Source organism: Pseudomonas fluorescens (assembly GCF_900636825.1).
Classification (GTDB): domain Bacteria; phylum Pseudomonadota; class Gammaproteobacteria; order Pseudomonadales; family Pseudomonadaceae; genus Aquipseudomonas; species Aquipseudomonas fluorescens_BG.
On sequence record NZ_LR134318.1, the window covers coordinates 4,077,501 to 4,135,171 of the forward strand.

Genomic DNA, 57,671 nt, shown 5'->3' on the forward strand with positions numbered 1-57,671 from the left:
CTACCACCAACGCGCCGACGCATTGCGAAAGAATCGACCAAGCCAAGCTATCGCTGCCTAATATCTGCGCCCAGCTTTGGTGAAGTCGACAAATCCACAGCTGCGCCTGTCCGCGCACTTCTTCACCTGATCGAGCAATCTCCGCTCCCAGCGCAGGCAGCGCACATCCGGCCTCCGGCTGCTCGACGTGAGCCATGCTCAAATAGTGTTTGAGACAGCGCTCGAGCCGTTCACGATCCTGAGTCCCCTCCCCGCCCAGCCGCTCGAGACTTTGCCGCAATTCGCGCTCGACAATCGCGCCGAACAAATCATCCTTGGACGAAAAATGGCTGTAAAAAGCCGCGCCGCTCAGGCCGATTGCTTTCATCAAGCCGTCGACGCCAATCGTTGAGAAACCGGTTTTCTTGGCCGACAGCGCACTGCTCTGCAGCAGCTTTTCACGAGTTTCAAGCTTGTGACTGGCGGAATAACGCACAGAATTTACCTCCACAGGAGCGCCTTGACGTTGTCCGAATCCTAGCATAACGTTCGTTCACTTAACGATCGTTTACTAAAAGGGTTTACCCATGAATAACAAGAAGGTCGTATTGGTAGTCGGTGCCGGAGACGCCACAGGTGGAGCAATTGCCAGACGCTTTGCCGAGGAAGGATTCATTGCCTGCATCACGCGGCGCAGCGCCGATAAACTGCAACCGTTGGTGGCGGCAATCCAGGCTGACGGCGGCGAAGCCCACGGTTTCGCCTGCGATGCGCGCAAAGAAGACGACGTGATTGCGTTGGTTGAAGACATCGAGACTCGCATCGGTCCGATTGAAGCCTTTGTGTTCAACATTGGCGCCAACGTGCCTTGCAGTATTCTCGAAGAAACCGCGCGCAAATATTTCAAGATCTGGGAGATGGCCTGCTTCTCGGGGTTCCTCAACGCACGGGAAGTCGCCAAACGCATGGTCACCCGGCAACGCGGCACAATTCTGTTCACTGGCGCGACCGCCGGGCTGCGTGGGGCTTCCGGTTTCGCTGCGTTCGCCGGCGCCAAACACGGAATCCGCGCGCTGGCGCAGAGCATGGCGCGTGAACTCGGCCCGTTGAATATCCACGTCGCTCACGTCGTGGTCGATGGGGCTATCGACACCGACTTCATCCGTAACAGTTTCCCCGAGAAATACGCCACCAAGGACCAGGACGGCATTCTCAACCCCGAACACATCGCCGAAAACTACTGGTATTTGCACAGCCAACCGCGGGATGCGTGGACATTCGAACTGGACCTGCGCCCATGGAACGAACGCTGGTAAGCCCTTCAGCCGAACAACAAAAACGAGAGAGCGGCACGATGAACAAAACCGTTGAATTCTATTTCGATCTTGGCAGCCCTGCGACTTACCTGGCCTACACCCAACTGCCGAAAATCTGCGCCGAAACCGGCAGTGATCTGATTTACATCCCGATGTTGCTGGGCGGTGTGTTCAAGGCCACCGGCAACGCGTCCCCGGCCATGATTCCGGCCAAGGGTCGCTACATGTTTCAGGATCTGGATCGCTATGCCAAACGCTATGGCGTACCGCTGAAATTCAATCCGCATTTCCCAATCAATACCCTGACACTAATGCGTGCGGTGGTGGGCATTCAACTGCGTCAGCCTGCGCGTTTCCAGGCGTTTATTGATTGCCTGTTCACCGCGCTCTGGGTTGAAGGCCGAGCACTGGACGAACCAGACACCGTCGCGTCGCTGTTGAATGAACACGGCTTTGATCCTCAGGAGGTCTTTGCGCTGACGCAAGACGAATCGGTCAAAGCCGCACTCAAGGACAATACCGAGACGGCCATCAAACGCGGCGTTTTTGGCGCACCGAGTTTTTTCGTCAGCGACCAATTATTCTTCGGCCAGGATCGTCTGGACTTCGTTGCCGAGGCGTTGCGCCAAGACTGATTCCAAGCATGACTCGGGCGCTGGCAACAGCGCCCGAGCCTCCCGCGCTTAAATAGCCGCAGTGCGCGTCTTCAACCATTGCAGTGCAGCGCCCTCGACCAGCGGGCTCAAGCGCTCACGCACCTGCGCGTGGTAATCGTTGAACCACTGTTTCTCTTCCTGAGTCAGCAACGACGGCACCAGGCAACGGGTGTCGATCGGGCACAAGGTCAAGGTTTCGAACTCGAGAAACTCGCCAAACTCGCTGCTGCCCGCTTCGCGATTCATTGCCAGGTTCTCGATCCGCACGCCCCAACGGCCCGGGCGATAAGTCCCCGGCTCGATCGAAGTGATCATCCCCGGCAACATCGCCGTCTGCGGTGCGGGCGCTGCCTGATAGGCAATCACCTGCGGGCCTTCGTGCACGTTGAGGAAATAACCGACGCCATGACCGGTGCCGTGGCCGTAATCGACGTTCTCGGCCCAGATCGGCGCACGCGCGATCGCATCGAGCAGCGGCGACAAAATCCCTTTCGGAAACCGCGCTCGCGACAGCGCAATCACGCCCTTGAGCACGCGGGTGCAATCGCGCTTCTGCTCTTCAGTCGGCGTGCCGACCGGCACCATCCGCGTGATGTCGGTCGTCCCGCCCAGATACTGACCACCGGAATCGATCAACAGCAGCCCACTACCCTCAATCACCGCGTGCTCTTCTTCCGTGGCGTGATAGTGCGGCATCGCACCGTTGGAGTTGAATGCGGCGATCGTGTTGAAACTCAGCGACACATAATCCGGACGACGTTCCCGGGCGGCCGTGAGTTTCTCGTCGATGGTCAGCTCGGTAATTCGCTCACGACCCCAGGCCGACTCCAGCCACGCGAAGAACTCGCACAATGCCGCGCCGTCCTGCTCCATCGCTTTGCGGATGTGCTGGGCGTCGGCCTCGCTTTTTTGCGACTTGGCCAACGTGGTCGGGTTCAGACCTTCGACCAGCGTCACCGCGCTGTCGAGGTTATCCAACAAGCCGCTGGTGACCCGCGTCGGATCCACCAGCAGAGTCGCGCCACTCGGCACGTCGCGCAGGGCGGAAGCGACTTCGCTGTAATCGCGCAAGGTCACGCCGTCTGCCTCCAAAACGGCACGCAAATCGGCATCCACCTTGCTCAGCGCCACGAACAGTGTCGCTTGCTGTTGATTGATCAAGGCAAAAGACACGAAGACCGGGTTGAACGACACGTCGCCGCCGCGCAGATTGAACAGCCAGGCGATGTCGTCGAGGGTTGCAATGAAGTGCCAATCAGCGCCGCGCGCCTGCAACGTTTCACGCAAACTTGCGAGCTTCTCGCCCCGGCTCACGGTCGCTTGCGGGGGCAAATGCTGATAAATCGGCGCGTTGGGCAGGCTTGGCCGGTCGCTCCAGACTTCGTTCAGGAGATCGATGTCTGTGCGCAAACGAGCGCCGCGCGCTTCCAGCTTGCTGCTCAAAGTACGCGCCGAAGCTACCGCCATCACCGCACCGTCGACCGCTACCACACCGCCCTCGGGCGTCTGCTCGGCCAGCCAGTCCAGCGGGCTCGGTTGACCCGGTTGCAGTTTGACCAGTTCGATGCCGCTGCCGTTGAGTTCTTTGCTCGCCTGCTCCCAGTAACGACTGTCGGCCCAGACACCAGCGAAATCGGCGGTGACGATCAAAGTGCCGACCGAGCCGTGGAAACCCGAAAGCCATTGCCGGCCCTGCCAATAACCGGGCAAGTATTCCGACAAATGCGGGTCGGCGGACGGCACCAGCAGCGCATGAATGCCTTCGCGGCGCATCAATTCACGGGTATGCGCAAGGCGCTGGGGCACCGATCCTTCGGTCAAGGTCTGGGTACTCATCATGTCTCCTGCTAATCACTTCATCATTATTGTTCGTCGCCGTTGATCCGGCTCGTTTAAAGCCCTGTCGCCCAGAATGCCGGAGCACTGGCGCAGGCGGTCTTGATCAGGTCGACAGCCTTGTCGACGTCCTCGGCCGTGGTGAAACGGCCCAGGCTCAAGCGAATGGTACGGCTCGCCAAATGCGCATCGTGCCCGAGCGCCAGCAGCACATGGGAAGGCGTGTTGCTCGCAGAGTTGCAGGCCGAGGTCGCGGAGAAAGCAATCGAATGGCCGAGCGCGGCGCTGTTGAATTCCCCTTCACTGAACGTCAGGCTCAAGGTGTGCGGAATACGTTGTCTGGCGCAACCGTTGAGACGTACGCCTGGTAGGCTCAGCAGCGCTTCGAGTAACCGTTCACGCAACGCGACAATGGACTTTTTCTCCTCGTCGAACGCCGCAGCGGCCAAGGCGAACGCTGCGCCCATGCCGGCAATCTGATGGGTCGCCAAGGTTCCCGAGCGCAATCCGCCTTCGTGGCCGCCGCCGTGAATTTGCGCCTGCAGACGTTGTTGCGCGCGCGGGCCGACGTACAAGGCGCCGATGCCTTTTGGGCCATAAAGTTTGTGAGCGGAAAACGACATCAGATCGACCGGCCATTGCGCCAGATTGATCGCCACTTTACCGGCGCCCTGGGCCGCATCGACATGGAACAGCGCCTCGCGAGCGCGCACGACCTCGCCGATGGCCTGAACATCGTTGACCGTGCCCAGCTCATTGTTGACCAGCATCAGCGACACCAGAAAAGTGTCATCACGCATCGCTTCACTGACCGCGTGCGGGGTGATCAAGCCATTGGCGTCGGGCACCAGATACGTCACGGCGATGCCGCCGTCCTGCAACTGTCGGGCGGTGTCGAGAACCGCCTTGTGTTCAATCTGGCTGGTAATGATGTGGCCACCGGACACGCCGCGCGCCTGAGCGACGCCCTTCAGCGCGAGGTTATTGGATTCGGTGGCACCGGAGGTCCAGACGATCTGTTCGGCTTGCGCACCAACCAGTTCGGCGACTTGCCGGCGAGCCTGCTCGACCGTTTGCCGGGCCTGCTGGCCAAAGGCATGGGAGCTGGACGCAGGATTGCCGAAATTACCGTGGAACCCCAGGCATTCGATCATCACCTGGATGACCCGCTCGTCCACCGGGGTGGTGGCGGCGTAATCGAAATACAGCGGACGTGTGTTCATAAAAGACTCGCAGAGCGTGTTCCGGGATCAGGAGGCTCGTTTCTGCAAACAGCACAGCGCAGCCTTGTGAGCTGCGCGCGGGTTCGAGAGCGTCATCAATACCTGATCGGATGCCGTTAAAGAAGAACAACTTCATTTAAAAGTGCGTAGGAACGCTCCTGAAGCCGAGCTTAACAGGCATCGGGTCGGCGGTTGAAGCAAAGCGTCAGCTAAAGCTTTCGAGAAGTAACGGGTACAGCGAGATCACCAGTAACGCGGCCATGCCCCAGTTGAATACGCGCAACCAGCGCGGCTCTTTCAACACATTGCGCAACAATGTGCCGCAAGCCGCCCAGACACCAACGCTTGGCAAGTTGATGATGGCGAACACAGCGGCAATCACCACGACATTGGTGAAGTAGCCCTGCATCGGCGTATAAGTGCTGATGGCACCGATGGCCATGATCCACGCTTTCGGATTGACCCATTGAAACGCCGCTGCGCCCAGGTAACTGATCGGCTTGGCTTCGCCTCGCACGTTATCGCCGACCGGCCCCGAGTGGGCGATTTTCCACGCCAGATACAAAAGATACGCCGCGCCAGCGTAGCGCAGGATCGTGTAGAGAATCGGATAGGTCTGAAACACCGCGCCGAGACCGAAGCCCACCGACACCACCAATACAAAGAAACCGCACGAAATCCCTAACATGTGCGGAATGGTGCGGTTGAATCCGAAGTTCACCCCCGACGCCAGCAGCATGGTGTTGTTCGGCCCCGGAGTGATTGAGGTAACCAGGGCAAACAAAGCGAAGCCGAGCAGCAGGTCGAGCGAGAGGTTCATGGTGAGGCAATCCGTGAGGTCATTCAGGTAATGACCCTATCCCACACCGCCGGGGAAACCCACGGACAGTTGGACGAAACTTCAAGCGGTACAGTTTCGAATCAGCTTGGACGACCGTGCAGCTGTACGGCACGTTCGGCGCTCATCTCACCTTGCTTGTCGAAACCGAAAGTCTTCTGCGACTGACCGAGCAATTGGGCTTTTTTCGCATGGTATTCATCGAAGGACAAGCCGCTGCGATTGAGTGATTCCATGGCCAGTTCACGGGATTCTTCGGCCGTGTATGGACGCAATTCCGGGGAAACATGGGTGGCGCAACCGGCGAGTACAGAGACAGCGAGCAGCAGCAAAACAGTCAGTAAATGGTTCATGGGAGCGTCCTGGCGAGCAATGTGGGAGTCGATGGACAAAGGCTACGCCCGGCCACGCTCGCGCAAAAATCAACACTCTCAATAGTCGCTATCAGGAATTGGGCATGACTGCCCAACCGGACCCTCCGTGGAGGAGCTGCCCGTGGCTGTGATCCTTTGATCTGCCTTTTAATAGAAACCAAAAGATCGCAGCCCCGACAGCTCCTACGCTGTGACATTGCATTGAACCAGATGGCAGTGCAGCGCATCGTCGTGACTGCGGGCGATGCTGCTCAATACCTGGAACGAATTGAAGGTGACGGTTCTGGCCTGATGCCTGTGGATCAGGTGCCAGAAGTCCTGTTCGCCGCTTTCAAAACTGCGGAACGCCGCTTCCCCTGCCTCTCTGGTTTGCCACTGCAGAAAACTCAAGACCCGGCGCCCGTCATCGCTGGCCTGCACGCTGGCGCTGACAAAACCCTCATAGCGCTGAGCCAGACGTTCGGTCTGCATCGACAGCGCACTGACCAACGCCGGTTGCTGACGCGGCTCGATTTCGAATTCGATCAATTGGCTAAAACTGCGGTTGTTCATTTAAAGCCCCCACTCGTCGTAAGCCGAGCCTTGCGACTCGAAGGCCTGCAGGGTAAAACCTCTAGTTAAGTCAAGGTCAAGAGCATTTTCGCAATGATCACTCCGGAAAACCGGCACAAGCAGCTCACCGTCGGTGAAGTGGCGGCACGTAGCGGCGTCGCGGTTACGGCCCTGCATTTTTATGAATCGAAAGGCTTGATCACGAGTCAGCGGAATGCCGGCAATCAGCGCCGTTATCCGCGTGAAGTGTTACGACGCGTGGCGCTGATCAAAGTCGCGCAACGCCTGGGAATTCCACTGGCAGAGATTGGTTTGGCGTTGAACAATTTGCCAAATGACCGTGCACCGTCAGCAGCCGACTGGAAGGTGCTCTCCGCGCAGTGGCGAGAGGAGCTCGATGAGCGCATCGAGCAACTGACGCTGTTACGTGACCAGCTCAATGGCTGCATTGGTTGTGGATGTCTGTCCATGGACGCCTGCCCGCTGCGCAATCAGGGCGACGTGCTTGGCGAGAAAGGACCGGGGCCGCATTTTCGCGATGCGTGACTGAGCGTCTGTCTGGCATGCGCGACGCTCGTCGGGTGAAAGTCCTCGAAGCGCGGGCGGTTCTATAGTGATTCTTCCGGAAAACCGGTGCAGTCCTCACAGGTAGAACAAAAATCAGGGAGAACGTCATGAGCGTCAAACCCATTCCCGAGGGGTATCACAGCATTACCCCCTATCTCGGCATCCATAAGGCGGCCGAAGCCATCGATTTCTACAAAAAAGCCTTCGGCGCCACCGAAGTCATGCGCCTGACCATGCCCGATGGTGCTATCGGGCATGCCGAGCTGCGCATTGGCGACAGCGCCATCATGCTTGGTTCGCCTTGCGATCAGGGACCGTTGAGCAACCCGGATCACGCGGTGTCGGTCGGTTTGCATTTGTACGTCACGGACGTCGACAGATCGTTCCAACAGGCACTGGAAGCTGGCGCGACAACGGTGTCCGAGGTCAAGGATCAGTTTTACGGTGACCGTTGCGGGACGCTGAAAGACCCGTATGGGCATCTGTGGTTTCTGGCGTCGCGCAAGGAGGATTTGACCCAAGAGCAGATTAGCCAGCGGGCAATGGAGATGTTTCAGCAGGGTTGAGGCCCTGCAGGAGCTGCGGCACGCTGCGATCTTTTGATTTTGGAGGATCGCAGCGTGCCGTAGCTTCCACACGCTTAACCGTAAGTGCGAAACATTTGCTTTCACATCGCGTTTCAGGATTTTCTTTGTTCGTCCGTCTTATATAGATGCAGGCCGATCGCGTAGGCAAAAGCCACGACCGGCCTATCGGGGATCTCCGTGCTGCGAAGCCCGTGGTACGCGCCCTTTCACCACATCAAGACGCGAACATCATGTCAAAGAAATCCCGCTCCAAACTGTGGTTCCTGGTCCATAGCTGGCTGGCATTACCGATCTGGTTTTTTGTCCTGATCGTATGTGTCACCGGCACCCTTGCGGTGGTCAGCCAGGAAATCGTCTGGCTCGCCAACCCGCAGATGCGCGCCAGCCAGCCGTCGGACGATGCGCCGCGCCTTGGTTATGAAGAAATCATCACGGCGATCAAGGCCGCAGAACCGCAAGCCCTGGTGCAACGCATCAGCCGCCCCGACGAATCGCATTTCGCGCTGGATGTCACCCTAAGCTACCCCGACGGGCGTTCGCTGGTGACGTACGTCAACCCGTACACGGGCGCCATCCAGGGCACCGCGCCGGAGTTCAATTTCCAGGCCTTTACTCGCGCCCTGCATGGCTGGTGGCTGGTGCCATTCACAAACGGTTACAGCTGGGGCTGGTATCTGGTGTCGGCGCTGAGCCTGCCACTGCTGGCATCGCTGATTACCGGACTGGTGGTGTACAAGCGTTTCTGGAAGGGTTTTTTCAGGCCCACTCTGCGTATTCGGCACGGCGCACGCATCTTCTGGGGCGATTTCCATCGCCTCAGCGGTATCTGGTCGATCTGGTTTATCGCGGTGATTTCCATCACCAGCACCTGGTTCCTGATCGAAGCGGCGCTCTTCGACAACCACATCTCGATCTCCAGCGAAACGGTCATTCCGGCCATGGCACGGGACGCCGTACCGTTGACCGCCGATGGCCTGCCACCGGCCCGACTGAATCTCGACCGCGCCATCGAAATCGCCCAGGAAAAGATTCCCGGTCTTGAGGCCAGCGTCATCAACATGCCATTCAATGCCTACAGCCACCTCGATATCCGCGGCCGCGGCTGGTATCCGCTGATGTATCAGAGCGCAACGCTCAATCCGTTCAGCGGCGAGCTGGCATCGTCGCGCGTACTGTCCGATCGCACTTCGCTGGAGTTCGTCACCGAATCCATGCGTCCGTTGCACACCGGCGATTTCGGCGGGTTATGGATCAAGCTGATCTGGTTCTTCTTCGGTCTGCTGCTGAGCATGATGGTCCTCAGCGGCCTGCTGATCTGGACCAAACGCACCGCCCTGGCCACGGCCAACGCGCTGAAGCGCGAGAACAAAAAGCAGCGCGCCAACACGCAACCGCTCATTCACCGTGAACCGTCGGAGGCCAATCTGTGAGCAATTCCACGACCGCCCCGCAACCTTCGCGCCTGAGCCAGCTGTGGCACAAATGGCGCTTTCACATCAACGTATTGCTGCTGGTAATCCCGCTGGGGTTCATGCCCAAGTACTTTTCCGACGCTGCGCTGTTTCGCGGCGATAGCGGACTTGGCGAGCGCGAGGTCGGCGAGATTCAGGTCGGGCCATGGAGCCTGCGCCTGGCCGAACTGCGTAACGAAGCACCGCGCGCCGATGGTCCGGCCGGCTATCTGAAAGCCTTCAGTGCTGCCCTGTGCGATGCCTGTATCGAACCGGTCAAGGCGACTTACCTGCGCATCGGCAAGCCGCGCAGCCTGCGTGCCGCCGGGGTGATTTTCTTTGGCACGCCGTATCGCATGGGCACGCAGCTGCCGATCCCGGAAAAGACCAAACCCGACGCCGAGCTGTGGATCACCATGGAAGGCTGGGACGGCAGCATGCATCAGGCCTCGATTCCCCTGAGCCAGGCCTCCCCCGCGACCATCGCCTGGCTGAACAAACAAGGAGCCAAACCATGAGCCAACTCGCACGCCCTTCGCGCCCGTTTTTGAGCGCCGCGCTGCTGGTGCTGAGCGCCGGTTTCAGCGCTGGAGCACTGGCCCACAACCCGATGTGCGAATGCAAGGCCATCGATGCTGAACAGATCAAATGCACCGGTGGCTTTTCCGACGGCAGCGGAGCGCCGGGGGTGACCCTCGACGTGATCGGCTACGACGAAACCATTCTGGTACCCGGCAAGCTCGGCAGCGATTCGACCCTGACCTTCAAAAAACCCGGCGCCGAATTCTACGTGTTGTTTGACGCAGGTCCCGGGCATGTGGTCGAAATCGATCAAGCGGATATCGAAGCGCCATGAGTACACCCACCACCCAGATCGTGCGCCCGGCGGGTGCCGGCCACGAAACCCTGAACGTGCTGTTGTTATGCCTGTTGATCCTGGCGATTGCCGGCTCGGTCGTCGCGTGGCGCGGGGTTTCCCATGAACCGGAGCCCGTCGCCAGCAACCAGTACGACGCCCGCCGCGACCTGAGCGCCGCTGAACAGGGCATCTATGCCGACCTGCGGGTGACTCTCGACGAGATCCGCTTGCTTCGCGAAGAGCAAAAGGCCCTGCCGACTCCGCAAGCCCTGGCCGACGAAGGTTTCGCGCCGTTTGCCCAGGATGCCAGCTCGGTCAGCCGTGGCGGCCATGCGTGGCAGATGCTTTCCGACAGCACCTATTTCGGTCGCAGCGCCACACCTGATGTGGCCGGTTCGTTCCTGATGCGCGTCGGTACTGACCTCAACGCTGCGCCTGACATTTGGCTGAACCGGGGCGCCGATCTGGTGCCGGTTAAGGATCTGTCTGACGCCGCGCTGTCCGCTGCCGGCTGGAAACAGATCGTCGCGCAATTCGATGCCGGGGTTACCCGCGAACATCGCCATTGAATCCTCGCCTTCATTCGAGAGAAGACCGCTTGCCCATGTCCATTTCATCGCCTCGCCGTCCGTTGTTACGTGTTTTTCTGGCGTGCCTTTGCGCCTGTCTGCTGAGCCCGCTGGCCAGCGCCGAGCAGGCCAAACGCCTGCGCATCGGCATCACCCTGCACCCGTATTACAGCTACGTGGCGAACATCGTCGGCGACGAGGCCGAGGTCGTGCCGCTGATTCCCGCCGGTTTCAATCCGCATGCCTATGAGCCTCGTGCCGAAGACATCAAACGTATCAGTGGCCTGGACGTGATCGTGCTCAACGGTGTCGGTCATGACGATTTCGCCGACCGGATGATCGCCGCCAGCGAAACTCCAGACATCAAGACCATCGAAGCCAACGAGAACGTGCCCTTGCTCGCTGCCACCGGCGTCGCCGCGCGCGGGGCCGGCAAAGTGGTCAACCCGCACACGTTCCTCTCGATCAGCGCCTCCATCGCCCAGGTCAACAACATCGCCCGCGAACTGGGCAAACTCGACCCGGACAATGCCAAGACCTATACGCAGAACGCCCGCGCCTATGGCAAACGCCTGCGGCAGATGCGTGCCGACGCGCTCGCCAAGCTGACCCAGGCGCCGAACGCGGAACTGCGCGTCGCCACGGTGCACGCGGCTTATGACTATCTGCTGCGGGAGTTCGGTCTGGAAGTGACAGCGGTGGTCGAACCGGCCCACGGTATCGAGCCAAGCCCGAGCCAATTGAAGAAGACCATCGACCAGCTGCGCGAACTCGATGTGAAAGTGATTTTCTCGGAAATGGATTTCCCTTCCAGTTACGTTGACACCATTCAACGTGAGTCCGGCGTGAAACTTTATCCGCTGTCGCATATTTCCTACGGCGAATACACCGCCGACAAATACGAAAAGGAAATGACCGGCAACCTCAACACCGTGGTCCGCGCGATCCAGGAGTCGGGGGCATGACTTCAAAAGAAACCCTCCTCGTCGATAGCAGTGAAAACCCTGTGGGAGCGAGCTTGCTCGCGAAGGCGCCGGATCCGGCCACATCTTTGTTGAATGACCCAGCGCATTTGCGAGCAAGCTCGCGCCCACAGGGATTGGGGCCGACGCTGGATTTTGCGCAGATTGGTCTGACGTTGGGGCGCACGACGATTCTCGACAAGGTGACTTTCCAGGTGCAGTCCGGCACGGTGCATGCCTTGGTCGGCCCTAACGGTGGCGGCAAAAGCTCGCTGATCAAGACCTTGCTCGGGCAGATGCCCCATCAGGGTCAGCTCAGCCTGCAATGGCCCGGCGAACCCGGCGTCATCGGTTACGTGCCCCAGGCGCTGGAATTCGATCGCGGCCTGCCGATGACGGTCGACGATTTCATGGCTGCAATGTGTCAGCGCCGCCCGGCGTTTCTCGGTTTGAGCAAGCGTTACGCCGCCGCCATCGGCGAGGCGCTGGAACGCGTCGGCATGCAGGACAAGCGCAAACGGCGGATGGGCGCGCTGTCTGGTGGCGAACGGCAGCGAGTGCTGCTCGCACAGGGCCTGATCCCGGCGCCGCAACTGCTGGTGCTGGATGAACCGATGTCAGCGCTCGACGAAGCGGGGATCCAAGTGTTTGAACGGCTGCTCAATGACTGGCGCGCAGCGGGCATCACCGTGCTGTGGATCGAGCACGATCTGGAAGCCGTCGGGCGCTTGGCCAATCGGGTGACCGGCCTCAACCGCCGCGTACTGTTCGACGCCACACCCCAGCAGGCACTCACCCCGGAACGCCTGCTGAGCCTGTTTTCCACCCATCCACGGAGCGCTGTCTGATGAGTTACGAAGCATTTCGTCTGATGGTTCAGGGCTGGGCCTCCTCGGGTTATCTGCCGGAAGCGCTGGCCTACGGTTTTGTCGTCAATGCGTTGCTCGCCGGGCTATTGATCGGCCCGGTGCTTGGCGGTCTGGGCACGCTGGTGGTGGTCAAGCGCTTCGCATTTTTTTCCGAAGCGGTCGGCCATGCCGCGCTGACCGGTGTGGCCATCGGCATTCTGCTTGGCGAGCCTTACACCGGCCCTTACGGCAGCCTGTTCGGCTACTGCCTGCTGTTCGGCATCCTGCTCAATTACCTGCGCAACCGCACCGGCCTGGCGCCGGATACGTTGATCGGGGTATTTCTCTCGGTATCGCTGGCGCTGGGGGCGAGCCTGCTGCTGATCCTCGCTGGCAAAATCAACGTGCACATCCTCGAAAACGTGTTATTCGGTTCGGTACTCACGGTCAATGGCAATGATCTGGCGGTGCTGGCTATCGTCGGGTCTCTGGTCATGGCCCTGGCCCTGCCGCTGTACAACCGCATCATGCTAGCCAGTTTCAACCCGCAACTGGCGGCGGTGCGCGGCGTGGCGGTGAAAACGCTGGATTATCTGTTCGTGATCCTGGTGACACTGATCACCGTGGCGGCGGTGAAAGTCATCGGTGCGATTCTGGTCGGTGCGTTGCTGGTGATCCCGGCCGCCGCGGCACGCTTGCTCAGCCAGTCGCTCAAGGGCTTTTTCTGGTGTTCGGTATTGATCGCCACCGTCAGCACCTTGTGCGGGATTCTCGCGCCGATTGTGTTCGACCTGCCGATTCCGTCGGGCGCGGCAATCATTCTGGTCGCCGGCATTGCCTTCGCCCTCGCCGCCGTCGCGCGCGGTGTCGTCCCCAGCCTCAAAGGGAACCTTGGATAAATGGCTTCTTCATTTCGTAAACTGACTCTGGCCATGGCGCTGTGCGGCGCGGTCTGCCTGCCAATAATGGCCGCCGAAAGCGCTACACCGCTGCGGGTGCTGGCCTCGTTGCCGATCACTTATGGCCTGGGCGAAGTGCTGCTCAAGGGCACCGACGTCAATCTCGAACGCGCCGCTCCGGCCAATCTTCCGGGCAGCCGGCAAAGCGCTTACTTCACCGGTCGTGGTGCGCCGGCGCTGAGCAAACTGGCGACCGACGCGGATGCAGTGATCGGCGTGCGCTCGCTGTGGCCAGACGATCAGCTGTACCCGATTGCCCGACGCAGCAACATCCGCATCGTCGAAGTCGATGCGGCGCGTCCGGTGGATGGCGCATTGCCTGGTATCGCCGTGCAACCGGGGCTTACCGTCGACGGCTTGAACAGTCAGCCATGGCTGGCGAGCAATAACATGGGGCGCATGGCGGACGTCATCGCAGCCGATCTGGTGCGCCTGGCGCCAACCGCCAAAAGCAAAATCGAAGCCAACCTTGCGGCGCTGAAACAACGCCTGCTCAAACTCAGCGCCGACAGCGAGGCACGGCTGGCCAGCGCCGATAACCTTACTGTGCTGAGCCTGAGCGATCACTTTGGTTATCTGATCGGTAGCCTCAATCTGGAGCTGATTGGCCAGGATTCACGGGCCGACACCGAGTGGACGCCCGAGGATCTGAAGAAACTTACGGCAACGCTCAAGGACAACGATGTGGCGCTGGTATTGCACCATCGACAGCCCTCGGACGCAGTGAAAGCAGCAATCGCCGAATCCGGCAGCCAATTGCTGGTGCTGAGCACCGATGCGGCGGACCCGGTGGCGGAGCTGGAAGGGAATGTCGACTTGTTGCTCAAGGGTTTGAGCGGGGCCTGATTCATTTAGATCGGGTTACCGTTTATCGCTAGCAGGGCGAATTCCCACAGGAGCAGTCAGCTCTAACGTCAGACATGAAAAAACCCGCTGCCCCTCACGGGTTCAGCGGGTTTGTTTTGGCCGGACGCTTATTGCGCCGCGGCCTGGGCTTCCATTTTCTGGCGCAGACTCAACGGGCGCATATCGGTCCAGACTTCCTCGATGTAGGCCAGACATTCCTTTTTCAAGCCACTCTTGCCCACTGTCCGCCAACCTTGCGGCACGGCTTTGTAATCCGGCCAGATCGAGTACTGCTCTTCATGGTTGACCACGACTTGAAAGAGGATGTCCTCGCGGTCGAATACTGACGTCATGCTGGTTCTCCATCGCTGTAAGGGTGGGCTGCACAAGAAGTGCAGCCGGGTATGTAGAAAGAACGTTCGGCGCGCTGGAAAATTTACAGCGTGGCTTTCACAGCGCTCGTTGCAGCAGATAAGGCGCGGCCGAAGATCTCGGCCACGCGATCGATTTCGATGGCGGTAATCACCAGGGGCGGGAGGAACCGCACCACCGCGCCGTGACGCCCGCCGAGTTCCAGAATCAGCCCGCGCTTCAGGCACTCCCGTTGCAGCAGCGGCGCCAGACGGGCGAAGGCCGGAGGATGGCCGAGGGCGTCCGGCACGCCGTTGGGGTCGACCAGTTCAACGCCAAGCATCAAGCCACGCCCGCGAATGTCGCCCAGTTGCGGAAAGTCGCGCTGAAGGATGCGCAGATGTTCGCTGAGGCGTTCGCCCATCGCGGCGGCGTGCTCGCAGACCTTGTGTTCAAGCAGGTAGCGCATCACCGCCGACCCTGCCGCCATCGCCATCTGATTACCGCGGAAAGTGCCGGCGTGCGCTCCCGGTTGCCAGGTGTCGAGCCAGTCGCGATAGACCACCACCGCCAGCGGCAGGCTGCCGCCGATGGCTTTCGACAGCACCACCACATCGGGAATGATGCCGGCAAGTTCGAAGGCAAACATCTTGCCGGTGCGCGCGAACCCGCTTTGGATCTCGTCGACGATCAGCGCCACCCCGGCCTTCTCGGTGATACGGCGCAGGCCTCGCAGCCACTCGATGTCCGCCGGAATCACGCCACCCTCGCCCTGCACCGCTTCGACGATGATCGCCGCGGGCAGCTGCACGCCGGCTTCCGGATCGCTGAGCAAGTTTTCCAGATAGCTTAGATTGGCTTTTACGCCAGCCACGCCGCCGAGGCCGAACGGGCAGCGATAGTCATAGGGGAACGGCATGAACTGCACACCACTGCTGAGCAATGCACCCAGCGGTTTTTTTGGCCCCAGGCTGCCCATCAGGCTCAGTGCGCCCTGACTCATGCCGTGATAACCGCCGGAAAACGACACGACGGTACTGCGCCCGGTGGCGGTGCGTACCAGCTTCAATGCCGCTTCCACGGCGTCGGTGCCGGTCGGCCCGCAGAACTGGATTTTCGCTTCGGCCGCCAGTGCCGGTGGCAGCAAACCTAACAGATCCTGGACAAACCGATCCTTGACCGGGGTGGTGAGGTCGAGCGTGTGCAGCGGCAGCTCATCAGCCAGCACTTGCTGGATCGCGTCGATCACCACCGGATGATTGTGACCGAGCGCCAGCGTGCCGGCTCCGGCCAGACAGTCGATAAACGTGCGTCCTTCAACGTCCTCGACGTACAGGCCTTTGGCGCGCTTCAGCGCCAAGGGAATGCGGCGTGGATAGCTGCGGGCATTGGATTCCTGTTGCGATTGACGGGCGAGCAACGGCGACTCATTGAACTGGTACAGCGTTTCGGCCGGCGCTGAAGCGACCCGGGCCGACGACTCTTCGATAAGGCTGGTGGCGACTGACATCTCTCGACCCCTCAATTCGCTATAAATAGTGACCAAAACAGCACCGGGCAGGTGCGCGTTCCGGTCGCGGGGCGCACTTGCAGGTTTTCCTGTTCTGGAGACGCTTAAGCGAGGCAAGGATTTAGGCCCTCGGTCGACGCGTTATCGCGGCAGCGCCAAGGGTTTGGTCATCGGCAAGGCCCGCAGGCCTTGGTGCAGCGCAGCTGGTGCTGTTTCGCGGTAGCCCAGATGTCGATAAAAAGCTTCACCGGTGCGGGTGCTGTTGAGACTCGCGTGGGACACGCCAAGAATCCGCAACCAGCCTTCAAGGTCATCAATCAATGCTCGACCGATGCCCCGACGAAAGCATTCGGGCTGGACATGGCACAGCGTGATGTCGCCACGGGCGCTGGCCATCCCGACGCCCACCGGTTTGTCTTGCAGCAGCGCGATGCTGAGGTAAACGCGCGAATCGGCGAGCCAAAGGCTGAGCTGCGCGGCGTTGTGTTGCTCGACCCAGGCGCTGACCCGTTGGGCATTGTTGCGGTGGTCGAGCGCGCAGCCGATACGGATCGAACGTTCGATGATGCGGTGGATGATGCCGGCGTAGGCCAACGTAGCCTGACGAATGCTGATGCGTGCTTCCATGGCGCTGTCCCCCCAATCCATTGAGTCAAAGCAGCGTCGAACTTACCCTCACTTCAGCCGGATAGCGAACCCTGAGAAGTTACATTTGATGTGCCGCATCACAAATCCCTGTAGGAGCTGTCGAGTAAAACGAGGCTGCGATCTTTTGATCTTTTTTCAGGATCAAAAGATCAAAAGATCAAAAGATCAAAAGATCGCAGCCTTCGGCAGCTCCTACAAGGGATGCGGTGAGGTCAGACGGGTTGCAACGGCATGGTCAATTCGACCCGCAAGCCATCCAGGCGGCTGTCGAAATGCAGCGCACAGTCGCAACGCTGGACGATCGCCTGAACAATCGCCAGGCCCAGGCCACAGCCGGTGCTTTGCCCATTTCGCCAGAAGCGCTGGGTCAGATGCTGCAGATCATCCGGTGCGATGCCCGGGCCGTGGTCGCGCACGATGAACCGCACGCGGTTGCCGATGGTTTCCAGGCTCAGCTCCACCGCACAATCTTCGGGTGTATGGCGCAAGGCGTTATCGAGCAGATTGCGCAGCGCCGCAATCGACAGCACGGCCGGCATCTGCAGCGGAGCTGCCGAAAGTCCGGCAGGCAGTTGCAGTTGGATCCGCCCGCGCTCGCCGCCGGTGGCATCCTGAATCGCCAGTCTGGCGACCTGTTCGGCGCTGCATTGGGAGCCGTCATCAAACGACAGACTGCCCTCGACTCGCGCCAGCAACAACAATTGTTCAAGGGTGCGGTGCAAGCGATCGGCGCCCTCCTCGGCTCGCGCCAGCGACTGATCGCGGGCAACGCCATCGGTCATCCGCGCTACCTGCAGGTGGGTCTTGATCGCTGTCAGCGGACTGCGCAATTCATGGGCGGCATCGCCGGTCAGGCGACGTTCGCGCTCGATGGTTTTGCCGATGCGCTGGAACAACTGATTCTGGGTTTCCAGCAGCGGTTTCAGCTCGCTGGGAAATGATTGCAGCTGCAACGGCTCGAGCGAATCGGCATTGCGCCGCATCAACGCCTCGCGCAGGCGATTCAGCGGCGCCAGCCCCTGACCGATGCCCAGCCACAACAGACACAGGCAACCGAGCAGCGCCACGCCCACCGGCACCGACGCCGCCAGCAGGATCGACATGTTCAACGCTTCGCGCTCGATCTGCCGGTCTGCCGTGGTAATGCGTACATCGCCGCGCGCCAGGGTGAAGCTGCGCCACGGCGCGCCGTCGATCATCTGATCGTGAAAGCCCATTTTTTCGGCTTCAAGCGCTTGTTCGGGATTGTTGTGGCTACGGGCGAGAATTTCCCCGCGCAACGAACTGACCTGACAGGCCATGCCGCCCGGAATATTCAATTGTTCGGCACTGAAATGCGTGCCTTCGCCTTTGCTCGGCAAGGTCGGCAGCTGCTCCAGCAACCCGGCGACCATGCGCGCCGAAGCCACCAGACGCTGGTCGAGGGAAAACATCATCTGGTTGCGCAGATCACTGAGCATCCACGCCGCCGCCAGTGCCCAGATCAGCGCGAACGCCGCGCCGAGGGTCAGGCTCAGACGCAATCGCAGACTCATCACTTGCCTTGATCTCCACCGTCCGCCGGGCCGAGGCGATAGCCCAGACCGCGTACAGTTTCAACGATGCCTTTGCCCAGTTTGCTGCGCAGGTGATGGATATGCACGTTCAGTGCGTTGCTCTCCAGTTCATCGCTGAAACCATAGACGCTGTCTTTCAGCTGTTCGGTTGACAGGACCCGACCGCGATTGTGCAGCAGCGCTTGCAACAACGCTTGCTCACGCCGTGACAAATCCACCGGTTGCCCCGAGAGCATGGTTTCGCGGCTGCTCGGGTCATAGGTCAGTGCGCCGTGTTCGATCAGATTCACGCTGCGCCCGGCCACGCGGCGCAACAGGGTCTGCAACCGAGCGAACAGCTCGCGCAGGTCGAACGGTTTGAGCAGGTAATCGTCAGCGCCCGCCTGCAAGCCGTCGACGCGGTCGGTCACCGAATCGCGCGCGGTCAGAATCAGCACAGGAATTTCCAGTCCGCTATGACGCAGTTGCTGCAGCAACTTGAGGCCATCTTCGTCGGGCAGGCCGAGATCGAGCACCATCACGTCAAATTCGGCGACCTTGAGCATCGCCCTTGCCTTCGATGCGGTGTTGACGTGCTCGACGGTCAGGCCCTGAGCAGTCAGGCCGGCCACGATGCCGCTGGCGATCAATTCGTCGTCTTCGCAAACCAGTACGTGCATGGATACCCCGCCAGGAAAAGCCTGAGTCAAACAGATCAGGATTAAGCGGTAATTATGGCGCGGTCGGGGTCTCACGCAAAGCAAATAACTCTCAATGAAATATGCCCAGCCACCATCAGTGTTATTCCGTCAAGTTTCATATCGAAACACTCCAAAGCGCGAAGGAAGTTTCAACTAAGCGCACAAACGAATACGCTAACTTCGAACCATTCAATAGTACTTAAAACACATCAACTGATTCCATGCGTCATCCTTTACTCCAATGCATCTTCAACAGGAACTATTATTCATGGATAGAATGAAAAACATTGTCGCGGTCGACTGGCGCTCCGGGCCGGATCTTATTTACTTCTTTTTCAAAGACACTAAAACATACTCTCGCGTCGACATGGCTGAGCGAGAAGTAATGAAGGGACATCCGACCACCGTAGACGGGCATTGGGATACATTTTCACCTCATGTAGCCAGTCTGCGTTTCGGCTTCACTACGACTTCGCTAGGCTGGAACGCGGGAAGTGACGAAGATATTGCCTGGTTGTTTTACACACAGGGAGATACGCCCATGGTGTGCAAATACAATCAGGATACCGACACTGTCGCCGGCACTTATAAAGTTGCCAATTCATTGTGGGCGCCGATTCTGCCGTACTTTTTCAAGATAATCGCAGGGACATGGTGGGAAACCGTCGGCTATCCATCACTGTTCAAATTCTTGCTGAACGATGGGCATTACCTCACTTTCGATTTCAAGCGGAACAGCCTCACCCGCCAGGCGTTCACTACGTCCACCGGCATGCGCGCCTTGGCACCCTACGCAAACAGAATCGTGACGGCTGCACAATATGACCGAACACTGTCCGACAGTCACTTGTACATCTTCCTGACCGGCGAGGAATATCTGGTTTACAACATTCCGCAGAACAGACTGGTCCAGGGCCCGTCAAAAGTATCAAATGCGACCTGGCCAGGCCTGTTGACCAACTGAAAGCCGAGCGGGGCCGGATGGTTTACCATCGGCCCCGCTTGCGGAAGGTTCCAGTCTCGACTTATCGCGACTATTGACCCTGAGTCGTCGACAATGCCGCTTGCAGATGGTTAATCATCGGTTAATCGCCAACCGCCACCGTGTCTTCACTTGCACAGGGACAAGGCTTCTCCATGCGTCATTTTTTTCTGTTATTCGCTCTGCTGATTTCAAGCCTGGCCCAGGCTGGCAATAATCCGTTTGAGACCAAACCCGACTTTCTGCCGGTCGACAAGGCGTTCGTGCTGACTTCCGAGCGTCTGCAATCGGGCGAAACCCAGCTGTTCTGGCAGATTACCGATGGTTATTACCTGTATCAGAAACGCCTGAAGTTCGAGGGTCTGAGTGCCGAACAACAACCGGCGCTGCCTGCTGGCGAATCTCACAGCGATGAGTTTTTCGGCGAGCAACCGGTCTATCGGCAAGGCCTGGAGGTGAAGATTCTGGCCTCGGCAAGCGGCCAGATCAAAGTCAGTTATCAGGGCTGCGCCGATGCTGGGCTGTGCTATCCGCCGCAAACTCGAGTGATTGACCTGGGTGGCGAAGCCACCGCGACCGCGGGTACACAAGCGCCGGACCAGGCCTTGGCCAGCGGCTTGCAACAACGCGCACTGGGCTGGAGCCTGCTGGTGTTTTTCGGCCTTGGCCTGTTGCTGGCCTTCACCCCATGCACATTGCCGATGCTGCCGATTCTCGCCGGTATGGTGGTCGGCAGCGGCGCGACGCCGCGCCGTGGTTTCGCGCTGGCCTGCAGTTATGTGATCTGCATGGCGCTGGTTTATGCATCGATGGGCGTGATTGCCGCATTGCTCGGGGCGAACCTGCAGGCCTGGTTGCAGAACCCTTGGCTGCTCGGCGCTTTTGCGGCGATCTTCGTCGTGCTGGCATTGCCGATGTTCGGTTTCTTTGAACTGCAACTGCCGGTGGCGCTGCGTGATCGTCTCGAGCATGCCTCGCGTAACCGCAGCGGTGGCAGCCTCGTCGGTGCCGGGATCCTCGGTGCGTTATCCGGCTTGCTGGTCGGCCCCTGCATGACCGCGCCGCTGGCCGGTGCGCTGCTGTATATAGCGCAAAGCGGCAATGCGTTGCACGGTGGCTTGATCCTGTTTTCGCTCGGCATCGGCATCGGCGTCCCGCTGTTGCTGCTGGTCACCGTCGGCAACCGCTTCCTGCCAAAACCGGGTGCCTGGATGAACCTGCTCAAAGGCGTGTTCGGTTTCCTCTTCCTCGCCACCGCTGTGCTGATGCTGCGTCCGGTGCTGGATCCCTCGGTGTGGCTGGGCCTGTGCGGCGCGCTGCTGCTGATCGCCGCTTACAGCGCCTGGAAACAGTCCGAAGGTTACGGCCGGGTCGCACAGATGTTTGGCGCGACCTCGCTGCTGCTGGGTTTGTGGGGCAGTCTGCTGGTGATCGGCGCGGCGGGTGGCAGCGATGATCCGTACCGCCCACTTGAAGTTTACAGCGCCGGGCGCACGGTCAGCGCCGCGTCCGATGGCCATGAAGCGTTCACGACCATCAAGGATCCGGTCGCCCTGCAACGCGAACTTGATACGGCGAAGACCCAAGGCCAATGGGTCTTGCTCGATTACTACGCCGACTGGTGCGTGTCGTGCAAAGTCATGGAAAAAAAGGTGTTCGGCAAGGACAACGTCATGCAGGCATTGAGCGATGTGCGCCTGCTCAGGCTCGATGTCACTGCCGACAATGCCGCCAGCCGCGAGCTGCTCAGCCGTTACAAAGTGCCAGGCCCACCGAGTTTCGTGTGGATCGGTGCGGACGGCGAAGAGCGGCGCAGCCAGCGCATCACCGGTGAAGTCGATGCCGACACGTTCCTGCAACGCTGGAACGCTACCCGAGACGCCAATTAATGCTGACTTTCACCCTCGGCACCTTCGCCATCGCGCTTAATCACCTGCTGCTGATCAGTGCCTTGGCGCTGGCGACCTTTGTCGGCTGGCGGGTGGCCAAGCGCGGCGGCGATAACCCCGAGTCGGCGTTGTTCAGCCTGTTTTTGCTCGGCATGCTCGCGGCGCGCGTAGCCTTTGTGGCGTTGTACTGGAATCATTATCGCAACGATCCCTGGCAGATCGTCGATTTGCGCGATGGCGGCTTTCTCGCCTGGCCGGGCGTGATCGTATTGCTGCTGGCCGCGTTCTACCGCGGCTGGCGCCGGCCGGGACTGCGTCGTCCGCTGGGCGCGGGCGTGGCCAGTGGCGTGATCTTCTGGTTACTGGCGACCTTGTCGCTGAATATCTACGAGCAAGGCACACGCCTGCCGGAGATTTCCCTGCGCAACGCTGCCGGGCAAACCATTCAACTGAGCGACTATCAGGGCGGCCCGCTGGTGATCAATCTGTGGGCGACCTGGTGTCCGCCGTGCCGGCGCGAAATGCCGGTGCTGGAAAGCGCACAGCAACAACGTCCCGACCTGACCTTCCTGTTTGTCAATCAGGCCGAGAGCATGCAAAGCGTCGCCACGTTTCTCGAAACTCAAGGGTTGAGCCTGAACAACGTACTGTTTGATCGCAGCGGTCGTCTGGGTCAGGCCGTTGGTTCCATGGCATTGCCGACTACGCTGTTCTATAGCCCGGATGGTCGTCTGCTGGCCAGTCACCTCGGCGAGCTGTCTAACGCCAGCCTGGCCCGTGCCCTGGAAAATTTCGAGACCCCGGCTGCAAACCCAAATCAGGCCACCGCACCGGCCACCTCTGCAAGGAAACTGCCATGCCCCGCCTCCGCCACCTGCTGACGCTGACTGTAGGCTCTGCCCTGCTGCACCTGCCCGTGGCATATGCCGCTGAAGAATTGCCCGCGGCGATCAAGCAGATAGAAGCCAAAGGCGCGAAAATCGTCGGCCAGTTCGATGCGCCCGATGGCCTGCGCGGTTACGCGGCGCAATTTCAGAACCGCGGCATGGCGCTGTACCTGACACCGGACGGCAAGCACGTTCTGCTTGGCAATCTCTACGACGCCGATGGCAAGGATCTGAGCAGCGAACCGCTGCAGAAGCTGGTCTACGCGCCGATGTCCAAGGAAGTCTGGGCCAAGTTCGAGGCGAGCAACTGGATTCAGGACGGCAACAAGGATGCACCGCGCACCGTCTACCTGTTCAGCGACCCCAACTGTCCCTACTGCAACATGTTCTGGGAACAGGCGCGGCCATGGGTCAAGGCCGGCAAGGTGCAGTTGCGGCACATCATGGTCGGGATCATTCGCGAGGACAGTCCGGGCAAATCGGCAGCATTGCTGGCGGCAAAGGATCCGGCCAAGGCACTGGAAGATCACGAAAAGGCTGGCAAGGGCAGCACGCTGAAAGCCTTGAAAAATATTCCGGTGGCGGTGCAGACCAAACTGGCGGCGAACATGCAGTTGATGGAAGACCTGGAATTGCAGGCCACTCCGGCGATTTTCTATATGGATGACAAAGGTGAGCTGCAACAGCAGCAAGGCGCGCCTTCGCAGGACAAATTGGTGAAGATTCTGGGGCCTAAATAAGCAAGATCAAAAGATCGCAGCGTGCCGCAGCTCCTACACACGTCCCCTGTAGGAGCTGCGGCACGCTGCGATCTTTTCAATGATGCTTTGCCAGAAATTGCGACAGCGCTTCGGTGACAAACTCTGGGTTCTCCAGATTGGAAATATGCCCCGCCTCCGGCACCAACGCCCAAGGACAACCGATCAGCTCGGCCATTTCCTTCGCCTCTGACGGCGGCCGTGGTTTGTCCTGATCACCGCACAGCACTAACATCGTCGCCGCATTCAATTCGCTCAGGCGCGGCAACAGATCATCCCGGCCAAAGGTTATACGCCCCATTGGCACGATACTGTCGCGCAGCCGATCGGCGGGATACGCCGCCAGTTTCGCGCGAAAATTCTGATACAGCGCCGACTGCGGATCAATTCCCGGACGGAAGAAAATCGGCACGACAATGTCGAGCAAAGGCTCGGAAATCTCGCCGGTGTCTTCGATCTGCTTGAACAGTGAGAAGTAATACTGGCGGGTAGGTTCAGGCTCGACGCCGAGGTAGGTGTCCATCAACACCAGGCCGTTGATCCGCTGCGGTGCCGCCAATGCCAGGCGAGCCCCCCACATGCCGCCGACTGAGAGCCCGATCAACGTCACGTGATCAATGTCCAGGTGATCGAGCAAGGCCTGCGCCTGACGGGCGATGTCGTCCAGTGATGTCGTGCCTTGCGGCAGTGGGCCTGACTCGCCATGACCCCAGAGGTCCAGGGCAATGACCCGATAATCCGCCGCCAGCGCCGCGATCTGCGGCGCCCACATGGCCTGATCCCACAGATAGCTGCCGGCCAGCAATACGGCCGGGCCGGTGCCTTGATCAATGTAATGCAGCGCTTGTCCGTCAACCGTGAAAAAAGGCATCGATTCACCTGCGCGTTAAAAAACAGAACCGGCAGATTGGGCTGCCGGTTGGTTGTCGTCAATCGGGAAATCATGCGGTTTGTGTTGTGCAAACGATGTCAAAAAAGCAAAAAGATCGCAGCCTGCGGCAGCTCCTACAGAGAACATCGCGTTTCCTTGTAGGAGCTGCCGCAGGCTGCGATCTTTTGATTTTTACAGTCCTTCAAGCTCCGCCATCAGATCGTTCAACCGATCCACTTTCTCCTCGGTAATGGCACTGGCCGCCAAGCCATCGATGTACTCGGCCAGTTCCTCGACGGTGCTGCACTCGAACATCGCCCGCAGCGGCACGTCGCGCTGCAGGGTTTTCTGCACTCGCGAGGCGATCTGCGTGGCCAACAGCGAATGCCCGCCCAGCTCGAAGAAATTATCGTGAACACCGACCTGTTCGACCTTGAGCACTTCGGCCCAGATATCGGCCAGCGTCTGCTCCAGCTCATTACGCGGGGCCAGATAATCCTCGCTCTGCAACTGGCCGATCTCCAGCGCCGGCAAGGCGTTGCGATCGAGTTTGCCGTTAGCATTCAGCGGCAACTGCTCGAGCCACAACCAATGCAGCGGCACCATGTATTCCGGCAGTTCGGCACGCAGACGCTGCTTGATTCGTTCCAGACGTTCGCCTGGATTCAGCGCAGTGTCGGCAGCAACCAGATATCCCACCAGATGCTTGCCGTTGATGCCTTCCTGCACACCCACCGCAGCATCGCGCACTTGCGGTTGCTCATGCAGACGCGCTTCGATCTCGCCCAACTCGATTCGGTAACCGCGAATCTTCACTTGATGGTCGACCCGGCCGACGTATTCCAGCACACCGTCACTGCGGCGCCGCGCCAGGTCGCCCGTGCGATACAGACGCTCGCCCGGCGCACCGAACGGATTCGGTACAAACACCGGCGCGGTGCGCAGCGGATCGCTGACATAACCGCGACCGACGCCGGTGCCCGCCACGCACAATTCACCCACTGCGCCCAGCGGCACCAGTTCCAGCGCGCCGTCGACCAGGTAGAGCAAATTGTTGTCGGTCGGCGTGCCGATCGGCAGATAACTGCCGCGCGTCGACGCGATGTCGACCCGGAAAAACGCCACGTCGTCCGAACATTCGGCCGGGCCGTAAGCGTTGACCAGACCGATGTCCGGGTAACGCAGCAGCCATTGGTGCGCGAGTTCCGGCGGCATCGCTTCACCGGTTGGCAACATCCAGCGCAAACCATCGAGGCTCAGGCGATCCGCGGCGAGCATGCCTTGAATCAGCGAAGGCACGCTCTCCAGCACGGTAATGCCCTGCGCCTGCACATGCGCCAACAAACCTTGCGGATCATGGGCGATGGCGTTCGGCACGATGTCCACCCGCGCACCGAACAACGGCGCGGCGAGGAACTGCCAGACGGAAATGTCGAAGCTTTGCGACGCCGTCTGGGCGATCACGTCGGCGTCGCTCAGATTCAGGTAAGGCACCTTGCTCAACTGGTTGTTGAGCATGCCGCGCTGCTCGACCATCACGCCCTTCGGCAGACCGGTGGAGCCCGAGGTGTAGATCACGTAGGCGAGGTTGTCCGGGCCACTGTGAACACCAGGATTGTCTGCCGACAGCGCCGCATCCTGCACTTCTTCCCAGACCAACAGGCGCGGCCGGTGCGAACAACTGAATTGCTCCAGCAACATTTGCGCCTGTTCACGGCACGCCGCGCTGCACACCAGAACCGGCGTGCGGCTCAGGTCGATGATGCGTTGCAGACGCTGGGTCGGCAGGCCTGGATCCAGCGGCAGATAACCCCCGCCCGCCTTGAAGCTGCCAATGATCATGCCCAGCAAATCAAGATTGCGTTCGCCGAGCAACGCCACTGGCTGATCCATCTGCACACCCGCGGCGACCAGGGCATGGCCGAGACGGTTGGCATTCTGGTTCAGCTCGCTGTAGCTCAGTTGCTGATCGAGGCAACTGGCGGCGACACGCTGCGGATGCGCGGCGACCTGAGCTTCGAACAGCGCCACATAACTTTGCTCCAGCGGATAATCCCGCGCGCTCTGGTTGCAACGGTGCAGCAGGAAATCCCGCTCATCAACGCCGATCAGCGGCAGATCGGCCATGTCGCCATGGAAGCCATCGACCAGCGTCAGCAGCAGTCGCTTGAATTCGCCGAGCATGCGTTCGATGGTCGATTCGTCGAAATAGCGCTGGTCATAAGACAGATGCAGACCGAGATCATCACCTGGATAGCACACCGCCGTCAGCGGGAAGTTAGTGTGGGTACGACCGGAATCCGAGGTCGCATTCAGGCTTTGCGCACGGTCCAGCACCGAGACTTCCACCGGGGCGTTTTCGAAGACGAACAGGCTGTCGAACAGCGGCTGGCCTTTCGGCAATTCGCTTTGTTCTTGAATGCTCACCAGCGGCAGGTATTCGTATTCGCGCAGCTGCATGTTGCTGTCGAGCAACGCGCTGAGCCACTGACGCACGCTGCTGCGCTGATCGTCCTCCGGCATCTTCACCCGCAGCGCAATACTGTTGATGAACAGGCCGACCGTGCGTTGCATTTCCGGCATGTCCACCGGGCGCCCGGCCACGGTCACGCCGAAAAGCACGTCGCGATCACCGCTCAGGCGCCCCAACACCAAGGCCCATGCCGCTTGGGCGAAGGTGTTGATGGTCAGTTGATGGGCCTGCGCCAGTTCACGCAGCCGCACACCGTCCTCGACATTGAGGCGGGTGTAGCGGTCGCCAACGATCATGCCGCCGCTTTCGCCGGCATGTTCGCGCAGGAACGGACGGTCGCTGGGGATCGGCGTGGTGCGTTCGAAGCCTTGCAGATTCTGCCGCCACCACTGCCGCGCTTCGGCCAGGCTCTGACGTTGCAACCAGCCGATGTAATCGCGATAGCGCGGTGGCACGCTCAGCCGGGCGTCGCGACCTTCACCAAGGGCGGTGTAGATCTCGAAGAAGTCGTTCATCAACAGCGAACGGCACCAGGCATCGATGAGGATGTGGTGGTTGCTCATCATGAACCAGTAACGCGCCGCGCCGACCTTGATCAGACGCAAGTGGAACGGGGCCTGATTGAGCAGATCGAAACCGCTTTCGCGCTCGCTTTTCAGCAGTGCCTGCAGCTGCGGTTCCTGCTCGGTTTCGGCGATGGCGCTCCAGTCGAGATACTCGATGGGCGTGCGACCCGGCGCATGAATGACTTGCAGCATGTCTTCGCCGACGTTCCAGCAGAACGAGGCGCGCAACGCTTCGTGACGGGCAACGACCGCTTGCCACGCCTGGGCAAAACGCTCGGGATCGAGTTCGCTGTTGATGCGGTAGCGATCCTGCATGTAATACAGACCGGTGCCCGGCTCGAGCAAGGTGTGCAGCAACATGCCTTCCTGCATCGGCGTCAGCGGGTAGACATCTTCGATCTGCGCGGCGGGCACCGGCAGCGCGTGGAGTTGCGCCTGGGTCAGCTTGGCCAGCGGGAAGTCCGACGGCGTCAGGCCGCCGGCACCCTCTTGCAGGCAATGTTCGATCAGGCTGTGCAATTCGCCAAGGTAGGCATCGGCCAGGTCGTTGATGGTTTGCGTGTCGTACCGCTCGGCGCTGAAGGTCCAGCGCAGCAGCAATTCACCGCCGTAAACCTGACTGTCGACGCTCAGCTCGTTCGGCAGCGGCGCCTGCGGATCGTGGGCAACACCGACCGCTTCGTCCAGCGGACGGAACAGCGCATCGCTGGCGAAACTCTGGTCGAACTGACCGAGATAATTGAAGGTGACCGGCGCATGCGGCAGTGCTTCCATGCTGCGCTGGCTGAGGTCGTCGGCGAGATAACGCAACACGCCATAACCAAGACCTTTGTGTGGCACCGCGCGCAACTGCTCTTTGATCGCCTTGATCGAAGCGCCCTGCCCCGCAGCTTCTTCAATGTTGTGCGGAGTCAGGCGCAATGGGTAGGCGCTGGTGAACCAGCCGACCGTGCGGGTCAGGTCGATCTCGTCGAACAGGGTTTCGCGGCCGTGACCTTCCAATTGAATCAGCGCCGACGGTTGACCGCTCCAGCGGCACAGCACCCGCGCCAAGGCAGTCAGCAACAGATCGTTAACCTGCGTGCGATAAGCCGTCGGCGCCTGTTGCAGAAGTTGTTTGGTGCGCTCGGCGTCGAGCCGCACGCTGACGGTCTGCGCATGACGATTCTGCCGCCCGCCCTGGGGATTTTCACAAGGCAGATCGGCGCTCGCCCCGGCCAGTTGAGTCTGCCACCAGTCAAGTTCTTCGCGCAGCGATTCGCTGCCGGCATAGGCCTGCAAACGTGCCGTCCAGTCTTTGAACGCACTGGTTTTCGCCGGCAATTTCACCACTTGATCAGCGGCGAGTTGGCGATACGCGGTTTGCATATCGTCGAGCAGGACACGCCACGACACACCGTCGACGACCAAGTGATGGATGGCGATAAACAACCGTTGCTCGCCGTTCGGACCGTCAACCAGCACCGCACGCAGTAACGGACCTTGGGCAAGATCGAGGCTGCGCTGGGCCTCGGCAAACAGCGCTTCGCACTGGTCCATCGAATCGACGCGGGATTGCCAAAGTACAGCTTCGTCAGTCAGCGGCTCATGCATCGCCTGCCATTGGCCCTCGACTTCGCTGAAGCGCAACCGCAGGGCATCGTGCTGTTCGATCACTGCGCGTAACGCTTGCTGCACAAGCTGCGGTTCAAGGGCTGCGATCGGCGCCAGCAACAGCGCTTGATTCCAATGGTGACGCGCGGGAATGTCGCTGTCGAAAAACCAGTGCTGAATCGGCGTCAGGTGCGCTTCACCGACGACCAGACCTTGCTCGGCGGTCATCTGCTCGGTGCGGCTGGCCACGGCGGCAAGGCTCTGCACGGTCTGATGCTGGAACAGATCGCGCGGGCTGAAATGAATACCCTGCTGACGGGCGCGACTGACCACTTGAATCGACAGAATCGAGTCGCCACCCAGTTCGAAGAAATTATCATTGAGGCCGACCTGTTCGACGTTGAGCACGTCGCACCAGATCTGCGCCAGGGTCTGTTCCAGTTCGTTGCTCGGCGCCACATAGTCCTGACGGTTGAGTTCCGGATCTGGTGCCGGCAAGGCGCGGCGGTCAAGTTTGCCGTTGGCGGTCAGCGGCATGCTGGTCAGCAGGATCAGGTGAGTCGGCACCATGTAATCCAGCAGTTGCGCCTTGAGGTGCGACTTCAGTGCCTCGCGCAGTTCCGCTTGTTGCGCTTCATTTTGCTCGGCTACTTCGGTCACCAGGTAACCCACCAACTGCTTGCCACTCGGCGCATCCAGCGCCAGCACCACCGCTTCGCGGATCGAAGGGTGATCGAGCAGGCGCGTTTCGATTTCGCCCAGTTCGATGCGGAAGCCACGGATTTTTACTTGATGGTCGATTCGCCCCAAATACTCGACCAGACCATCAGCACGTTGGCGCACCAGGTCGCCGGTGCGGTACATGCGCCCGCCATCAACGGCAAAAGGGTCAGCGACAAAACGCTCGGCGCTGATGCCCGGACGATCGTGGTAGGCCTGGGCCAGACCCGCACCGCCGATGAACAATTCGCCGGTCGCGCCTTGCGGCACCAGCGCCAGATCGGCGTCGAGAATGTACGCCACGCGCGCGCCGATCACACTGCCGATCGGCACGCTGCCGGCGCCCTCTTCCAGCACCTCGGGCGCCAGACTGGCCAGCGGCATCACCACGGTTTCGGTCGGGCCGTAGGCGTTGAAGAATTGCGCCGGTGTGAACGCCGCACGGATGCGATGCAGATGCTCACCGGTCAGCGCTTCGCCGCCAGTGATGATCATCCGCACCGGCAACGTTTCGTTTTGCGTCGACAGGAACTGCGCCAACTGGCTGCCGTAGCTCGGGGTAAATCCAAGCACGTTGATGTTATGCGTCCGGATCAAGCCGCAGATTTCTTCCGCGTCCCACTGACCTTGCGCACGCAACACCACCTGCGCACCGCTGAGCAGCGGCACCAGCAGCCGCTCGGTGGCGGCGTCGAAGTTGATTGAATAGAAATGCAGTTCGCAATCGTCAGGGCGCATACCGAAACGCTCGATTACCGCTTGGCAATGCATGGCGATTTCGCCGTGGGAGACCACCACGCCTTTCGGTTTGCCGGTCGAGCCCGAGGTGTAAATCAGGTACGCCTGATGCTGCGGCAGGCTGATAAATGGCAGCTCGGTCGCTGGGTAATCGGCGAGCGCTGCAGTGTCGTCTTCCAGGCACCAGCACGCCACACTTGGCGGCAGATCGCCGAGGGCTTTGAACATCGCGCGATCACTGAGCAACAGGCCAATGCGGCTGTCTTCGATCATGTAATGCAGACGGTCGAGCGGGTATTCCGGGTCCAGCGGCACATACGCGCCGCCAGCCTTGAGAATCGCCAGCAGACCGATGACCATTTCCAGCGAACGCTCCAGCGCCAGACCCACGCGCACTTGCGGGCCGACACCACGCTCACGCAGCGCCCAGGCCAGACGATTAGCGCGGGCGTCGAGTTCGGCATAGCTCAACGTTTGCCCGGCAAAGGTCAGAGCCGGTGCATCTTTACGCGCCAGTGCCTGTTCGGCGAAGAGGTGATGGATGCACTGGTCGAGACGATGTTCGCCCGGCTCAACGCCGAGGCTATCGAGCAACTGCTGTTGTTCAGGTTGATCGAGCAGCGGCAGTTCACTGAGGCGCTGCTGCGGATCGGCGATCAGCGCTTCGAGCAAATTGCGCCAATGGCTGGCCATGCGTGCGATGGTCGCTTCGTCGAACAGATCGGTGCTGTACGTCAGGCAGCAACCGAGGCGATGGTCGAGGTCGGTGACCTCCAGATTGAGGTCGAACTTGGTCGCCCGCGCATCGTTGGCCAGATACTCGACGGTCATGCCCGCCAGCATACGGCTCTGCTGGAATTCCCAGCGTTGCACGTTGCACATCACTTGGAACAATGGGTTGTATGCGGCGCTGCGCGGTGGCTGCAACGCTTCAACCAGATGATCGAATGGCAGATCCTGATGCGACTGGCCCTCGATCACCGTGTGGCGCACCTGCTCGAACAATTCGCCGACCGACATCATGCCGTCGAGTTGGCAACGCAGCACTTGGGTATTGAGGAACGCACCGATCAGCCCTTCGCTTTCCGGGCGGATGCGGTTGGCGACCGGCGCGCCGATGCGCAGATCGGTCTGGCCGCTGTAGCGGTAAAGCAGCGTGGCAAGCGCGGCGGTCATGGTCATGAACAGGGTCAGACCGTTTTGCGCATTGAATGTACGCACCCGCGCGGCGAGGTCGTCGCTCAGATCAAAGCGGAACAGTTCGCCCTGATGGCTCTGCACGGGCGGACGCGGACGGTCACCGGGCAATTCCAGCAACGGATGTTCGCGGCCCAGTTGCGTGGTCCAGTAGTCGAGCTGGCGCTGACGCTCGCCGGATTCCAGCCAGCTGCGCTGCCACACGCTGTAGTCGAGGTACTGCACCGGCAGCGGTTGCAGCGGCGAATCGCGCTCATCGACAAAGGCTTCGTACAACGCGCTGAGTTCGCGGGCGAAGATGTCCATCGCCCAGCCTTCGGTGACGATGTGATGCAGAGTCAGGACAAAGTAATGTTCCTGCTCAGCGGTTTTCACCAGGCAGGCGCGCAGCAGTGGGCCGGTTTCCAGATCGAACGGCAGATGCGCCTCGGCATCGGCCAGTTGCTGGACTTTCTGCTCGCGCACATCGGTCGCGAAACTGGAAATATCTTTCCAGCCCATGCGCACGGCCGTCTCGGCATGTACCTGCTGACGGGCGACGCCGTCGACGCTGGGGAATGTGGTGCGCAGGGTTTCGTGACGCAGGATCAGCGCCTGCAACGCGGCCTCGAAATGCTCGACATGCAGTACGCCACGCAGGCGCGCCATGCCGCCGACGTTGTACGCCGGGCTGTCCGGTTCCATTTGCCAAAGGAACCACATGCGTTGTTGCGAGTAGGACAACGGCACCGCTTGGCTGCGGTCGACCTTGCCGATCGGCAGCTGTTGATTGGTGTGACCGCTGGCCTGAATCAGGCGGATCTGTTCGGCGAAATCGCCCAGTTCGCTGTGTTCGAACAAGACGCGCAGCGGCAACTCGACGTCGCACGCCTGACGGCTGCGGGAGATGATTTGCGTGGCCAACAGCGAGTGGCCGCCGAGGGCGAAGAAGTCGTCGCGCAAGCCGACCTTGCTGACGCCGAGGACTTCACGCCAGATCGCGGCGATCTGATGCTGCAGCGCGCTGGCCGGTTCGACGTGTTCGCGCACTTGCCACTGCGGCTCGGGCAGCGCGCGGCGGTCGAGTTTGCCGCTCGGGCTCAACGGCATGGCGTCGAGGCGCATCAGCTGCGCAGGAACCATGTATTCCGGCAGCTCGGCGGCAAGCGCAGTTTTCAGGCGAGCGCTGTGTTCGTCGCAGTTTTCACCGGCATCGATGGCGGTGAAGTAGCCGATCAGTTGCGCGCCGGCAGCGGTTTCGCGCACCAGCACCACCGCTTGCGCGACGCCGGCCTGCGCGAGCAGCCGCGCCTGGATTTCTTCCGGTTCGACGCGAAAACCACGCAGCTTGACCTGCTGATCGAGACGGCCGAGGTATTCGATTACGCCTTCGGTCGTCCAGCGGGCGCGGTCGCCGGTGCGGTACAAACGCGCGCCCTCCTCACCCGCAGGATCGACGACAAAGCGTTCAGCGGTCAAAGAAGGCTGACCAAGATAACCGCGCGCCAGGCCGATGCCGCTGATGCACAGCTCACCCGGCACGCCGACCGGTACGCAATTAAGGTCAGCATCGAGGATGCGGCAAGTCACGTTGCCCAACGGCCGGCCAATCGGCGAGCGCTCACCGTCGGCGGCGGTGCAATGCCAGTGAGTCACGTTGATTGCGGTTTCGGTCGGGCCGTAACGGTTGTGCAATTGCACCGCCGGCAGTTGCGTCAGTACGCGATTGCGCAACTCGGCCGGCAAGGCTTCGCCACCGGAGAACACGCGGCGCAGGCTGGTACATTCGGCGCTCAACGGTTCATCGATAAACAGCGCCAGCAGCGGCGGCACGAAGTGCAGCGTGGTCACGCCGTAGGTTTGAACGAGCTGGGCAATGCGCTGCGGATCACGATGCTCACCCGCGCCCGCGATCAACAGCCGAGCGCCAGTGATCAGCGGCCAGAAGCATTCCCACACCGAGACGTCGAAACTGATCGGTGCTTTTTGCATGAGCACATCGGTTTCATCCAGCGCATAAGTGTTCTGCATCCATTGCAGACGTTCTGCCAGCGCCGCGTGGGTATTGCCGACGCCTTTGGGCTGGCCCGTGGAGCCCGAGGTGTAAATCACATAGGCGAGATTGTCGCCATGCAAATGCAGACCGGGTGCCTGGCTCGGCCAGTTTTCCAGGTGCAGCGCGTCCATTGCGATGACGCTGACGCCGTCGCTCGCCGGCAAGCGGTTGAGCAATTCAGTCTGCGTCAACAGCAGTTCCGCGCCGCTGTCGCTGAGCATGTAGGCCAGGCGCTCGGCCGGGTAATCGGGGTCCAGGGGCACGTAGGCGCCACCCGCTTTGATGATCGCCAACACACCGATCAGCAGTTGCGGCGAGCGCTCGGCGGCGATGGCCACGCAGACATCCGGGCCGACACCTTTGTCACGCAGGTAATGCGCGAGACGGTTGGCTTGATTGTGCAGTTCGGCGAAATCGAGCTGGCCGCCCTCCCACACCAGTGCAATGCGTTCCGGGGTGCGGCGTGCCTGCTCGTTGAGCAGCTCGGGGAGCCATTGTTGCGCCGGAACACACGGCGCGCTGCTCCAGTTTTTCTGTTGATCGAACTCACTGACGCTGAGCAATTGCAGATCGCCGATGGCTTGTTGCGGGCGCGCGCAGATGTCGGTCAGAAGGTTGTTGAAGTGCTCGGCGAGCCGCTCGATGGTCGCGGCATCGAACAGTTCGCTGGCATAGTCGAACGACAGGCTCAGTCGCCCGTTGCGATCCTCTTCGCTGTGCAATTGCAGGTCGAATTTGGCTTCGCGGCTGTGCCATGGCAACTCTTCGGCGAGCAGACCCGGCAGACGTTTGAGCGCACTCAGATCGCGCTGCTGATGATTGAACATGACCTGGAACAGCCCTTGCTCGCGGGCCTGTGGAAATGCTTCGAGCAATTGTTCGAACGGCAGATCCTGATACGCTTGCGCACCGAGTGCGGCTTGCCGGGTCTGGGCCAGCAGTTGGACGAAGGGCAAGCGCGAATCGATCCGTGCGCGCAGCACTTGGGTGTTGATGAAGAATCCGATCAGGCCCTGGGTTTCCAGGCGCGGACGGTTGGCATTCGGCACGCCGATGCGGATATCGCGCTGACCGCTGTAGCGGTGCAGCAGGCTTTGGAATGCCGCGAGCAACAACATGAACGACGTGGCCTCGTGGGCCTGCGCGGTCTGCCGGATCGCCTCGCTGAGGCTGGCGCTCAGGCGCACGCGGTGACGCGCCGCGCCGTGGCTTTGTTTGGCCGAACGCGGGTGGTCGGTGGCCAGTTCCAGCGTCGGATGTTCTTCGCCCAACTGCGCTTTCCAGTAGGCCAGTTGCCGCTCCCCTTCACCTTGCGCCAGCCACTGGCGCTGCCAGCTGCCGTAATCGGCGTATTGCGTGGGCAGTGGCGCCAGCGTTGCCGTGACGCCTTGGGTCGCCGCAGCGTAGAGGCGCGAGAACTCGTCGAGCAAAATATTCAGCGACCAACCGTCGGCGATGATGTGGTGCATCGTCACCAGCAGTTGATGATCCTCGTCATCGAGACGCACCAGCGTCACCCACAGCAGCGGGCCTTTTTCCAAGTCGAATCGGGTGTGCGCTTCGTCTTCGCGAATCTGCTCGGCGCGGGCTTCCCGCTCAGGCGCCGGCAGGTCGCTGATGTCGATCAGTTGCAGGTTGAATTCGGCGGCGGCAACGACTTGTTGCAGGGCCACGCCGTCACGCTCGAAGAAACGGGTGCGCAGGGATTCATGGCGCTCGATCAGTTGCTGGAAGCTTGCGCGCAAGGCGTCTTCGTCAAGTTCGCCGCGCAAGCGCAGAGCGCCGGGAATGTTGTAAGCGCTGCTCTGCGGGTCAAGTTGCCAGGTGATCCACAGACGGTTTTGCGCCAACGATTGCGGCATCGGTTCGGTGCGCGACAGCGCGGTGATTGCGCCTTGTGCCTGGCCGCCGTCCTCTTGCTCTTGCGCCACGGCAGCGGCGAATGCAGAAAGCGTCGGGGCTTCGAACAGCAGGCGCAGATTCAACTCTAGAGCGAGTTCTTCGCGAACCCGGGCGATGACTTGCGTGGCGGCGATCGAGTTACCGCCGAGCAGGAAGAAGTGATCGTCGGCGTTGACCTGTTTGACGTTGAGTTGCTCGGCCCAGATTTTCGCGATCAGGGCTTCGAGTTCGGATGCGCTGGTGATTGCCTCTTGGCTTTCGGATGCCGTCGTCGGGAATACTGCGTAGCTGTCGAGGCTGCCATCGGCCAGACGATTGCGGCAGGCCGAGCGTTGCAATTTGCCGCTTGAGGTTTTTGGCAGCGCGCCCGGATTGAGCAGCACCACCACGCTTGGGGCTTCCTGATAGGCCTCGGCCACCGCTTGGCGAATGGCTTTGATCAATGCTTGCGGTGGCAGGATTTTCTGCACGCTGCGGCTGATTTCGGCGGCGATACCGATGCCCTCTTCGCCCTCATGATTGACCGCGAAGGCTGCGACACGCCCCTTGCGCACCACTTCGACTTCGTTCTCGACGGTCTTCTCGATGTCCTGCGGATAGAGGTTATGACCACGGACGATGAGCATGTCTTTCAAGCGCCCGGTGACGAACAGTTCGCCGTCACGGATAAAACCCAGATCACCGGTGCGCAGCCAGGTTCGGCCGGCGTGTTCAACGAAAGTCTTGGCGCTGGCTTCGGGATTGCGCCAGTAACCGCGCGCGATGCTCGGACCGGCTGCCCAGACTTCGCCGACGGCATTATCGGCCAACACTTCGAGCGTATTCGGTTCGACGATCAACACCGCGTGCTCCGGCTGGCTGATACCGCAGCTCATGATCGGGCTGCCTTCGCCCGGCTCGGCACGGTTCTGCGCCAGCGCCTGATCGTCTACGCGCAGTACCGGAATGCCGCTGCCGCGCGGGGTGCCGGCGACAAACAGCGTAGCCTCGGCCAGACCGTACGACGCCATGAAATTGTCCGCGCTGAAGCCGCACGGGGCGAACTTCTCGGCGAAGCGCTCGAGCGTATCGAGACGGATCGGTTCGGAACCGGAATAGGCGACGCGCCAAAGGCTCAGATCAAGACGTTCGAGCGCCGATTCACTGACCCGCTCGCTGCACAGTCGGTAGGCGAAATCCGGCCCGCCGCTGATGGTGCCGCCGTATTCGGCGATCGCTTCCAGCCAACGCAATGGCCGCCCAAGAAAATACGCCGGCGACATCAGGATGCACGGCACGCCGCTGAAAATCGGTTGCAGCAAACCGCCGATCAAACCCATGTCGTGATACAGCGGCAACCAGCTAACGATGACGTCGTCCGGGTTGACGTCGATGCCGAAACCGTGACGAATCAGCAGCTCGTTGGCGACCAGATTGCCATGGCTGACTTGCACGCCTTTGGGCAATGCGGTGGAACCGGAGGTGTATTGCAGAAAGGCGATGTGGTCGCTTGGCAGGATTGGCTCAAGCCAGTTTTGCGCCAACGTGCTGTCGAGCGTATCGACGCACAACAGCGGCGGCGCGCCTTCGATCTGCTGCAAGGTGCTGCGCAGGTCAGCGCTGGTCAACAACAAGCGCGGCTCAGCGTCGGCGATGATCGACAGCAACCGCTCCTGATGATGACGACGCGCCGATTCCGGCGGATAGGCCGGCACGGCAATCACCCCCGCATACAGGCAACCAAAGAACGCCGCGACGTAATCCGGACCACTCGGGAACAGCAGCACCACGCGGTCACCGAACTCTGTCTCGGCCTGCAACGCAGCGGCAATGGTTCGCGCGCGCTGATCGAGTTCGCGATAACTGAGAACCACAGCCTGCTGCGGATTTTCGGCAAGAAACCGCAAGGCCAGTCGATCCGGCGTCAGGGCCGCGCGGCGCTGGAGGGCTTGGACCAGGGTGCTGGGGAGTTCGAACGCGTCGGTCATGAGGTTTCCTGCCTGAATTCGGCTTGCTAGTGGAATCGGGTTGCTGCGTCACGCCCTTCCGAGGGCATGCAGGACGCGGTCTACGCCGACCGCGCAAGGCATGGGAATGCGGTGTGGCCGGGGAGTCGTACCCCGGAGCCATTCACCAATGAGAACGGATGAAGTCTGGAAATAATTAGTCGCCAGGCTGGATCGCCAATGGGGCCGGGATGCGGCGACGTGTCGCAGTTCTCACAATGCACCGGCATGGATCATTAATTCTCTTTCTCAATTGACAATCATTATCATTCAACATAATTTGTCGCTCGATGTGTAGGACGGCCCTGCCCCAAAGGCCTCCCACTAACCAATTGGCAGCAAGGTGATTTCCATGACGGAACAAGTATCCACAAGCAGGTGCGATTCACCGCTACTTCAGGCATTCGTCGACAATCGACTGATTCTGGTCAAGATTGCAGCTCGTATCACGGGCTGCCGTTCGCGCGCCGAAGACGTGGTGCAGGATGCGTTTTTCCGACTGCAATCGGCACCACCGATCACGTCGTCCATCAAGGCGCAACTGAGTTACCTGTTCCAGATCGTGCGCAACCTCGCCATCGATCACTACCGCAAACAGGCGCTTGAGCAGAAATATTCCGGGCCTGAAGAGGAAGGGCTGAACGTGGTTATTCAGGGTGCTTCGCCGGAAACCTCGCACATCAACTTCTCGACCCTGGAAAACATTGCCGACGCGCTGACCGAGCTGCCCAGCCGCACGCGTTACGCCTTCGAGATGTACCGTCTGCACGGCGTGCCGCAAAAGGACATCGCCAAGGAACTCGGCGTGTCGCCGACCCTGGTCAATTTCATGATTCGCGATGCTCTGGTGCACTGCCGCAAGGTGTCGGGCAGTCGTCGGGATGTGGTGATTGCGGGGCGTCGCTGAGCCGGCGTCGTCCAATAAAAAAAAGATCGCAGCCTTCGGCAGCTCCTACAGAGGAATGCGTTCCCGAGTAGGAGCTGCCGAAGGCTGCGATCTTTTTGGTTTATGCGGTATCACGCCAATTTGCACCGATCAAAAAACCGCTCGCGCCCCAGTATCATCAGCGCCGCACGCTTGTGCGGGAAGTCGAATTCCTTTTCGCAGTGGAAACATTGATTGTGCATATGGCCGATCATCTTCGCGTTGTCGGCACGCGGCTCGGCGACGACTCGCTGGGTCCGCGGATCATCCAGAAACAGGTAATGCACCAGCGCCGATAACCAGCTCGCGACTTTGTGCGGGCCGCGGTGATCTTCTTCCCCCACCAGCATGTGAATGCCCCGGTCGTAATCGCCGGCATCGTAGAACGGCGCGATGCGGTCTTCCTTGGCCCAATACGCCTCGAAATAGGCAAACGGCTGATCATCGAAACAGCCGATCAACGTCAGCGTGTGCGGATCGGCATCGAGTTTGCTCAAGTACTCGCGGTGCTTTTCGATGCTGCCCTCCTCCTGCCAGAAACTGGCGACCCGTGGGCTGTTCTGCCAGCGATTGAAACGCGGCAGATCCTCTTCGATTTCCACCGTGCGCAGCGAAATCCATGCACCCAGACGCGCATCGAAACGCCGATAGACTTCCCCACGCGGCTTCACCGCACGCAGCGGATGGCGCTTGCCTTGGCTGATGACCATCTGCTGCGGATAGCTGACGGTCAGCGCAGTGCCAAGCCACGGTTGCGGCAATTGCCAGAACAACGTGCGCTCGCAGCGATATTCGCCCGCTACTTCGGTGTTCACCAGCAAACCACTGAGCAACGCCTCGGTTGGCGGCTGATCCAGTTGCCAGGTCAATTGCTGACACTGCGGATCGCGGGCGAACAGCCAATAGCAGGCCGCCCACAACGCTTGCCCGGGCGGCAAGGCAAAACGCTCATCGAGCTGGATCGGCCCTTTGGCTTCACGATCCAGACGCAGGCGAATCAGCGGCTGCCCGTCCAGGCTCAGGCTCAGACGGCTTTCGGTGGCGTCGGCTAGCAATTCACTGCCCGAAGGCAAAGCCAGGGCGGTCAGGTCATTCAGATTGGACATGGGTCGGGCTCACGATAATCATCGACAGTTAGTCGATGTGACGTGAGCCGAACGGGGAAATTTAGGCGCGAGCAAAAAATTGCTGCCTCAGCGTTGAGGAACCGGCACCACCGCAATCCTGTACGGGTCGAAGATTTTCAGCATTTCGCCGTTGTCCCGCAGCCCTTGCAACAACTTGCCGAACGCTTCTGCGGTGATCGGCGCGGTCGGACGCAGAATGGCGTAGTGGTGGTAGACCTGATCAGTGCGCTGCGACACCAACAACTCGTCGCGGACTTTTTCGTTGCGCAGCAGGTAATCGCTCAGGTATGAACGGGTCACCAAAGCGATGTCGGCACGGCCGCGCAGCACCATCAACAGGTTGCTGTCGTGGGAATAGGTCAGCGTGGCTTTGAAGTTCTGCGCGAGGAATTTCGGGTCGGCGTTGAAGTTGGCAAATTCGTAGTGATAACCGCTGAACAATGCCAGGCGCTTGCCTTTGAGATCGGCGAAATATTGCTCCTGACGACCGGGCTCGCGCTGCGCGACGAAAATCTCGGCATCTTCCAGGCCCATGTCGACATCGCTGTGAGGGATGTTCTTCCAGCCCCACTCCGGGTTTTCGAAAATCGCCATGTCGATCCGGCCTTGCTTGAAATCACCGAAACGTCGCGGAATCGAAGTCGGCACCAGAACAAACTGATATTCGCTCTGCAGCCGGTTCAATGACTCGATCAATTGCGGCAGTAATCCCGTATCGGCACCGTTTTCCGGGCGAATCGTGTAAGGCGGAAAATGCGCAGCGCCGACCCGGACCAATTGCGCTGCTTGAGCGGGCAATACCCAAAATGCAGCCAGCACCACGAGGAAAACCCCCGCAGCCGTCCGAATTGGCGAAGACTTCAAAACACCCCACTCCCCGAAAAAATAACGATCAATGCATTCAAGCTAGGCGGTTTCGCCCAGTTAGCCAGTTTCCCGGCCGGATAGAAAGCGCTTCAGCGCTCTTCGAGGACCAGAATCAGCGCCTCGTCGGCCAATTGATCGAGGCTCAAACTGCCGCCGGCACGGAACCAGGTGGTGGTCCAGGACAGCGCGCCAGTGAGGAAACGTCGGGTAATAAATACGTCGCCGCGAATGAACCCGGCGTCCTTCGCTTCGCCGAGTACTTGCAGCCAGATATCTTCATAGATGTCGCGCAAGGCCAGCACTTTGGCCTGGCCTTCTTCAGACAACGAACGCCATTCGTAAACCAGCACCGCCATGGCTTCGCCGCTACCGCCCATGATCGACTGCAATTCACACCGAATCAGCGCCAGCACCCGCTCGCGCACATTGCCGGCGTCGGCCAGCGCAGCGCGCATCAACGCGGTGTTGTAACGAATGGTCTCCTCCATCACCGCCCGGAGGATTTCGTCCTTGCTTTTGAAGTGATGAAAAATGCTTCCCGACTGAATCCCCACTGCTCCGGCCAGGTCGCGCACCGTGGTGCGTTCGTAACCCTTGTTGCGGAACAGGTGGGCCGCCACTTGCAGCAATTTGCCACGGGCGCTGTCGGGGTCGGTCAACTGACCGCTGTCGACCAGTTCGCGCATGACGCCCAGGGCTTTTTGCTCGTTCACCCGTTCTCTCCTACAGTCGATCAGTCTGTTGCCCCCCGAAACCGCAGGGTTGCGCGCAATTTAAGCCGCCAGCGGCAACCAAGCAAGCGCTTGGGCAGAAGATAATTTCAACTGTTTACAAACCAAGCGCTTGCTTGGTAGCCTCCAGACACTTCTGCCGCAGGTTGCTGAGTCGGAGATCAAAATGTCCACCACGGTTCGCATCGGATGCGCCAGCGCATTCTGGGGAGATACATCGACCGCCGCCGCGCAGTTGGTAGACGGCGGCAAGCTGGATTATCTGGTGTTCGATTACCTCGCCGAGATCACTCTGTCGATCATGGCCGGCGCACGCATGAAGGACCCGCAGGCGGGGTTCGCCGGGGACTTCATCGACATCCTCACACCCTTGCTGCCGCAACTGGCGGAGCAGAACATTCGCGTCATCAGCAATGCCGGCGGGGTCAATCCGCAAGCCTGCGCCGCCGCCCTGCAAGCGGCCTGCGACAAGGCCGGCATTGACTTGAAAATCGCCGTTCTGCTGGGTGACGACCTGCAGCCGCAATTCAAACAACTCGGCGGCATTCGCGAAATGCTCAGTGGCGCCCCGCTGCCGCCAATATGCGTGTCGACCAACGCCTACCTTGGCGCGCCAGGCATCGTAGAAGCCCTGCGTCTGGGCGCCGACATCGTTATCACCGGGCGGGTCGTCGACAGCGCCGTGGTCAGCGCCGCGCTGATGCACGAATTCGGCTGGGCATGGCACGACTACGACAAACTCGCCCAAGCCGCGCTGGCCGGGCACATCATCGAGTGCGGTGCGCAATGCACCGGCGGCAATTTCACCGATTGGCGCGACGTGCCGGATTACGAAAACATCGGGTTTCCAATCGTCGAGGTCAGCGCCGACGGCCAGTTCGTCGTCAGCAAACCTGAAGGCTCCGGCGGATTGATCACGCCGCTGACTGTCGGCGAACAGATGATCTACGAGATTGGCGATCCGCAGGCGTACCTGTTGCCGGATGTGATTTGTGATTTCACCCAGGTCAAACTTCGGCAGCAAGGCAAAAACCTCGTGCATGTGCACGGCGCGAAGGGCCTGCCGCCGACCGACCAATACAAGGTCAGCGCCACGTACCCGGACGGTTTCCGCTGCACCGCGAGTTGCCTGATCGCCGGCATCGACGCGGTGGCCAAGGCACGCCGCGTCAGTCAGGCGATTCTCGACAAGACCGCGCAGATGTTCAGCCAGCGCGGTTGGGCGCCTTACACCGAAACCAATATCGAACTGCTCGGCAGCGAAGCCACTTACGGCCCCCACGGCCAGCGCCAGGACAGCCGCGAAGTGGTGATCAAACTCGCCGTGCGTCATCCGAGCAAACAGGCACTGGTGATGTTCTCCAGGGAAATTGCCCAGGCCGCGACCGGCATGGCGCCGGGGCTTACCGGAATCGTCGGTGGCCGGCCGACGGTGTACCCATTGATTCGCCTGTTCTCCTTTCTGATCGATAAAAGTGTCTGCACCGTGCAAGTCGACCTCGCCGGTGAACGCCATCCGTGCGCCCTGCCCGCTGTGCAGGCGCTCGACAGCCAGGACTTGCCGATTGCCCATCAACCGCCAAAACCGCAAGGCCGTGCCGACACCAGCGTGGCGCTGGTGAAACTGGCCGTGGCGCGTTCCGGCGACAAAGGCAATCACAGCAACATCGGTGTGCTGCCGCGCCAGCCGGAATACCTGCCGTGGATCGCCGAAGCGCTGACGCCAGAGGTGATGGTCGAGTGGATGCGCCACGTGCTTGACCCGATTCACGGCCGCGTCGAACGCTGGTATCTGCCCGGCACCCACAGCCTCAACTTTCTCCTGGAAAACGCCCTCGGCGGTGGCGGCGTGGCCAGTCTGCGCATCGATCCGCAGGGCAAAGCCTTCGCCCAGCAACTGCTGGAAATCCCGATTCCGGTGCCAAAAAGCATCGCCGAACAGCTCGATTAAAGAGGATGGTGTGCATGGCTTACGCGTCGATTTTCCGCGCCGATCTGTTCAGCGGCCAGACCATCATCGTCACCGGCGGCGGCAGCGGCATCGGCCGCTGCACCGCGCATGAACTGGCAGCGCTTGGCGCGAAGGTGCTGCTGGTCGGGCGCAAGCCGGAAAAACTCGAAAAGGTCGCCGCCGAAATTACCGAGGACGGCGGCCACGCGCACTGGCAGGCCTGCGATATCCGCGATGAAGAAGCGGTCAAGCAATTGATCAAGACGCTGGTCGCCGAACACGGGCCCATCCACGGTCTGGTCAACAACGCCGGCGGCCAATACCCGTCGCCGCTGGCCTCGATCAATCAGAAAGGTTTTGAAACCGTGCTGCGCACCAATCTGGTCGGCGGCTTTTTGATGGCGCGCGAAGTGTTCAACCAGTCGATGAGCAAACATGGCGGCAGCGTCGTCAACATGCTCGCCGATATGTGGGGCGGCATGCCCGGCATGGGCCACTCGGGCGCAGCACGTTCGGGAATGGACAACTTCACCAAGACGGCCGCGTTTGAATGGGGTTATGCCGGAGTGCGAGTCAACGCCGTGGCGCCGGGCTGGATTGCATCCAGCGGCATGGACACTTACGAGGGCGCGTTCAAAGCCGTGATCCCGACCTTGCGCGAGCATGTGCCGCTCAAGCGTATCGGCACCGAGTCGGAAGTCAGCGCGGCAATCGTGTTTCTGCTCAGCCCGGCGGCGGCGTTCATCAGCGGCAGCACGGTGAAAATCGACGGTGCGGCCAGCCTCGGCAGCCGTGCATGGCCCCTGCACAAGGCCAGCCACAGCGAATCCTTCAACGGTTTTCACCGCGCCTATTTACCGGATGTGCTTCGTCCCGACGTCCTCAAGGACAAGGAATAACCATGGCGCAGATCCAGTCTCAACTCGACCCGCACAGCGAAGCGTTCGCACGAAACCGCGCGGCCATGCTCGCCGCCATCGAACAAGTGCAGCAACTCGAACAGAACCTGCTGAACAAAGCCGCCGGGGCTAAAGAGAAATTCGACAAACGCGGGCAACTGCTGCCGCGCGAACGCCTGAATCTGTTACTCGATCCCGGTGCGCCTTTTCTTGAACTGGCCAGCCTTGCCGGCTACAAATTGCACGACGACAAGGACGGCAGCTCGGCCGGTGGCGGGCTGATCGCGGGCATTGGTTACGTCTGCGGTATCCGGGCGATGGTGGTGGCGAACAACAGCGCGATCAAGGGCGGCACCATCTCACCGAGCGGCTTGAAAAAATCCCTGCGCCTGCAACAGATAGCCCGCGAAAACAAACTGCCGATGATCACCCTCGCCGAAAGCGGCGGCGCCAATCTCAATTACGCCGCGGACATTTTCGTCGAAGGCGCGCGCAGCTTCGCTAATCAGGCGCGGATGTCGGCGATGGGGTTGCCGCAGATTACCGTGGTACATGGTTCGGCCACCGCTGGCGGTGCCTATCAACCGGGGTTGTCGGATTACGTGGTGGTCGTGCGCGGCAAGGCCAAGCTGTTTCTCGCCGGCCCGCCACTGCTCAAAGCCGCGACCGGAGAAGTCGCCACCGACGAAGAGCTGGGCGGTGCGCAGATGCATGCGCAGGTTGCCGGGACGGCTGAATACCTCGCCGAGAACGATGCCGACGCTGTGCGCCAGGTGCGGGAAATCCTGCGCATGCTGCCATGGAACGAGCAATTGCCCTGGCTGCCGGAGCCGCAATATAAAGAGCCGCTCTACCCCATCGAAGAGTTGCTCGGACTCATCCCCGACGATCCGAAAAAACCCTATGACGTGCGCGAAATCATCGCGCGCATCGCCGACGAATCCTGCTTCGTCGAATTCAAAGGCGAATACGATCAGCAAACCGTGTGTGGCCAACTGAAGATTCAGGGGCGCGCCTGCGGGTTCATTGGCAATAACGGCCCGATCACACCGAACGGCGCGAGCAAGGCTGCGCAATTCATCCAGTTGTGCGACCAGAGCCAGACGCCGCTGCTGTTTTTCCACAACACCACCGGTTTCATGGTGGGCACCGAATCGGAACAGCAAGGTGTGATCAAACACGGCTCGAAGCTGATTCAAGCGGTGGCCAACGCACGGGTGGCTAAACTGACGATCGTTGTCGGCGGCTCCTACGGCGCCGGCAATTATGCAATGTGCGGACGCGGTCTCGATCCGCGTTTCATCTTCGCCTGGCCGAACAGCCGCACCGCAGTGATGGGCGGCGCCCAGGCCGGTAAAGTGCTGCGCATCGTCACCGAAGCCAAACAGCTCAAGGACGGACTGGTGCCGGATCATAAGATGCTCGACATGCTCGAACAAATGACCGCACAGAAGCTCGACGGCCAGTCCACCGCGCTCTATGGCAGCGCCAATCTTTGGGACGATGGCCTGATCGATCCGCGCGACACCCGTACCTTGCTCGGCTATCTGCTGGATATCTGCCATGAAGCCGACATCCGCACCTTGCAACCCAACAGCTTCGGCGTCAGCCGCTTCTGACCACCACGGATCCTACGGAGAACAATAACAATGATCTGCACCCCGGAACACGAAGCCCTGCGCCGTACGGTCCGCCAGTTCGTCGCCCATGAGATCAATCCGCATGTGGAGGAATGGGAAAAGGCCGGGCGCTTTCCCATCCATGAGATCTTCCGCAAGGCCGGCGACCTTGGTTTGCTGGGTATTTCCAAACCGGAAAAATTCGGCGGCATGGGCCTTGATTACAGTTATTCGATTGTCGCTGCCGAAGAGTTCGGCACCGTTCATTGCGGCGGCATTCCGATGTCGATTGGCGTGCAGACCGACATGTGCACACCGGCGCTGGCGCGTTTTGGCTCCGACGAATTGCGCGAAGAATTCCTGCGCCCGGCGATCACGGGCGAACAGGTCGGTTGCATCGGCGTGTCTGAAGTCGGTGCCGGCTCCGACGTTGCCGGGCTGAAAACCACGGCGCGCAAGGACGGCGGTGACTACGTGATCAACGGCAGCAAAATGTGGATCACCAACTCGCCGAGCGCCGACTTCATCTGCCTGCTGGCGAACACCTCGGACGACAAGCCGCACATCAATAAGTCGCTGATCATGGTGCCGATGAACACACCGGGGATCAGCCTCAGTTCGCATTTCGACAAGCTCGGCATGCGCAGCTCGGAAACCGCGCAGGTGTTCTTCGACAACGTACGCGTGCCGCAGCGCAACCGCGTCGGCCACGAAGGCGCGGGGTTCATGATGCAGATGCTGCAGTTTCAGGAAGAACGCCTGTTCGGCGCGGCGAACATGATCAAGGGTCTGGAATATTGCGTCGACAGCACCATCGAGTACTGCAAGGAGCGCAAAACCTTTGGCAATGCACTGATCGACAACCAGGTGATTCACTTTCGCCTCGCGGAGTTGCAGACCGAAATCGAATGCCTGCGCGCGCTGGTCTATCAGGCCACCGAGCAATACATCAAAGGCCAGGACGTCACGCGGCTGGCGTCGATGGCCAAGCTCAAGGCCGGACGTCTGGGCCGCGAAGTCAGCGACAGCTGCCTGCAATATTGGGGCGGCATGGGGTTCATGTGGGACAACCCGGTAGCCCGCGCTTACCGTGACGTGCGGCTGGTGTCGATTGGCGGCGGCGCCGACGAAATCATGCTGGGGATCATCTGCAAACTGATGGGCATCCTGCCGGGGAAAAAGAAATGAGCCGCTTGCCCGATTGCCAGACGCTGCTGCTCGAACCCCATGGCGGCGTGCTGCACATCACCCTCAACCGCCCGGACAGCCGTAATGCGATGAGCCTGCAGATGGTCAGCGAATTGCGCGCGGTGTTGGCTTCGATCAGCGACGATCGCTCTGTGCGGGCACTGGTCCTCAGCGGTGCGGGCGGGCATTTCTGTGCCGGCGGCGACATCAAGGACATGGCCGATGCGCGGGCGCAGGGTGCCCACGCCTACCGCGAACTGAACCGTGCGTTTGGCGCGCTGCTGGAAGAAGCGCAACACGCGCCGCAAGTCTTGATTACGCTGCTGCAAGGCGCGGTGCTCGGCGGCGGGTTCGGTCTGGCGTGTGTCAGTGATATCGCAGTCGCCGATCACAAGGCGCAGTTCGGCTTGCCGGAAACCAGCCTTGGTCTGATCCCGGCGCAGATCACACCTTTCGTAGTGCAGCGCCTTGGACTGACTCAAGCCCGCCGATTGGCTCTGACGGCGGCACGTTTCGACGGCCATGAGGCGCATCGGCTGGGCCTGGTGCATTTCGTCGAGCAGGATGCGCAGGCGCTGGCCGAGCGGCTGGATGAGGTGTTGCAGCAAGTGCTGCGCTGCGCGCCGCAGGCGAATGCGATGACCAAGAAATTGTTGCTGGCGAGTGCCGGGCAGCCGTCGACTGAGCTGCTCGATGACGCCGCTCAGTGGTTCAGCGAAGCGGTGATCGGCGAGGAAGGGATCGAGGGCACATTGGCTTTTGTGCAAAAGCGTAAACCGCGGTGGGCCACCTAAAAGCTTCGCTAGCAGGGCTAGCTCCCACAAGGAATTTGCGTCGCTCACAAACCTGTGGGAGTGAGCCTGCTCGCGAAGAGGCCATCACATTCACCGCCAAATTTCAGGAACCCCACCATGCCCGCCATCCACAAAATCCTGATCGCCAACCGCGGTGAAATCGCCTGCCGCATCCAGCGTACCGCCCAGGCGCTTGGCTACCGCACCGTCGCCGTTTACAGCGACGCTGACGCCGATGCGCTGCATGTGCAAATGGCCGATCAAGCCGTGCGCATCGGCCCGGCGCCGGTGCAGCAATCCTACTTGAATATCCCGGCGATTCTCGACGCGGCCCGCCGCAGCGGCGCCGATGCGATCCATCCCGGTTATGGTTTTCTCTCGGAAAACGCCGGTTTCGCCCGTGCCTGCGCGGAGGCCGGCCTGATCTTCATCGGCCCCAGCATTGAAGCCATCGAACTGATGGGCAGCAAACGCCTGTCGAAAATCGCCATGCTCGACGCCGGCGTGCCATGCATCGCCGGTTACCAGGGCGCAGCGCAGGACGACGCCACGTTGCTCGATGAAGCCGAACGCATTGGTTATCCGCTGATGATCAAGGCCAGCGCCGGTGGCGGCGGACGCGGTATGCGTCTGGTGCACGACGCCAGCGATCTGCCGGCGCAACTGCGCACCGCGCGTTCCGAAGCGCTGAACGGGTTTGGCAGTGACGAACTGATTCTTGAACAAGCCTTGATCGAACCGCGCCATGTCGAGGTGCAGCTGTTCGGTGACCAACAGGGCAACCTCGTCTATCTCGGCGAGCGCGATTGTTCGATCCAGCGCCGCCATCAGAAAATCATCGAGGAAGCGCCCTGCCCGGTGATGACCGCCGAGTTGCGTCTGGCCATGGGCGAAGCGGCGCTGAAGGCCGGTCGCGCAGTCAATTACGTGGGCGCAGGCACCGTGGAATTTTTGCTCGACGCGCGCGGGCAATTCTATTTTCTGGAAATGAATACCCGCCTGCAGGTCGAGCATCCGGTAACGGAGTTGATCACCGGACTGGATCTGGTCGCTTGGCAACTGCGAGTTGCCGAAGGTCAGCCGCTCCCCTTGAGGCAGGAGCAGATTCGCCTCGATGGCCATGCCATGGAAGTACGCCTCTACGCCGAAGATCCCGCAACGGATTTTCTTCCGCAGACCGGGCGCATCGTGGCCTGGGAACCGGCGCTGGGACACGGCGCGCGGATCGATCACGGTCTGCTGGAAGGCCAGTCAGTCAGTCCGTTCTACGATCCGCTGCTCGGCAAACTCATTGCCTACGGTGCCACCCGTGCAGAGGCGCGGCGCAAGTTGTTGCGCGCGGTACAGGATACGGTGCTGCTGGGCGTCCAAAGCAATCAACGCTTGCTCGAAGCGCTGCTGCAACATCCGCAATTCATTGACGGGCAATTCAGCACCGCTTTCATCCAGCAACATTTCTCAAGCCATGCCTGCCTGAACGCATTTGTGCCGACGGCAGAGCAACTGGCGGTTGCTGCGGTGTTGTTTTATCAGGCCAGCGCCCTGCCCCATCGTGCAGCGCTGAGCGGCTGGCGCAACAACGCCAGCGTGCCGTTGCATTATCGTTTGGGCAGTGAAGAGCAGAACTGGACGCTGGAACTGCTGGCACGCACATCGGGGAAATTCGAAGTACACGTTGGCGAGCGCAGGCTGGAAGTCAACGTTATCAACCACAGCGCGCAGTCGGTGAACCTGGAGATCGACGGCCTGCGTCAACGTCATGCCTATCGGCTGGACGCCGAGCAGGTTTGGCTGTTCACCCATCCCGGCAGCCTGCGCCTGGAGGATCGAACTCATGCGCGGATCGACAGTCAGACCAGCGTCGCTTCCGGCACCCTGAAAGCACCGATGGACGGCGCGATTGTCGACGTCCTGGTCAGCGAAGGCAGTACGGTCAGCAAAGGCCAGTTGCTGGTGGTGCTGGAGGCAATGAAAATGGAGCATCCGCTGAAGGCCGGCATCGATGGCGTGCTCAAACGGGTGCAAGTGAAGGTCGGCGATCAGGTAAAAAATCGTCAGGTTCTGTTGCAGGTCGAGTAGTCGCCCAGACACAAGCGCGGGGTTTGACTACGCTCTGATGAATCAGAACGCGGAAATCAGGAACCCTGCGATGCCCCATTGGCTGGTCATAGATCTGGAAGCCACTACCGATGAAGGTGGCTGGCCGGTCACGGAAATGGAAATTATCGAAATCGGTGCGACGCTGGTTGACCGCACCGGGCGCGAGCAGGATCACTTCCAGCGCTTCGTCAAACCGACACGGCGCCCGCTGCTGACATCGTTCTGTCGGGAGCTGACGCACATCACCCAGGCCAATATCGATTCAGCGCAGCCACTGACCGAGGTCTGGCCGGCGTTCGAACGCTGGCTCGCACAACATCAACCTCGGCTCGAAGGCTGGGCCAGTTGGGGCGATTACGATCGCAAGCAATTGCTTCAGGAGTGGCAGCGCCTGCACATCGACAGCGGCTTGAGCCGCGTGCCGCACATGAACCTCAAGCAACGCTTCGCCAAGGCCCGCCGCCTGGAGCGGCCGTTAGGTCTCAACGGCGCATTGCAACTGGCTGGCATGCAGTTCTCAGGGCAGCAACATCGGGCGCTGGAGGACGCACGCAATACCGCGCGTTTATTGCCGCTGGTGCTGCCGCTTTAGGGACGTGACGAGGTTGCAAGCCTTGTGCATACTGGCCGCCCCCTTTTAAGCCCTTTTCGAGGAATCGCCCATGTTTAAAGTCAACGAGTACTTCGACGGCACCGTCAAGTCGATCGCCTTTGGCACTGCTGAGGGTCCCGCGACTATCGGCGTCATGGCCCCGGGCGAATACGAATTCGGCACCAGCCAGCGTGAAATCATGCATGTGGTCTCCGGCGCCCTGACCGTCAAACTGCCGGACAGCACTGATTGGGAAACCTTCGCTGCTGGCAGCCAGTTCAACGTACCGGCCAACAGCAAGTTCCAGCTGAAAGTCGCGGTCGATACCGCTTATCTGTGCGAGTACCGCGGCTGATCCTGCGGATTTTCCTTGCGCAAAAAAATGCCCGTGTCCAACGACACGGGCATTTTCGTTTCGGCGTCCGCTTACTCGAGGATCTCTACCGGCATGCCGACCTCGAGGTAACCGTTGCTATCGTTGACCAGGTTCTGGCCGAACATCGCGCCATCCGCCGTGGCGCGGAGTTTTTGCAACGTCGCAAACGGCTCGCGATCAGCGCTGCGCTCGCCGGTTTGTGGATCGACGGTGGTCATGATGCAACGCGCACACGGCTTGACCACGCGAAATTCAACGTCGCCGATGCGAATACGCTTCCAGTTATCCTCGGCGTAGGCCGCACTCCCCTCGATAACCAGATTCGGGCGGAAACGCAGCATCTCCAACGACCGCCCGACTTTCTCCGACAAGTCCAACCGGGAGGCTTCGCCGATCAACAGCAACGGATAGCCATCGGCGAACGCCACCTGGTCTTCGTCCTTGCCGAAACCTGATTGCGTGGTTCGCGCCCGCTCCAATGGCATTTGCACCAGACGCGTCGGCTTGCCAAGAAACTCGCTGACGAAACGCGCCGCGTCTGCGCCGGCGTCGGGCACGCGCAAGGTGTCGCGCCAGATCGTCACGCCGCGAAGTTCGGCGTCTTCGCCAGGCAACGGAATGTCGATCGAACCTTGCTGGGGGGCTCTAAGGGTCAAACCGCCGCCGGCATTCCACAACGCCGACAGCTGGCTCATCTTCGCTTCGGCACGCTGGGTCAAGAAACGGCCACTGGCTTCATCCACCAGCATCCAGCGTCGATCACCCGCCAGGCCCAGCCTGTCCAGCTCGCTGCGTTGCAGCTCTTCGCCTTGGCCGGATTTCAACGGGTAACGATAAAGCGCACTCAGCCGCAGCATGGCCAACTTCCCTGGAGGATAAAAGCGCCACCCTATACGAGCTTCATGCGCGAATCAAAGGCAGAGTTTGCACACTCCAGGTCAATCTGAAATGCCGACTTGTAGCGAGGGGATTCATCCCCGATCGACTGCGCAGCAGGCCCCGCTTGCTGGATGTAGATCAAGCGGCCGCTACGCGCCCATCGGGGATAAATCCCCTCGCTACAAGAGCATGTGATCAGGCCGGCACGGCGTCGAGCATCAAACGCTGGCGCACGACGTCAACCAACTTGTCCGGCTGGAATTTGGAAAGGAAATTGTCGCAGCCGACTTTCTTCACCATCGAGTCGTTGAAACTGCCGGATAGCGAGGTGTGCAGCACCACGTACAAACCACGCAGACGCGGGTCGTTACGGATTTCGGTGGTCAGACGGTATCCGTCCATTTCCGGCATTTCCGCATCGGTGAAAATCATCAGCAGTTTGTCGGTCATGTTCACACCGGTATCGGCCCAGGCCTTGAGCATGTTCAAGGCTTTCAAACCGTCACTGGCGATATGCATCTTCACGCCCAACTGGCCGAGGGTGTCACGCAATTGCGAAAGCGCCACGTTGGAGTCGTCGACCAGCAGCACTTCGCGCCCACGCGCACGTTCCAGCACCGGATCTTCGAGTTTTTCCCGCGAGACCTTGGCGTTGTAAGGGACGATCTCGGCGAGTACTTTTTCCACGTCGATGATTTCCACCAACTGATCGTCGACCTTACTGATCGCGGTCAGATAATGCTGACGGCCGGCACTGGCTGGCGGCGGCAGAATGGCCTCCCAGTTCATGTTGACGATGCGGTCGACGCCGCCGACAAGGAACGCCTGCACTGAGCGGTTGTATTCGGTGACGATGATCGTGCTGTTCGGCCCCGGCACCAGCGGGCGCATGCCGATCGCCTGGGACAAGTCGATGACCGGCAAGGTCTGCCCGCGCAGATTGACCACGCCACAGACAAACGGATGGCGCTGCGGCATCAAGGTGAGCTTGGGCAGTTGCAGCACTTCCTGAACCTTGAACACGTTGATCGCGAACAATTGGCGTCCGGCCAGACGAAACATGAGAATTTCCAGGCGATTCTCACCCACCAGTTGTGTGCGTTGGTCTACCGTGTCGAGAATGCCGGCCATCAATGACTCCTGGGCTTGTTCTGATGAATTCACTAAGTGTGTTTATCGGCCGCGATGGACGAACCTTGATGCGCGCAAAAAACCTGATCAAAATGCCATAAACGCTTATTGATGTCACATTAACATCATGGTTTACTGGCTTCGTGAAATTTGTCTACTACACTCTTCCCGGCGCGACCTCTGTTTGCGCCGTAGGTTCCCTCATCTAAGGGATTCCCCTATCTTCAATCAGGCCCAACCTGATATTCGCAATATCCAATAGCCATTAATGTGACGCCATTCTCATTGCATGAACGGAGTCAGGCTATTGTGTGCGATCGCAGTTCAGCGGAATCCCACCCCCTGGAAAACCTCGGGTCGTGCCTGTGCACGGCTGAGCGCGGTCGGCCGATGATTCATGATCGGCGCCACACACGGCATTCCCTCATCAGACGTGACGCTGTGGAGATAAGCATGCCAATCGACCGAAAAGACTGGGCACAACGCTTCCCCGAGTTCATGGTCGAGGCCGAAACGCTGCTGGCCAAGTCCGAAGAATGCCTCAGCCATCTGCAACTGATCAGCAATGACAAGGATGCCATCGACTGCATGCTGAGCACGCTGCTCAAGCTTGCGGGTCGCGCCGAGGCGTTGGCTCTCGAAGCGATTGCCGAGTTTTCCCTGCACATCTACAGCCTGCTCAATCTGACCCGCGATCAGGTCGACCTTCACGAACAGGCTCTTGATGCACTGAGGGATTGCTTTACGTTGATGGCGTGGCAACTGGAATTGGTCGACCCGAAAACCGGGCAACTCAGTCTCGATGAGAGTGAACAGGCCGCGCTGGTTGATGCCCTGGCGTTTCAGGTAGGCCAAATTCATTTTCAACCGACGCAGACGAGCAAACGTTTGCTGCCATTGACCTACCTCGAGCGGCAGGCCTGACCGATAAAATTGCGCCGAGCGCGCAGTCTTGAAGTCTGCCGAATGTCGTTATCGAGGGCTGCATACCTGCCAGCGACAAATCGAATCAAATAATTACACCTGATTGATGCGGATATCTTCGCATCGACCTCAGGGTTTACCCCGTGTTTAAAAACTGATTTTGAACAATCATCGGTATCTATGGGAAACAATAAACAGGCTTTTTCCATTATGGAACTAACGTCCAATCGAGACGTATTTCCTGACCGACTGGACATATATGGCGAACGCGACCAACGGTATGTTAAGTGGTATTATGCCGACCGTTAGTTGCCTCGTGTTAATGGCACGATGATTTCAATGTCCCGGTTTCCAGCGAAGTTAACGGCCTTATATCGTTCACCGCGTCGTTGAATCAATACATCACAGAAAGCATGTCCAGACAGAGACCGCCAGCCTCCCGCCGGTCTATCCGCAGCGAACATCCATTGGCTCCATCCGCTATGTACGCCAGCCTCAAGTCAATCACCACATGGCCTCCCTCGCGGGAAAATGCCCGCCGGTTTACCCTCATATTGAGTGTGGCGGCGACACTCGGCAGCGTGCTGACCTATGGTTTTGCTGCGCCACTCAGCCTGGGTTTGCTGTTACTCAACGTCGCAGCCACTGCGTGTGTGTGGGTGCAATATCGGCTCTCACGCAAATCGATCAAGTTCCAGCCGCAGGAACTCGCCGACCGCCTGTTGCAAGTCCAGGAAAACGAGCGTCATCGGCTCAGCCGTGAACTGCACGACGATATCGGCCAATTGCTGACTGCCGCCAAACTGCAAAGCGAATGGCTCAAACGTCGAATGCCGCAGGAGTTGCAAGAGCAGTGCATAGCGCTGTGCGACACCCTTGAAGAAACCCTCAACAAAGTGCGCGATGTTTCGGCCATTCTCAATCCTCGCCAGCTGACCAGCCTGGGCCTCGAAGCGAGCCTGCGCGCGCATCTGCTGAAGACGCTGACCAACACGGACATTCACTGGAGTCTCGATTGCCAGCAGCGCCTCAATGGCATTCCGGAAGAAATGGCGGTGGTTGCGTTTCGCCTCGCTCAAGAATCCGTGACCAATATCCTGCGACACGCGCAGGCCAATAATCTGTTGATCCGCGTGCAACGTCTGCCGCAGGGCCTTACGCTGCTGATCAGCGATGACGGCCTGGGATTTGCCCCCGCCGCCAATCCGGGACGGGAAGGACAACGCGGCATGGCCGGGATGGCCGAACGGGTTGAACAACTGGGTGGCACCTTGACGGTCACCAGTGAGCCGGGCAAAGGCACACAAATCGAAGCACTTCTGCCCTGGGCGCCCCGTGCACTCGAACGGGCCAGTACCAATAAGGTTATGCGTTGACTTGTAATTTACTTTTGGTGGATGACCACTCGCTGATCAGGGCCGGCGTGCGCGCTCTGGTGCTGGATATTCCCGGCTACGCCGTCATCGGCGAAGCCAACGACGGCTCGCAACTGCTAGAAATGGTCGAGCAACTGGCACCTGATATTGTCTTGCTGGACATTTCCATGCGTGAAACCGGTGGCCTGGAAGCCTTGCAACGGCTCAAACGCGTGCGGCCGCAGAGCAAGGTGCTAATCCTTTCGATGCACACCGACCCGGCGCTGATCATGCAAGCGCTGGAGTCAGGCGCGCATGGATACCTGCTCAAGGACACCACCGCCACTGAGCTGGAACACGCTCTGGATGCATTGCGCAACAACGAGCGCTATCTCAGCCCGGCGATCGCCCACACCGTGATAAATCAGGCGCTGACACGCAATCAGAAACAGCAACCGGAAGTCGCCGACTCGCATAATCTGACGGCGCGCCAGTTGGAGATTCTCCGCCTGATCGTCCGGGGCAAATCGACTCGGGAAATCGCCAATGGCTTGGGCCTAAGCATCAAAACGGTCGAGACCCACCGCTCGCAGATCATGAAACGCCTGCAAATTTATGACGTAGCAGGCCTGGTGCTGTTTGCCGTGCGCGAGCAGATCATCAGTCTTGATGACTGACCGAAGACGGGCCGGACAGCAAAGGTGAATCCTTCGGCAAGTGCACCTGCAGCGCCGCCGGACTCGCCTCGAAACGCAGACTATCGCCTTCCAGCGGTTCACCATCGAGATTGATGTACAGCCCTTCGGCGACCTTGATCTCGACCCACGGCAAGCGCACGCGCACAAACATACTGTCGAGGCTGAAGCCGTCGGTCAGCAGGTTCTTCAGCGTGCCAACCAACTCTTGTGGCGCCGGCAAAATACTGATGTCCAGCAATCCGTCATCCACGCGCGCTTCGGGACATAAAACGTGCCCGCCACCGGCCTGCCGGCCATTGCCGATACCCAACGCCAGCAGTTCGCCACTCCAGTGAAAATCCGGCCCCTGCAACTCACCGTACGCTGCATGCAACTCGCTGAATCGGGACAATCCGGTGAACAGATAGGCGGCCCCTCCCAAGACTTTCTTCAGATCTTCCGAGGTGTTGGCGGTGACTTGACTGCCAAATCCGCCGGTGGCCATGTTCAGGAAAATCTGTCCACCGACTTCACCCAGATCAATCGCTGACGGCGGCGTATCAAGCAGTTGCAGGGCCTCGGCCGGCTCCAAGGGAATTCCCGCCGCGCGAGAAAAATCGTTTGCAGTGCCCAGTGGCAAGAGCACGAGACTGGCCTTTTGTGAACTCTTCGCGAGGGCCTCGGCAATATCCCGCAAGGTGCCATCACCACCCCCGGCGATGATTTTTGTATAACCCGCCGCCAACGCTTCCTCCACCAGACGCTGAGCGTCGCCCGCTTCCCAGGTCAGTCGCACCGCCAGCTCCCAGCCTTGCGCGCGCTGGCCCTCGACTGCTGCGCGCACCGATTCGTTGAGTGCCTGCTTGCCATGCAGAATCAATAGCGCCTTGCGTTCACTCATAACGGTTACTCCACAAATGGATGTCGTGCATATCTTGACCATCGCGACCGCAAAAAAAGCCGCAAGATCGACAATTAATTCAGGCGTCTGGCTTGGGCGTCCTACAAGGCGGTACTTATTCTTACAAAACATGCGGAAACGGCTTAATTGACCTGACCGGATCAGTAGTTCACCGTGCGCTGGCGGTTTAAATTTTCAGTCCCAATACACAAGGATGTGCATGTAATGAATGGATACACCCTTATCGGTCTCATCGGCTACGCCGACAGGCTTGGCGGTAAATGTGGCATCACAACCGATGGATATTCACATGCCAGCGCCTGAAGCCAGAAAACCAGTGAGTCAGATTGCTCCGTTCAGCGAAAGCCGCGTCTCGCAGAAAACCGATTTTACGGGCAGTCCCAAAAGCACCGGAGAATACGATATGGAACCCCGCTTTGCCGAACTGGAAACACACCTCAAGTACATCCGTCGCGACATGGACGAAGTCAGAGGTGACGTCAAAGCGATCAAACATCGCCTGGCCTATTCGGCAGGTGCGACAGCGGTGGTGCTGGGCCTGCTGGGTTGGGTGGCCAACAGTCGGTTTGATCAACTGGTGACCCTGATCGGCCAGTAACCCACGAAGTGCAGGCGTCGACGTTCATCGTCGAGCCTGCATTCGCGAAGCGAAGGCTCAGCCCAGAAGATCGCTGAGTGGGATAAAGACGACTTCATCACCGGCCATCAATGTCCGGTTTTCCAGCACTTCGACCAGCCCATCGGCCCAAGCCGCACTGCGCAAAACACCCGAGCTCTGATTGCGGTAAATGATCGCCCGACCGTTTTCCAGTCGCCCGCGCAGATACTCACGGCGATTGCCCGGCTGTGGC

The 57,671-nt window shown here is 60.2% G+C and carries 49 protein-coding genes (2 of these 49 cut by a window edge); 29 read left to right on the top strand and 20 right to left on the bottom strand.

All coding sequences use genetic code 11. The annotated features are described in order from the left end of the window. Positions 1–475, bottom strand: partial view of a TetR/AcrR family transcriptional regulator gene (locus tag EL257_RS18430; protein WP_126368180.1) — the 5' portion only. Its footprint begins 89 nt before the window's first position; 475 of the gene's 564 nt are visible here — the first part of the coding sequence; it begins with the start codon at positions 473–475; its stop codon lies off the left edge, out of view. A gap of 91 nt (positions 476–566) precedes the next feature. Between EL257_RS18430 and EL257_RS18435 the strand changes: the two genes are divergently transcribed. Continuing rightward, positions 567–1,295: an SDR family oxidoreductase gene (locus EL257_RS18435; RefSeq protein WP_126365025.1), complete on the top strand. Its 729-nt coding sequence runs from the start codon at positions 567–569 to the stop codon at positions 1,293–1,295. A gap of 38 nt (positions 1,296–1,333) precedes the next feature. Beyond that, a complete protein-coding gene (locus EL257_RS18440; protein WP_126365027.1) occupies positions 1,334–1,930 on the top strand; it encodes a 2-hydroxychromene-2-carboxylate isomerase in 597 nt (198 codons plus the stop codon). Between the two features lie 48 nt (positions 1,931–1,978). Here the strand turns inward: EL257_RS18440 and EL257_RS18445 are convergent, their stop codons facing one another. From EL257_RS18445 to EL257_RS18465, 5 genes are all read right to left on the bottom strand, one after another. Beyond that, a complete protein-coding gene (locus EL257_RS18445; RefSeq protein ID WP_126365029.1) occupies positions 1,979–3,787 on the bottom strand; it encodes an aminopeptidase P family protein in 1,809 nt (602 codons plus the stop codon). A gap of 56 nt (positions 3,788–3,843) precedes the next feature. Beyond that, entirely contained in the window at positions 3,844–5,010 is a 1,167-nt protein-coding gene (locus tag EL257_RS18450; protein WP_126365031.1) for an aminotransferase class V-fold PLP-dependent enzyme, read from the bottom strand. Positions 5,011–5,215: 205 nt separating this feature from the next. After that, a complete protein-coding gene (locus EL257_RS18455; protein ID WP_126365033.1) occupies positions 5,216–5,830 on the bottom strand; it encodes a LysE family translocator in 615 nt (204 codons plus the stop codon). A gap of 101 nt (positions 5,831–5,931) precedes the next feature. Beyond that, positions 5,932–6,201, bottom strand: a complete 270-nt coding sequence (locus EL257_RS18460) for a hypothetical protein (RefSeq protein ID WP_126365035.1) — start codon at positions 6,199–6,201, stop codon at positions 5,932–5,934. Between the two features lie 204 nt (positions 6,202–6,405). Beyond that, positions 6,406–6,774 carry an antibiotic biosynthesis monooxygenase gene (locus EL257_RS18465; RefSeq protein WP_126365037.1) on the bottom strand — a complete coding sequence of 123 codons (369 nt, stop codon included), beginning with the start codon at positions 6,772–6,774 and terminating at the stop codon, positions 6,406–6,408. Between the two features lie 93 nt (positions 6,775–6,867). On the opposite strand from EL257_RS18465, the gene soxR reads away from it, so the two are divergent. The 10 genes from soxR (at position 6,868) to EL257_RS18515 (ending at position 14,422) form a co-directional block, all read left to right on the top strand. After that, a complete protein-coding gene (gene soxR / locus EL257_RS18470) occupies positions 6,868–7,320 on the top strand; it encodes a redox-sensitive transcriptional activator SoxR (RefSeq protein ID WP_126365039.1) in 453 nt (150 codons plus the stop codon). 128 nt (positions 7,321–7,448) lie between these two features. Continuing rightward, positions 7,449–7,907, top strand: a complete 459-nt coding sequence (locus tag EL257_RS18475; RefSeq protein ID WP_126365041.1) for a VOC family protein — start codon at positions 7,449–7,451, stop codon at positions 7,905–7,907. A 251-nt stretch (positions 7,908–8,158) separates the two neighbouring features. After that, positions 8,159–9,358 (top strand): PepSY-associated TM helix domain-containing protein, encoded by a 1,200-nt coding sequence (locus EL257_RS18480; RefSeq protein ID WP_126365043.1) that lies wholly within the window; start codon positions 8,159–8,161, stop codon positions 9,356–9,358. Continuing rightward, positions 9,355–9,897 carry a thiamine pyrophosphate-binding protein gene (locus tag EL257_RS18485; protein ID WP_126365045.1) on the top strand — a complete coding sequence of 181 codons (543 nt, stop codon included), beginning with the start codon at positions 9,355–9,357 and terminating at the stop codon, positions 9,895–9,897. The genes EL257_RS18480 and EL257_RS18485 overlap by 4 nt, the downstream gene beginning before the upstream one ends. After that, on the top strand, positions 9,894–10,235 hold the full coding sequence (locus EL257_RS18490) for a hypothetical protein (protein ID WP_126365047.1): 342 nt from the start codon (positions 9,894–9,896) through the stop codon (positions 10,233–10,235). The genes EL257_RS18485 and EL257_RS18490 overlap by 4 nt, the downstream gene beginning before the upstream one ends. Beyond that, complete coding sequence (locus EL257_RS18495; protein WP_126365049.1) at positions 10,232–10,807, top strand: DUF6162 family protein; 576 nt, start codon at positions 10,232–10,234, stop codon at positions 10,805–10,807. The genes EL257_RS18490 and EL257_RS18495 overlap by 4 nt, the downstream gene beginning before the upstream one ends. Before the next feature lie 35 nt (positions 10,808–10,842). Beyond that, positions 10,843–11,772 carry a metal ABC transporter substrate-binding protein gene (locus EL257_RS18500; protein WP_126365051.1) on the top strand — a complete coding sequence of 310 codons (930 nt, stop codon included), beginning with the start codon at positions 10,843–10,845 and terminating at the stop codon, positions 11,770–11,772. Then, complete coding sequence (locus EL257_RS18505; RefSeq protein ID WP_126365053.1) at positions 11,769–12,617, top strand: metal ABC transporter ATP-binding protein; 849 nt, start codon at positions 11,769–11,771, stop codon at positions 12,615–12,617. Before EL257_RS18500 ends, EL257_RS18505 begins: the two co-directional genes overlap by 4 nt. Further along, positions 12,617–13,516 (top strand): metal ABC transporter permease, encoded by a 900-nt coding sequence (locus EL257_RS18510; RefSeq protein ID WP_126365055.1) that lies wholly within the window; start codon positions 12,617–12,619, stop codon positions 13,514–13,516. Before EL257_RS18505 ends, EL257_RS18510 begins: the two co-directional genes overlap by 1 nt. Next, positions 13,517–14,422: a metal ABC transporter substrate-binding protein gene (locus tag EL257_RS18515; protein WP_126365057.1), complete on the top strand. Its 906-nt coding sequence runs from the start codon at positions 13,517–13,519 to the stop codon at positions 14,420–14,422. 128 nt (positions 14,423–14,550) lie between these two features. Here the strand turns inward: EL257_RS18515 and EL257_RS18520 are convergent, their stop codons facing one another. The 5 genes from EL257_RS18520 to EL257_RS18540 all read right to left on the bottom strand — a co-directional run bounded on the left by EL257_RS18520 (position 14,551) and on the right by EL257_RS18540 (position 19,146). Further along, entirely contained in the window at positions 14,551–14,775 is a 225-nt protein-coding gene (locus tag EL257_RS18520) for an MbtH family protein (RefSeq protein ID WP_038364139.1), read from the bottom strand. Between the two features lie 83 nt (positions 14,776–14,858). Next, the gene (locus tag EL257_RS18525) at positions 14,859–16,283 is read right to left on the bottom strand and encodes an aspartate aminotransferase family protein (RefSeq protein ID WP_126365059.1); all 1,425 of its coding nucleotides are present in this window, start codon (positions 16,281–16,283) and stop codon (positions 14,859–14,861) included. 141 nt (positions 16,284–16,424) lie between these two features. Beyond that, the gene (locus EL257_RS18530; RefSeq protein WP_126365061.1) at positions 16,425–16,910 is read right to left on the bottom strand and encodes a GNAT family N-acetyltransferase; all 486 of its coding nucleotides are present in this window, start codon (positions 16,908–16,910) and stop codon (positions 16,425–16,427) included. A 233-nt stretch (positions 16,911–17,143) separates the two neighbouring features. Beyond that, a complete protein-coding gene (locus EL257_RS18535) occupies positions 17,144–18,466 on the bottom strand; it encodes an ATP-binding protein (protein WP_126365063.1) in 1,323 nt (440 codons plus the stop codon). Beyond that, complete coding sequence (locus tag EL257_RS18540) at positions 18,466–19,146, bottom strand: response regulator (protein WP_126365065.1); 681 nt, start codon at positions 19,144–19,146, stop codon at positions 18,466–18,468. Before EL257_RS18540 ends, EL257_RS18535 begins: the two co-directional genes overlap by 1 nt. A 289-nt stretch (positions 19,147–19,435) precedes the next feature. Here EL257_RS18540 and EL257_RS18545 point away from each other — a divergent pair, with 289 nt between their 5' ends. The 4 genes from EL257_RS18545 to dsbG all read left to right on the top strand — a co-directional run bounded on the left by EL257_RS18545 (position 19,436) and on the right by dsbG (position 23,665). Further along, positions 19,436–20,131 (top strand): hypothetical protein, encoded by a 696-nt coding sequence (locus EL257_RS18545; protein WP_126365067.1) that lies wholly within the window; start codon positions 19,436–19,438, stop codon positions 20,129–20,131. Positions 20,132–20,304: 173 nt separating this feature from the next. Further along, positions 20,305–22,038, top strand: a complete 1,734-nt coding sequence (gene dsbD / locus EL257_RS18550) for a protein-disulfide reductase DsbD (RefSeq protein ID WP_126365069.1) — start codon at positions 20,305–20,307, stop codon at positions 22,036–22,038. Further along, on the top strand, positions 22,038–22,919 hold the full coding sequence (locus EL257_RS18555) for a TlpA disulfide reductase family protein (RefSeq protein ID WP_126365071.1): 882 nt from the start codon (positions 22,038–22,040) through the stop codon (positions 22,917–22,919). The genes dsbD and EL257_RS18555 overlap by 1 nt, the downstream gene beginning before the upstream one ends. Then, positions 22,895–23,665, top strand: a complete 771-nt coding sequence (gene dsbG, locus EL257_RS18560) for a thiol:disulfide interchange protein DsbG (protein ID WP_126365073.1) — start codon at positions 22,895–22,897, stop codon at positions 23,663–23,665. The genes EL257_RS18555 and dsbG overlap by 25 nt, the downstream gene beginning before the upstream one ends. A gap of 76 nt (positions 23,666–23,741) precedes the next feature. Here dsbG and EL257_RS18565 read toward each other — a convergent pair whose 3' ends face one another. Next, positions 23,742–24,554, bottom strand: a complete 813-nt coding sequence (locus EL257_RS18565; RefSeq protein ID WP_126365075.1) for an alpha/beta fold hydrolase — start codon at positions 24,552–24,554, stop codon at positions 23,742–23,744. A gap of 192 nt (positions 24,555–24,746) precedes the next feature. Then, positions 24,747–37,745, bottom strand: a complete 12,999-nt coding sequence (locus tag EL257_RS18570; RefSeq protein WP_126365077.1) for a non-ribosomal peptide synthetase — start codon at positions 37,743–37,745, stop codon at positions 24,747–24,749. A 370-nt stretch (positions 37,746–38,115) separates the two neighbouring features. Here EL257_RS18570 and EL257_RS18575 point away from each other — a divergent pair, with 370 nt between their 5' ends. Beyond that, a complete protein-coding gene (locus EL257_RS18575) occupies positions 38,116–38,670 on the top strand; it encodes an RNA polymerase factor sigma-70 (protein WP_034155198.1) in 555 nt (184 codons plus the stop codon). Between the two features lie 110 nt (positions 38,671–38,780). Here EL257_RS18575 and EL257_RS18580 read toward each other — a convergent pair whose 3' ends face one another. From EL257_RS18580 to EL257_RS18590, 3 genes are all read right to left on the bottom strand, one after another. After that, positions 38,781–39,794: a GNAT family N-acetyltransferase gene (locus tag EL257_RS18580; RefSeq protein ID WP_126365079.1), complete on the bottom strand. Its 1,014-nt coding sequence runs from the start codon at positions 39,792–39,794 to the stop codon at positions 38,781–38,783. A gap of 87 nt (positions 39,795–39,881) precedes the next feature. Further along, positions 39,882–40,679 carry a substrate-binding periplasmic protein gene (locus tag EL257_RS18585; RefSeq protein ID WP_126365081.1) on the bottom strand — a complete coding sequence of 266 codons (798 nt, stop codon included), beginning with the start codon at positions 40,677–40,679 and terminating at the stop codon, positions 39,882–39,884. A 92-nt stretch (positions 40,680–40,771) separates the two neighbouring features. After that, complete coding sequence (locus EL257_RS18590; RefSeq protein WP_126365083.1) at positions 40,772–41,395, bottom strand: TetR/AcrR family transcriptional regulator; 624 nt, start codon at positions 41,393–41,395, stop codon at positions 40,772–40,774. Positions 41,396–41,579: 184 nt separating this feature from the next. On the opposite strand from EL257_RS18590, the gene EL257_RS18595 reads away from it, so the two are divergent. The 8 genes from EL257_RS18595 (at position 41,580) to EL257_RS18630 (ending at position 50,911) form a co-directional block, all read left to right on the top strand. Next, on the top strand, positions 41,580–43,364 hold the full coding sequence (locus tag EL257_RS18595) for an acyclic terpene utilization AtuA family protein (protein ID WP_126365085.1): 1,785 nt from the start codon (positions 41,580–41,582) through the stop codon (positions 43,362–43,364). A gap of 14 nt (positions 43,365–43,378) precedes the next feature. Continuing rightward, positions 43,379–44,263 carry an SDR family oxidoreductase gene (locus EL257_RS18600; RefSeq protein WP_126365087.1) on the top strand — a complete coding sequence of 295 codons (885 nt, stop codon included), beginning with the start codon at positions 43,379–43,381 and terminating at the stop codon, positions 44,261–44,263. A 2-nt stretch (positions 44,264–44,265) separates the two neighbouring features. After that, complete coding sequence (locus EL257_RS18605) at positions 44,266–45,882, top strand: acyl-CoA carboxylase subunit beta (protein WP_126365089.1); 1,617 nt, start codon at positions 44,266–44,268, stop codon at positions 45,880–45,882. Between the two features lie 30 nt (positions 45,883–45,912). Further along, complete coding sequence (gene atuD / locus EL257_RS18610) at positions 45,913–47,070, top strand: citronellyl-CoA dehydrogenase (RefSeq protein ID WP_126365091.1); 1,158 nt, start codon at positions 45,913–45,915, stop codon at positions 47,068–47,070. Next, the gene (locus EL257_RS18615; RefSeq protein ID WP_126365093.1) at positions 47,067–47,864 is read left to right on the top strand and encodes an enoyl-CoA hydratase/isomerase family protein; all 798 of its coding nucleotides are present in this window, start codon (positions 47,067–47,069) and stop codon (positions 47,862–47,864) included. Before atuD ends, EL257_RS18615 begins: the two co-directional genes overlap by 4 nt. Positions 47,865–47,981: 117 nt before the next feature. Then, positions 47,982–49,943: an acetyl/propionyl/methylcrotonyl-CoA carboxylase subunit alpha gene (locus EL257_RS18620; RefSeq protein ID WP_126365095.1), complete on the top strand. Its 1,962-nt coding sequence runs from the start codon at positions 47,982–47,984 to the stop codon at positions 49,941–49,943. Positions 49,944–50,013: 70 nt separating this feature from the next. After that, positions 50,014–50,556, top strand: coding sequence for an exonuclease domain-containing protein (locus tag EL257_RS18625; RefSeq protein ID WP_126365097.1), 543 nt, complete (start codon positions 50,014–50,016; stop codon positions 50,554–50,556). Between the two features lie 70 nt (positions 50,557–50,626). Then, a complete protein-coding gene (locus tag EL257_RS18630) occupies positions 50,627–50,911 on the top strand; it encodes a pyrimidine/purine nucleoside phosphorylase (protein WP_045058110.1) in 285 nt (94 codons plus the stop codon). 71 nt (positions 50,912–50,982) lie between these two features. Here the strand turns inward: EL257_RS18630 and EL257_RS18635 are convergent, their stop codons facing one another. Both EL257_RS18635 and EL257_RS18640 read right to left on the bottom strand, forming a co-directional pair. Next, positions 50,983–51,789 (bottom strand): MOSC domain-containing protein, encoded by an 807-nt coding sequence (locus EL257_RS18635; RefSeq protein ID WP_126365099.1) that lies wholly within the window; start codon positions 51,787–51,789, stop codon positions 50,983–50,985. Positions 51,790–52,006: 217 nt separating this feature from the next. Continuing rightward, positions 52,007–52,942 (bottom strand): chemotaxis protein CheV, encoded by a 936-nt coding sequence (locus tag EL257_RS18640; RefSeq protein ID WP_126365101.1) that lies wholly within the window; start codon positions 52,940–52,942, stop codon positions 52,007–52,009. 453 nt (positions 52,943–53,395) lie between these two features. Between EL257_RS18640 and EL257_RS18645 the strand changes: the two genes are divergently transcribed. From EL257_RS18645 to EL257_RS18655, 3 genes are all read left to right on the top strand, one after another. Next, positions 53,396–53,866, top strand: a complete 471-nt coding sequence (locus tag EL257_RS18645) for a hypothetical protein (RefSeq protein WP_126365103.1) — start codon at positions 53,396–53,398, stop codon at positions 53,864–53,866. A 482-nt stretch (positions 53,867–54,348) separates the two neighbouring features. Further along, positions 54,349–55,242 (top strand): sensor histidine kinase, encoded by an 894-nt coding sequence (locus EL257_RS18650; protein WP_126368182.1) that lies wholly within the window; start codon positions 54,349–54,351, stop codon positions 55,240–55,242. Further along, on the top strand, positions 55,239–55,898 hold the full coding sequence (locus EL257_RS18655; protein WP_126365105.1) for a response regulator transcription factor: 660 nt from the start codon (positions 55,239–55,241) through the stop codon (positions 55,896–55,898). Before EL257_RS18650 ends, EL257_RS18655 begins: the two co-directional genes overlap by 4 nt. Here EL257_RS18655 and yegS read toward each other — a convergent pair. After that, on the bottom strand, positions 55,882–56,799 hold the full coding sequence (gene yegS, locus EL257_RS18660) for a lipid kinase YegS (protein WP_126365107.1): 918 nt from the start codon (positions 56,797–56,799) through the stop codon (positions 55,882–55,884). The two genes, EL257_RS18655 and yegS, sit on opposite strands and share 17 nt — an antisense overlap. Positions 56,800–57,109: 310 nt before the next feature. Between yegS and EL257_RS27805 the strand changes: the two genes are divergently transcribed. Beyond that, positions 57,110–57,418, top strand: coding sequence for a hypothetical protein (locus EL257_RS27805; protein WP_172604503.1), 309 nt, complete (start codon positions 57,110–57,112; stop codon positions 57,416–57,418). A 57-nt stretch (positions 57,419–57,475) separates the two neighbouring features. On the opposite strand, the gene glp is transcribed toward EL257_RS27805, so the two are convergent. Then, a protein-coding gene (gene glp / locus EL257_RS18670; protein ID WP_126365111.1) for a gephyrin-like molybdotransferase Glp crosses the window boundary here: on the bottom strand, positions 57,476–57,671 show its 3' portion. It continues 1,031 nt past the right edge of the window; only the last 196 of its 1,227 coding nucleotides appear in the window; the start codon falls outside the window, past its right edge — the gene reads right to left on this strand; its stop codon occupies positions 57,476–57,478.

Excerpts from the sequence above, each read along its gene's own strand:
- EL257_RS18520 (WP_038364139.1), bottom strand. The coding sequence starts at position 14,775 with ATGACGTCAGTATTCGACCGCGAGGACATCCTCTTTCAAGTCGTGGTC.
- EL257_RS18490 (WP_126365047.1), top strand. The coding sequence starts at position 9,894 with ATGAGCCAACTCGCACGCCCTTCGCGCCCGTTTTTGAGCGCCGCGCTG.
- EL257_RS18475 (WP_126365041.1), top strand. The coding sequence starts at position 7,449 with ATGAGCGTCAAACCCATTCCCGAGGGGTATCACAGCATTACCCCCTAT.
- EL257_RS18625 (WP_126365097.1), top strand. The coding sequence starts at position 50,014 with ATGCCCCATTGGCTGGTCATAGATCTGGAAGCCACTACCGATGAAGGT.
- EL257_RS18565 (WP_126365075.1), bottom strand. The coding sequence starts at position 24,554 with ATGCCTTTTTTCACGGTTGACGGACAAGCGCTGCATTACATTGATCAA.
- EL257_RS18630 (WP_045058110.1), top strand. The coding sequence starts at position 50,627 with ATGTTTAAAGTCAACGAGTACTTCGACGGCACCGTCAAGTCGATCGCC.
- EL257_RS18640 (WP_126365101.1), bottom strand. The coding sequence starts at position 52,942 with ATGGCCGGCATTCTCGACACGGTAGACCAACGCACACAACTGGTGGGT.
- EL257_RS18545 (WP_126365067.1), top strand. The coding sequence starts at position 19,436 with ATGGATAGAATGAAAAACATTGTCGCGGTCGACTGGCGCTCCGGGCCG.
- EL257_RS27805 (WP_172604503.1), top strand. The coding sequence starts at position 57,110 with ATGCCAGCGCCTGAAGCCAGAAAACCAGTGAGTCAGATTGCTCCGTTC.
- dsbG (WP_126365073.1), top strand. The coding sequence starts at position 22,895 with ATGCCCCGCCTCCGCCACCTGCTGACGCTGACTGTAGGCTCTGCCCTG.
- EL257_RS18580 (WP_126365079.1), bottom strand. The coding sequence starts at position 39,794 with ATGTCCAATCTGAATGACCTGACCGCCCTGGCTTTGCCTTCGGGCAGT.
- EL257_RS18480 (WP_126365043.1), top strand. The coding sequence starts at position 8,159 with ATGTCAAAGAAATCCCGCTCCAAACTGTGGTTCCTGGTCCATAGCTGG.
- EL257_RS18500 (WP_126365051.1), top strand. The coding sequence starts at position 10,843 with ATGTCCATTTCATCGCCTCGCCGTCCGTTGTTACGTGTTTTTCTGGCG.
- soxR (WP_126365039.1), top strand. The coding sequence starts at position 6,868 with ATGATCACTCCGGAAAACCGGCACAAGCAGCTCACCGTCGGTGAAGTG.
- EL257_RS18510 (WP_126365055.1), top strand. The coding sequence starts at position 12,617 with ATGAGTTACGAAGCATTTCGTCTGATGGTTCAGGGCTGGGCCTCCTCG.
- EL257_RS18615 (WP_126365093.1), top strand. The coding sequence starts at position 47,067 with ATGAGCCGCTTGCCCGATTGCCAGACGCTGCTGCTCGAACCCCATGGC.
- EL257_RS18525 (WP_126365059.1), bottom strand. The coding sequence starts at position 16,283 with ATGTCAGTCGCCACCAGCCTTATCGAAGAGTCGTCGGCCCGGGTCGCT.
- EL257_RS18435 (WP_126365025.1), top strand. The coding sequence starts at position 567 with ATGAATAACAAGAAGGTCGTATTGGTAGTCGGTGCCGGAGACGCCACA.
- dsbD (WP_126365069.1), top strand. The coding sequence starts at position 20,305 with ATGCGTCATTTTTTTCTGTTATTCGCTCTGCTGATTTCAAGCCTGGCC.
- EL257_RS18515 (WP_126365057.1), top strand. The coding sequence starts at position 13,517 with ATGGCTTCTTCATTTCGTAAACTGACTCTGGCCATGGCGCTGTGCGGC.
- EL257_RS18460 (WP_126365035.1), bottom strand. The coding sequence starts at position 6,201 with ATGAACCATTTACTGACTGTTTTGCTGCTGCTCGCTGTCTCTGTACTC.
- EL257_RS18445 (WP_126365029.1), bottom strand. The coding sequence starts at position 3,787 with ATGAGTACCCAGACCTTGACCGAAGGATCGGTGCCCCAGCGCCTTGCG.
- EL257_RS18600 (WP_126365087.1), top strand. The coding sequence starts at position 43,379 with ATGGCTTACGCGTCGATTTTCCGCGCCGATCTGTTCAGCGGCCAGACC.
- EL257_RS18645 (WP_126365103.1), top strand. The coding sequence starts at position 53,396 with ATGCCAATCGACCGAAAAGACTGGGCACAACGCTTCCCCGAGTTCATG.
- EL257_RS18605 (WP_126365089.1), top strand. The coding sequence starts at position 44,266 with ATGGCGCAGATCCAGTCTCAACTCGACCCGCACAGCGAAGCGTTCGCA.
- atuD (WP_126365091.1), top strand. The coding sequence starts at position 45,913 with ATGATCTGCACCCCGGAACACGAAGCCCTGCGCCGTACGGTCCGCCAG.
- EL257_RS18575 (WP_034155198.1), top strand. The coding sequence starts at position 38,116 with ATGACGGAACAAGTATCCACAAGCAGGTGCGATTCACCGCTACTTCAG.
- EL257_RS18450 (WP_126365031.1), bottom strand. The coding sequence starts at position 5,010 with ATGAACACACGTCCGCTGTATTTCGATTACGCCGCCACCACCCCGGTG.
- EL257_RS18540 (WP_126365065.1), bottom strand. The coding sequence starts at position 19,146 with ATGCACGTACTGGTTTGCGAAGACGACGAATTGATCGCCAGCGGCATC.
- EL257_RS18635 (WP_126365099.1), bottom strand. The coding sequence starts at position 51,789 with ATGCTGCGGCTGAGTGCGCTTTATCGTTACCCGTTGAAATCCGGCCAA.
- EL257_RS18495 (WP_126365049.1), top strand. The coding sequence starts at position 10,232 with ATGAGTACACCCACCACCCAGATCGTGCGCCCGGCGGGTGCCGGCCAC.
- EL257_RS18650 (WP_126368182.1), top strand. The coding sequence starts at position 54,349 with ATGTACGCCAGCCTCAAGTCAATCACCACATGGCCTCCCTCGCGGGAA.
- yegS (WP_126365107.1), bottom strand. The coding sequence starts at position 56,799 with ATGAGTGAACGCAAGGCGCTATTGATTCTGCATGGCAAGCAGGCACTC.
- EL257_RS18555 (WP_126365071.1), top strand. The coding sequence starts at position 22,038 with ATGCTGACTTTCACCCTCGGCACCTTCGCCATCGCGCTTAATCACCTG.
- EL257_RS18535 (WP_126365063.1), bottom strand. The coding sequence starts at position 18,466 with ATGAGTCTGCGATTGCGTCTGAGCCTGACCCTCGGCGCGGCGTTCGCG.
- EL257_RS18530 (WP_126365061.1), bottom strand. The coding sequence starts at position 16,910 with ATGGAAGCACGCATCAGCATTCGTCAGGCTACGTTGGCCTACGCCGGC.
- EL257_RS18595 (WP_126365085.1), top strand. The coding sequence starts at position 41,580 with ATGTCCACCACGGTTCGCATCGGATGCGCCAGCGCATTCTGGGGAGAT.
- EL257_RS18440 (WP_126365027.1), top strand. The coding sequence starts at position 1,334 with ATGAACAAAACCGTTGAATTCTATTTCGATCTTGGCAGCCCTGCGACT.
- EL257_RS18570 (WP_126365077.1), bottom strand. The coding sequence starts at position 37,745 with ATGACCGACGCGTTCGAACTCCCCAGCACCCTGGTCCAAGCCCTCCAG.
- EL257_RS18620 (WP_126365095.1), top strand. The coding sequence starts at position 47,982 with ATGCCCGCCATCCACAAAATCCTGATCGCCAACCGCGGTGAAATCGCC.
- EL257_RS18455 (WP_126365033.1), bottom strand. The coding sequence starts at position 5,830 with ATGAACCTCTCGCTCGACCTGCTGCTCGGCTTCGCTTTGTTTGCCCTG.
- EL257_RS18505 (WP_126365053.1), top strand. The coding sequence starts at position 11,769 with ATGACTTCAAAAGAAACCCTCCTCGTCGATAGCAGTGAAAACCCTGTG.
- EL257_RS18465 (WP_126365037.1), bottom strand. The coding sequence starts at position 6,774 with ATGAACAACCGCAGTTTTAGCCAATTGATCGAATTCGAAATCGAGCCG.